The organism is Aeromonas sp., from assembly GCF_051657805.1.
GTDB lineage: Bacteria > Pseudomonadota > Gammaproteobacteria > Enterobacterales > Aeromonadaceae > Aeromonas.
On sequence record NZ_JBOFLJ010000003.1, the window covers coordinates 282858 to 340528 of the forward strand.

The following is a 57671-nucleotide window of genomic DNA, read 5'->3' on the forward strand; positions in this document are numbered from 1 at the left end:
TCACCTCCCTAGTGCTCGCCCTGCTGCAGAGCGGCGGCCACCCCTCCAAGGCCGATCCGGCCGTGCTGGAGCAGATCAAGAATCTGAAGGGTGAGTTCCACTTCGAGACTTATATCTCCCTCTCCTGCCACAACTGCCCGGACGTGGTACAGGCCCTGAACCTGATGGCGACCCTGAACCCGAACATCACCCACGTGATGATCGACGGCGCCCTGTTCCAGGACGAGGTCAACGAGCGCCAGATCATGGCCGTGCCAAACGTCTACCTGAACGGTCAGCCGTTCAGCCAGGGCCGCATCTCCCTGGAGGAGATCCTGGCCAAGGTCGACAGCGGCGCCGCCGAGCGCAAGGCTGAGGAGCTCAACGAGAAAGCCCCCTACGACGTCCTGGTCGTCGGCGGTGGCCCGGCTGGCGCAGCCGCCGCCATCTATGCCGCCCGTAAGGGGATCCGCACCGCCATCGTCGCCGAGCGCTTCGGTGGTCAGGTGATGGACACCGTCGGTATCGAGAACTTCATCTCCGTGCCCTACACCGAAGGCCCCAAGCTGGCCGCCAGCCTGGAGCAACACGTCAAGCAGTACGGCGTGGAAGTGATCACCGAGCAGCGTGCCGCCGCCATCAGCAAGGACGGTTACGTGAACGTGGATCTCGCCTCAGGCGCAACCCTGAAGAGCCGCGCCGTGATCCTGGCCACCGGCGCCCGCTGGCGCGATCTGAACGTGCCGGGTGAAGTGGAATACCGCACCAAGGGCGTGGCCTACTGCCCTCACTGTGACGGCCCCTTCTTCAAGGGCAAGCGCGTGGCGGTGATCGGTGGCGGTAACTCCGGCATCGAGGCTGCCATCGACCTCGCCGGCATCGTCGAGCACGTCACCGTCGTGGAGTTTGCCGATACCCTGCGCGCCGACGACGTGCTGCAGAAGAAGGCTCGCTCCATGGGCAACATCGACATCATCATGAGTGCCCGCACCACCGAAGTCATCGGTGACGGCAGCAAGGTGGTCGGCATGGATTACGAGGACCGCACCACTGGCGAGATCAAACACCTGGCGGTGGCCGGCATCTTCGTGCAGATCGGCCTAGTGCCGAACACCGAGTTCCTCAAGGGGAGCGAGGTCGCCCTGACCCGCTTCGGCGAAATAGAGATCGACACCAAGGGCGCCACCTCATTGCCCGGCGTCTATGCCGCAGGGGATGCCACTACGGTGCCCTTCAAGCAGATCATCATCTCCATGGGGGCCGGTGCCACCGCAGCCCTGGGTGCGTTTGATTACCTCATCCGCAATCCGGCGCCGGAAGCCGCTGCGGCCAAGAGTGAGGCCGTGACCGCCTGATAGGCTCCTCACCCGACAAGAAGCCGACTCCCTGGAGTCGGCTTTTTTTATGGCGCTTTGCGCGGCATCAGGCCCTTCCCCGCTCTGGCTCAGGGGCCGGTGCAGCCTCGGTCGTCCAGGCGATCGGCCACCCCTCAATGCCCCCTTCAACCGGCCGTTCTTGAGCGGCTATCCTTAACGGGATCCCATCATGGAGGTCGTCAAGATGAGAGTCGTGTTGTTGTTGGCAGGCCTGCTGTTCGCCGGCAGCGCCCTCGCCTTTCACTGTCCCATGGACATGAAGAAGATCGATGATGCCCTGGCCGCCGATCCCGTGCTCAGCGCCGAGCAGCTGGCCGAGGTGAAGCAACTCAGGGCTGAGGGGGAAGCCCTGCACAAGGTGGGTAAGCATCAGGAATCCGTCGATACCCTGGCCAAGGCCATGACCCTGCTCGGTCTGGACAAGCAGTAGGCTTCACCCCCCGTAAACAGACAGGCCCTCGCTCATGAGGGCCTGTCTGTTTCTGAGCCTGGCGGACTGCTTGCCATCTCCTCCCCTTCACGGGTCATCAGCCCGTCGTCTAACTCCCTGATGCCCTAAACCCGACCGCTATAGACCAGTGTCTGGTAGTTGAAGGCGATCCGGCCATCCTGCGCCCAGCGTTCGAACTCCCGATGGATCAGGGCCGCCAGTTGCTCATAGGCCGGGGTGCCGATGGCGGGGGCATAGGAGGAGGAGTTGAGCCGCCCCATGACCCCATCCAGATCGAACAACTGCCGGTTGGGGAAGCAGTCCAGGCGATACGCCCCCTCGAAGAAGGCCGCGAAGTCGGCCTCACCGAGGTTGCGATGATTGACCTCCTCGTAGTCCCCCGAATAGGCGCGCAGCCCCGCCTCATAGGCTTGCAGAAAACCGGTGTCGGTCAGCCGATCGTTCCAGATGAGGGCAACCCGGCCGCCGGGTTTGAGCAGGCGCCGGCACTCGGCCTTGAAGGCCCTTCGATCGAACCAGTGAAACGCCTGGGCGACGGTGACGAGCTCCAGGCAGCCCGCCGGTATGCCGGTCGCCTCGGCGCTGCCCCCCAGCCAGTGGATGTTGCCCGCCTCCACCAGCAGCCGCTCGGCCGCCCCCCGCATGTCGGGGTTGGGCTCCACCGCAAAGATCTCGCCCACCCTGGGGGCGAGCAGAGCGGTCAATATGCCGGTGCCCGCCCCAATGTCGGCCACCCGGGCATCCGGCCCCATGGCGAGCTCGGCCGCCAGAAAATCCAGCATGGCCGCCGGATAACCGGGCCGATACTTCACATAGGCCTCGACCCGGGCCGAAAATCGTTGGGTACTGTCCATCAGATACTCCCATTTACCTCAGAGCTGAATCCAAGCTGTTCATCATGTCGTCATCAATAGACGCTGCGAAATGCCCCTTCTACACTGCCACCCCTATCACATTTTGCCGAGTATGTATCTTGTTTGGGGTCATTCGATTACTGCTTCTGCTGCCCGTGCTGGCCGCCCAGAGCCTGCTGGCGGCCGTACCGCCCCCCTATGCCCTGCGACTCGATACCGAACAGCAAGCGTGGCTGCGCGAGAAACAGACGCTGACCATCGGCATGCCGGCGACCGACTGGGCCCCTTACAGCTATTACACGGGCAATAACCGCTATCAGGGCCTGCTGCACGACTATCTGCAGACCCTCAGTCAACGGCTCGATCTCAGGCTAGGCTACCGGGCCTATCCCACCTTCGAGGATGCACAGCGCGCCTTGCGCCGCGGCGAGGTGGATGCCCTGGCCGGGGTGACCCTGACCCCCCAGCGTCAGCGCTGGATGCACTTCACCGCCCCCCTCATCGAGATCCCCCGCGCCGTGCTGCTCGCCCGACCGGGCCCCTCGCCCAGCCGGGCGCAGGCCGCGCAGATGCAGTGGGTCTGCGAGCGCGGCTACGACAGCTGCGATCTGCTCGAACAGCTTGGGTTCAACAAGATCAGGTACGTGGACCGCAACATCGAGGCCCTGTTCATGGTCAAGTACGGGTTGGCGGATGCCTACCTCTCCGATCGCCCCTATCTGGAGAGCAACCTTTCCAGTCAGCGCGTCAAGACCCAACAGATGGTCGAGGTGCCCTGGGTTGATCCCGCCCAGCTGGCCCTCGCCACCCTCTCCGGCAACCGTGCTCTCGGTCCCCTGCTGAGCCTGGCGGTGGACAGCCTGCCCCCCCAGGACAAACACGCCCTGATGGAACTGGCCGACACCTATAGCGAACCGAAGGAGCAGGCCAGAGCGGTCAGCCTGTTCACTCCCGAGGAAGAGGCATGGATGGCCCATCACCGGGAAATCCGATTTGCTCCCGGCCCCTGGTTTGGCCTGGCCACCGTTGATGAGAACGGAAAACTCACCGGCATGCTGGCGGATCTGCTCGCCCTGATCGAGCGGCGCAGTGGTCTGCATTTCAAGCTGCAACCCACTGTGCCAGAAGGGGGTAGCCTGGCCACCCTGGCAGAGGGCAAGCTGGACGTCGTCCCGGCCATCGTCAACCTGCCCGAGCGTCGCCCCCGCTTCCTGTTCACCCCGGACTATCTGACCCTGAAGCGGCTGCTGCTTACCCGGCGCGAGAAGGGAGAGCTCGGCTCCCTCAAGGAGATAAGAGGGGCCAGGGTGGCAGGGAGTCGGGCTTCGGCCGATGAAACCATCATCCGCAACTGGCAGGCCGAACCCGTCACCTTCTCCTCCTTCGATGATCAGCTTGAGGCCCTCGCCGAGGGGCGGGTGGACTACATACTGGCCAACGAGGGCGTCAGCGAGCAGATCCTGCGCAAGGAGACAGATCAGGGTCTGCGCATCGCCTATAGCGGCAGCGAGCTGGACGTCCCCCTGGCGATGGTGGTCGGCAAGGGCGATCCCTTGCTGGCCAGCATCCTCGGCAAGACCCTGGCGACGATCAGCCCGGCAGAGATGCAGCTGCTGCAGGACAAGTGGTTCACCCTGAAAATAGAAACCGGGATCAACAAAAAACAGCTGCTTAAACTGATTTTGACCATGCTGGGCAGCCTCTTTCTCGTGACGCTGCTGGCCTATCTCTGGAATCGGTCCATGAGCCGCGAGGTACGCCAGCGCCAGCGGGCCGAGGCCGAGCTCTCCCGCCAGCTGCAGCTGATGGCGACCCTGCTCGACACCCTACCCAACATGGTGGTGCTCACCAACGAGCGGCTGGAGATAGCGGTCACCAACCGGGCCTACCGCCAGTTCTACCTCGACGGCAAAAACACCCAGGGAGACTATGCCCTGCTGCTCAGCGACATCCTGCCCCTCGAGGTCATACTGCGCGTGCAAGCGGAAGATGCGCAGGTGTGGGAGAGCGGGGAGGATCTCCACTCCCGGGGGGAGGCCTGGCAGCGCGATGGGGCCGAGCGGATCGTCACCTACCACAAGCGGCTCTTCCTCGGCCCGAATGGAGAGAAGGCGGGAGTACTCACCGTGCTCACCGACATGACCGAGCAGCTGAACGCCCAGGCTCGCGCCAGGGAGGCGGAGGCCAGGCTGGCCCGGCTCACCGACAGCATCCCCGGCTTCGTATTCCAGTTCACCTATTTCGGCGAGGGAGAGGGGCAATTCCAGTATGTGAGCGCCGGCTGCCAGGCGATGGATCTCATCACCTCCGAGCAGCTGCTCTCCCGCCAGCACCATGAGCTTCTCCTCCACCTCGACGACTCACTGCGAGCGACCCTGATCGCCGAATTCGAGCGCCAGATCTCCCAGCAGACCCAGGTCGAGCTCACCATCCCCTCCCGCCAGGTGGATGGCCGGGTGCGCACCCTGCAGGTGCGTGGCAACGTCATCCGCCAGGAAGATGGCAGTGCCCTGCTCTATGGCATGGTGCAGGACATCACGGCCATGAATGAGCAACAGCAGGCGCTCAAGGAGGCACGCCAGAAGGCTGAGGCGGCGACTCGGGCCCGGGATCGCTTCCTCGCCACCATGAGCCACGAGCTGCGCACCCCCATCGCCGGCATGCACGGCATGCTGGAGCTGCTGCAACTCGGCCAGCTCAGCGAGGATCAGCACTATCTGGTGCGCAACGTGATCAGTTCAGCCGACAACCTGCTCTACCTGGTCAACGACATCCTCGACTACTCCAAGATGGAGGCGGGCCAGTTGCACCTGGAACCGTACCCGGCGCGCCTGGCCGAGGTGTTGGGCGCCGTGGTGCGCAGCAACGCGGCGGCGGCGCGCCAGAAGGGGCTGCAGGTTCACCTGCAGTGGGACACCCAGTTGCCGGACAGGGCCGAGCTGGATGCCAAGCGGCTGGGGCAGATCTGCGCCAACCTGCTGCACAACGCCATCAAGTTCACCGAGCGGGGTCACATCACCCTCACCCTCGCCTATCTGGAGGCTGAACTCTGGCTGCGGGTGGAGGACACCGGCATCGGCATCGCCCCCGAGCGCCTGCCCCGCCTCTTCACCCCCTTCGAGCAGGAGGACACCAGCATCAGCCGCCGCTTCGGTGGCTCCGGCCTCGGACTCGCCATCAGCCGCAATCTGGTGCAGCAGATGGGGGGCAACCTGGTGCTCGAGAGCGAGCCCGGCCAGGGAACCCGGGCCATTCTGTCCCTGCCCCTGTGTCAGCCCCATTGGGACGCACCGCCCCTCGCCGGCAGTCACTGGCAGGTCTCGCGCTCCCTGCCGGAGGCGGCGGCCCTGCTGCGCCGCTTCGGCGCCGACATAAGCCTGCGCGATCGCCACCATCCCCTGGCCCCGGGCCTGCTGCTGCTCGATGAGCAGGATGCGCAGACCCTCTGCCCGCCGGGATGCCAGCACGAGAGTCCGAGCCCCGCCTGCCGGGTGCTGCACCAGGACTACCGCATCCTCTATCTCAGCGAGCGGGAGAGCCTGCGCACCAGCCTTCACCCCGGCCGCTGCCTGCGCCTTGGCCAGCACCCGCTCTACCCGGATCTGCTGCAGGAGTGCTGCCTCGAGCTGATCGCCGCGGAGGAGAACCCCATGGCCCTCGCCCCCAGCCTCCCCCGGCTGCGTGGCCGGGTGCTGGTCGCCGAGGATCACCCGGTCAACCGGGCACTGCTGCAGCGCCAACTCAGCCTGCTGGGGATAGGGTTCGCGCTGTGCGAAAACGGACGCCAGGCCCTGGCGGCCTGGTCCCAGTCCTCCTTCGATCTGCTGCTCACCGACTGCCACATGCCCGAACTCGATGGCTACCGGCTCACCGCCATCCTGCGTGAACAGGGGGTGACGGCCCCCATCATAGGCATCACGGCGGATGCCTCCCAGGAGGTGAGTCGCCTGAGCGCCGAGGCGGGCATGACCGCCATGCTCCACAAGCCCTATGCACTGGCGGGCCTCGCCCAGCTGCTCGGGCACTACCTGGCGCAGGATGAGGGTCCCAGCCAGCCCCAACTCTCCCATCCTCCCCAGACCGACGTGGCGACGGTGGCGGCACGCTGGATCGCCCTGTTTGGCAGCGAGACCGAGGCTCGCACCCTGGCGGCCGAATACCTGCTCAGCAACGGGCGCGATCTGGCGAACCTGCAACAGGCGCTGCCCACGCTGGCGTGGGAAACCCTGTTCGACGCCGCCCACAGCATCAAGGGGGCCGCCCACATGACGGGGGAACTCGCCCTGGCCGAGCTGGCGCTGGCCCTGGAGATCTGCTGCAAGCGGCAGCAAACCGAGCCATTGGCCGAGCTGGTGCAGCAAGTGCAACAGCAGGCGCTGGCCGTCAACCACGAGATAGGAGCCTGGCTCGATGAACACACCCCGCGCTGAGATCGCCATCCTGGTGGTGGAGGACAACCCCTTTCAGCGAAAAGCCCTGAGTCACCAGACCCGGGCCCTCGGCTACCGGACACCGCTCGAGGCTGGCGATGGGGAGGCGGCCCTGACCCTGTGCCAGCAGCACAAGGTGGACATAGTGCTGTGCGATCTGCACATGCCCGGCATGGACGGCATGGCCCTGCTGCGCCGCCTCTCCCTCAACGGTTTTCGCGGCGGCATCATACTCGCCAGCGCCCTCAAGGATGACGTCGTGGAGGCGGTGCGGCGCATGGGGCATGCCTATGGCCTGCGGGTACTCGGCCGGCTGGACAAGCCCGCAAGCCTGGGGCAGCTCGCCGGGCTGTTGGCCAGCTGGGGGCCGCAAGAGGTTCCTCCAGCCGCCGCCAGCGACCCCCTCATAGCCGCCGCGGATCTCAGGCTGGCGCTGACACGGGGGGAGATAGTGCCCTGGTATCAACCCAAGGTGAGCCTCAGGACCGGCGAATGGCTGGGGGTGGAGGCGCTGACACGCTGGCAGCATCCGACCCTGGGCCTGATAGCACCGGCCCGCTTCATCCCCCTGGCCGAAGAGAGCGGCCTCATCGATCCCCTGAGCGAGTGCCTCATCGAGCAGAGCCTGGGTGATGCCGCGAACTGGCATCAAGCGGGCCGCCCTCTCAGGCTCGCCATCAACCTCTCGAGCCACAGCCTGATCGAGGGGAGACTGTGCGATCTGCTGATCGCCCGGTGCCAGCTGCGGGGGGTAGCCCCCAAGCTCATCACCCTGGAGGTGACGGAGAGCGCCTTCGTCCGGGATCTTGGCCACTCCCTCGAGCTGCTGAGCCGGCTGCGGATGCACGGCTTTGGCCTCTCCATCGATGACTTCGGCACCGGCTACTCCTCCTTGCAGCAACTCAGCCAGCTCCCCTTCACCGAGCTCAAGCTGGATCGGGGCTTCGTCGACCGCTGCCACCAGGATCCGGTGCGACTCGCCATCATAGAGTCGACCCTGATCCTGGCCCGCAAGATGGGGCTCAGGACGGTGGCCGAGGGGGTGGAAGACAAGGGAACCTGGGATCAGCTGGCCCGTCTCGGTTGCGACGAATGCCAGGGCTACTACGCGGGCCGCCCCATGCCTGCCGACCAGCTGCCGGGCTGGCATGCCGACTGGCTGGCCAATGAGCCCGATCGGCAGGCATAGGGTCTGTGCCTCGAGTACATCGACGGATACGCCCTCTTTCGGCTCGGCGAGCGCGCCCCATGCCTCCCCCGGCGCTACACTCAAATTTTCCCCTGCAAGGCGGCAAGCCTGAGTGACCCCAAGCCGACGGGAGAGACCCGATGTTGAGCACCAGATATCTGCTTCCCCTCCTCGCCACCCTGCTGTGGGGCTGCGGCCCCGAGCTGGCCGGCACGGCGGCCACCACGGGGGCACTGCAGGCCGAGCAGGCCAAACAAGCCAGGGCACAGATGGACGAATTCCAGCAGGCCCTCAGCGCCGCCGTGGATGCCACGCAGGCATCGGCATCCGCCGCCTCTGCAGCCACGGCCCCATAGCCAGCCGGCAACCCATTGTGCTGCCGGCAAGCCATTTGATGGAGAGAGGATGCGATGCAAACGAAAAAGAACAGGATCTGCCTCTGGTACGATGGCGACGCCGAGGAGGCCGCCCGGTTTTATGCGGGCCTCTTCCCCGACTCCAGCGTCGGCGCGCTGTTTTATGCCCCCACCGACTTTCCCTCCGGCAAGCGGGGGGATCTGCTGACGGTCGAATTCACCCTGATGGGGATCCCCTGCCTCGGCCTCAACGGCGGCCCCGGGGTCAACCACAGCTGGGCCTTCTCGTTCCAGATAGCGACCGAGACCCAGGCCGAGACGGATCGTTACTGGCACGCCATCATCGACAACGGCGGCCAGGCGAGCGAGTGCGGCTGGTGTCAGGACAAGTGGGGCCTCTCCTGGCAGATCACCCCCCTCGCCCTCACCCAGGCCCTGGCCGACCCGGATCCCGCCGCCGCCCAGCGCGCCTTTGAGGCCATGATGCAGATGGGCAAGATCGACATCGCCCGCATCGAGGCAGCCCGGCGAGGCTGAGCCTCCCAGCCCCATCAGCCATAAAAAAGGCCCTGCGATGCAGGGCCTCGTCGTTTCTGGCGGGGATTGGTTCCCGGCGTGATGGTCACGGCTTCAGACCAAATGGGCCCTACACCAGCGGGATCCGGCTCTTGTTGCGGGCGAGCCACTCATCAAACGTTTGCAGCGCCGGGTAGAGCGCACGGGCGGCGGCCAGGTCGCGGTTGCCGCAGAAGAGCTCGTTGAAGTCGCGCTTGAACTGGAACATGTTGCCGAGATCATCCGCCCCCGGGAAGCCAAGGCTGCGGTACGAATCGGGGGATACCTCGTCATAGCGGACCTCCTCCTCCAGCGCCCGCGTCAAGGCGGCGGCCATCTGCGCCCCCGTCAGATGCTCGCCGGCCACGCCCATGGTTTTGCCTATCAACGCAGGTCCCCGCTGAAAGATGCGATAGGCGCACCGGCCGATATCCTCGGCGGCGATACCCGGCAACTTCTTGTCCCCCATCGGCAGGGTGATCGCCAGCCTGCCGTCGGGCCCTCTCCTCGGCCCCATCCCGAAGTGGATGAAATTGTCCCAATAGAAGGAGGCCAGCAGGAAAGTGGTCGGCACCCCCAGCTCGGTGAACAGCCCATCGGCTTCGCCCTTGGCATCGAAGTGCGGCACCTTGTACTTGCCCATCAGGGTCGGCATGCGGTCGTCGCTCAGCGGCACCCATCGGCGGGTATCCTCGAGGGTCGACCAGATGACGTGCTCGAGACCAGCTGCCTTAGCGGCACCGGCCAGGTTCGCCGCCTGCGCCAGCTCTTTCTCGGGGGAGAAGTGCTCCCAGAAGTTGGTGACGCAGAAGGCGCCATGGGCCCCTGCAAATGCACGCTGCAGACTCGCCATATCATCCAGATCCGCAGCAACCACCTCGGCCCCCTGCGCAGCCAAAGCCGTCGCCTTGTCCGAGCCGAGGTTTCTCGTCAGGGCCCGCAGGGCAAAGCCGCCCCCGGCATCGTCCAGGATGGCGCGGGCCAGGCCCCCGCCCTGAGCACCCGTCGCCCCCACTACAACGATGATCTTCTTCCCAGCCATTTGGAACGCTCCTTATGAAGGTGAAACCAGATCAGGCGATGCCTGACTGTTGATTATATTGCCTGGGGCCGGGTCGCCCGCGATTTCATGGCCGAGCCGGGCAACGCCCGGCCATGCCAGCGCCAGCCTGCATAAAAAAGGCCCTGCTGATGCAGGGCCTCGTCGTTTCCGGTTGCTGGCTCGCGGCCGTCCTTAGTCGGCGTAATCCTCGGTCGGGATGCAGGAGCAGAACAGGTTGCGATCCCCGTAGACGTCGTCGATGCGATTGACGGACGGCCACAGCTTGGCGGCGCGCACGGCGTCGGACGGGAACACCGCCTCGGCGCGGCTGTAGGCGCGAACCCACTCACCGTCCATCACGTCATCCTGGGTGTGGGGCGCATGCACCAGGGGGTTGTCGGTCAGGCTCCAGTGGCCGTCCTGCACCTTGGCGATCTCGGCACGGATGCGGGTCATGGCCTCGACGAAGCGATCCAGCTCACGCTTGGATTCGGATTCGGTCGGCTCGACCATCAGGGTGCCCGCCACCGGGAAGCTCATGGTCGGCGCGTGGAATCCGTAGTCCATCAGCCGCTTGGCCACGTCCATCTCGCTGATGCCGGAGGCTTCCTTGAGGGGGCGTATGTCCAGGATGCACTCGTGGGCGACCCGGTTGTTGCGACCCGTGTAGAGCACGGGGAAGGATTCCCCCAGCTTCTTGGCCAGGTAGTTTGCGTTGAGGATGGCCACCTGGGTGGACTTCTTCAGGCCCTCGTCACCCAGCATGGCGATGTACATCCAGCTGATGGGCAAGATGCTGGCCGAACCGAACGGGGCCGCCGACACGGCGCCGTTGTCACGGCTCTCCTTGTCGGTCTTGACCACCGCGTGACCGGCCACGAACGGCGCCAGGTGTTTCTTAACGCCGATGGGGCCCATGCCGGGACCACCACCGCCATGGGGAATGGCGAAGGTCTTGTGCAGGTTGAGGTGAGAGACGTCCGCGCCGATGAAACCGGGCGCGGTCAGGCCCACTTGCGCGTTCATGTTGGCGCCATCCAGGTACACCTGACCACCATGCTGGTGCACGATGTCGCACACCTCCTTGATGGTCTCCTCGTACACCCCGTGGGTGGAGGGGTAGGTCACCATCAGGCAGGAGAGCTGATCCCCCACCTCGGCAGCCTTGGCGCGCAGGTCGTCCAGATCCACGTTGCCGGCCTTGTCACAGGCGGTGACGATGACCTTGAGGCCCGCCATCTGGGCAGACGCCGGGTTGGTACCGTGGGCGGAGGCCGGGATCAGACAGACGTCGCGATGCCCCTCACCGCGGGACTCGTGGTACTTCTTGATGGCCAGGAGGCCAGCGTACTCGCCCTGGGCGCCCGAGTTCGGCTGCATGCAGACCGCGTCATAACCGGTCACCTTCACCAGCCAGTCTTCCAGATCTGCCAGCAGCAGCTGGTAGCCCTGGGTCTGAGCCAGCGGCGCGAACGGGTGCAGCTTGCCAAATTCCGGCCAGGTCACCGGGATCATCTCGGCGGTGGCGTTGAGCTTCATGGTGCAGGAGCCCAAGGAGATCATGGCGTAGTTCAGGGCCAGATCCTTCGCCTCGAGACGGTGGATGTAGCGCAGCATCTCGGTCTCGGAGTGGTACTTGTTGAACACCTCGTGGGTCAGCACGGCATCGGTGCGCAGCAGATCTTGCGGGATAGCCGGATGGGCCTGTGCCTTGGCATCCAGGGCAGCCACATCCAGACCATGGCCCTGGCCGAGGAAGAGATCGAACAGCTCGGCCACGTCCTCGCGGGTAGTGGTTTCAGACAAGGAGACGCCCACGGCGCCGTCCAGATCTGAGCGCAGGTTGATGCCAAGGGCCTCGGCACGGGCAACCAGCCCCGCCTTGTCAGCGGTCAACACAGTGACCGTATCGAACCAGCTGTCGTGCTTGAGGGTCTGGCCCTTGGCCTTGAGGCCCAGCGCCAGGATGCTGGTCAGACGGTGCACGCGGGACGCTATGGTCTTGAGCCCCACCGGGCCGTGGTAGACGGCGTAGAAGCTCGCCATGTTGGCCAAGAGCACCTGGGCGGTACAGATGTTGGAGTTCGCCTTCTCGCGGCGGATGTGCTGCTCGCGGGTCTGCATCGCCATGCGCAGGGCCGCCTTGCCACGGGCATCCTTGGAGACGCCGATGATGCGGCCCGGCATGGAGCGCTTGTAGGCGTCGCGGGTGGCGAAGAAGGCGGCGTGGGGGCCACCGTAACCCATGGGCACGCCGAAGCGCTGGGCGGAGCCGAACACCACGTCCGCGCCCAGCTCACCGGGGGATTTGAGCAGCAACAAGGAGAGCATGTCGGCGCCGACGCAGGCCAAGCCCTTCTGGGCCTGGACCGCGGCGATCAGGGCACGCAGATCGGCGACCTTGCCCGTGGTGCCGGGGTATTGGAACATGGCACCGAACACTTCCTCGCTCACCGCCTCGGCGGCGGGGCCGACGGCCACGTCGAAGCCAAAGTGCACCGCCCGCTCCTTGACCACGTCGATCACCTGGGGATGCACGTCATCGGCCACGAAGAAGAGGTTGGACTTGGATTTGGCCATGCGCTTGGCGAGCGCCATGGCCTCGGCGGCGGCGGTGGCCTCATCCAGCAGGGAGGCGCTGGCCAGGTCCATGCCGGTCAAATCCAGGGTCAGCTGCTGGAAGTTCAGCAGCGCCTCGAGACGGCCCTGAGCCAGCTCGGGCTGATAGGGGGTGTAGGCGGTGTACCAGCCCGGGTTTTCCAGCACGTTGCGCAAGATGACGTGGGGCACGTGGGTGTCGTGATAACCCATGCCGATGTAGCTCTTGGCGATCTTGTTCTTCGCGGCGTATCCCTTGAGCTTTGCCAGGGCCTCCACCTCGGTCATGGGGGCGCCGATGCCGAGGGGGCCCGGACGGCGGATGGCGGCGGGGACGGTCTGATCGATGAGATCGTCCAGGCTCTCTGCGCCCACCACGGCCAGCAGGGCGCGCAGCTCTTCCTCACCCGGGCCGATGTGACGGCGGATGAAGTCGGTTTTTTGTTCGAGTTCAAACAGTGACTGAGTCATTTCCCTGATTTCCTGCTAAATAGGTCCTGCTAATAAGTCCTGATAGACATTCCCGAGCCGGCAGCGCCGACTCCACTCATGTTCTGTGTGTCGCTGGCACTGAGTGCGGACACGGGGTGCACAAGGGCATCCCTGGGGGTCGCGATTCTGGCGGCCTGCCCGTCTCATCCGCGGGGATAGGAGGGGTTGGCGCGGGCGACTTCACCCTGCCGTCAGCGCACCGGAGGCGGCTGGCGGTCAAACAAAAAGGCCCTGCAAATCCTTGCAGGGCCCGGCATGCTTACTCTTCGTCCACCACGTTCTGGTAGCCTTCGGCATCCAGCAGGTTGGCGAGCTCGGAGGCGTCGCTCAGCTTGATGCGGAACAGCCAGCCGGCGTCGTAGGGATCGGAGTTGACCAGCTCGGGGCTGCCTTCCAGCTCTTCGTTGACGGCGATGATCTCGCCGCTCACCGGGCTGTAGATGTCGGAGGCGGCTTTCACAGACTCGGCCACGGCGCACTCTTCACCGGCACTGACTTGCTTGCCCACTTCAGGCAGATCCACGAACACCATGTCCCCCAGCAGATCCTGGGCGTGCTCGGTGATGCCGACCACGGCCTCACCGTTGGCTTCAACACGGACCCACTCGTGGGAGGTGGCATATTTCAGTTCGCTCGGGATATGGCTCATTTCTGCTTCCTTTATGTACTTGGATCGCTTTTATAAAAGAGCGGGCGAAGGGCATCCTCCGCCGCCATCAATCATTACACCAGTGGCTGGCCGTTGCGCACGAAGGCCGGTTTGGTGACCTTCACGGTGACCAGCTTCTTGCGGATCTCGACCTGAGCCTCGGAGCCGATGTCGCGGGGCACCCGGGCCAGGGCGATGCTGTAGCCCAGGGTCGGCGAGAAGGAACCTGAGGTGATCACCCCTTCGCGGGTTTCGCCGCTCTCGCTGGTGAAGGTGACCGACATGCCGGCACGCAGCACCCCCTTCTCTTCCATCACCAGGCCCACCAGCTTGGGCTGGGTGCCGGCGGCCTTCTGGGCCTCCAGGGCGGCGCGGCCGATAAACTGGCGATCCGCGGGCTCCCAGGCCAGGGTCCAGGCCATGTTGGCGGCGAGCGGAGAGATAGATTCGTCCATGTCCTGACCGTAGAGGTTCATGCCGGCTTCGAGGCGCAGGGTGTCACGGGCACCGAGGCCGCAAGGGGCCACGCCGTTGTCCAGCAGCGCCTGCCAGAGGGCACAGGCTTGCGGCTCGGGCACCACGATTTCGTAGCCGTCTTCACCTGTGTAGCCTGTGGTGGCGATGAAGAGATCGCCGGCCTGCACGCCGAAGAAGGGCTTCATGCCCGCCACGGCGGCGTTCTGCTCAGGGCTGAACACCTTGGCCGCCTTGGCCTTGGCCTGGGGACCCTGCACCGCGATCATGGCGAGCTCCGGGCGCTCGGTGACGCTCACGGCAAAGTCGATGGCGTGATGACGGATCCAGGCCAGATCCTTCTCGCGAGTGGCGGAGTTCACCACCAGGCGGTAGAAGGTGTCGCCGAGATAGTAGGTGATGAGGTCATCGATGACGCCACCGTCCGGGTTCAACATGCCGCTGTAGAGGGCCTTGCCGGGGACGGTGAGCTTGGCCACGTCGTTGGCCAGCAGGTGTTGCAGGAAGGATTTGACCCGCTCGCCGGTCAAATCGACGATGGTCATGTGGGAGACATCGAACATGCCCGCATCGGTGCGCACCGCGTGGTGCTCTTCCAGCTGGGAGCCGTAGTTGATGGGCATTTCCCAACCGTGGAAATCCACCATCTTGGCGCCCGCTTCCAGGTGCTTGGGATGCAGTACTGTAGTCTGGATCATCGCATTCTTTCCTTAGCAAAGAGCCCTAAAGCGTTGGCGACAACACCTGAGCCCCTCCCTCTCGCTGTTGAGAGGAACAGGACCACCAGGTCTGTGCTCGTTCTCGCCCTTGCAGGGCAAGAGTGATTCCGTGAACGGTGCGGATTATATGACAAGAGCCTGATGCCTCCGCTCAAAAAAAACTAATCCACACTCTTTGAACTGACACCAGACACTAAGGCAAAAACAGTGATAAAAACAGTATCAACCGGTATTTTGCGGGATTAAATGTTGGTTTTCACCGTTTCGTCACAATTTACAGAAAAACGTTTCGCTTCCCGCCAACATTAAAGGCTGAGGCCCCATGGGGGCATTCAGCCTCATCAGATTAGTTTTATTGCAATAAACCCCGGGTAAGATTAGATTTTTTCACCCTTGGCCAGGGCGGGCAGCTCACCGTCCAGCCCCATGGCGGCCCGGATCATCCCCTGCTTCAGGGGCGTCAGGACATCGACCGCCCGCAGCCCCACCCCGCGCACCAGCTTCTTGAGCGGGTTGCTGCCACCAAATAGCCGCTTGAGCCCTTCCATCGCCGCCAGCATGCGGGCGGCCTCGCTCTTGCGCCAACGCTCGTAACCCCGCAGGTTGTCGAGCAGGCCGATGTCGGCGCCCGCGCGCTGGCTCTTGAGCAGTTGCTCCGCCAGGGCCGCCGCGTCCAGCAGGCCGAGGTTGACCCCCTGCCCCGCCAGCGGGTGTATGGTGTGGGCCGCGTCCCCCACCAGCACCAGCCGCTCGCGGGCAAAGTCGCGAGCATAGCGGGCGGTGAGCGGGATGGCGCTGCGCGCCCCTTCCACCTTGCACAGCCCGAGCCGACCGTCGAAGGCCACCGTGAGCTGGCGGTTGAACTGCTCCTCGTCGCAGGCACACAGGGCCTCGGCCCGGGCGGCGGGAATGGACCAGACGATGGAGCAGAGGTCAGGTTGCCACAGGGGCAGGAAGGCGAGCGGCCCATCCGGGGTGAAGATCTGGCGCGCCACCCCGTCGTGGGGATCGCTGGTGCGCACCGTCGCCACCAGGGCGTGGTGGCCGTAGTCCCAGCTGGTGAGCGGGATATCCGCCTGACGGCGCACCCAGGAGTGGGCACCGTCGGCAGCCACCACCAACCTGGCCGAGAGGGCGCGGCCATCTTCCAGCAGCAGGATGGCCCCCGCCTCGCTCACCTGCAGGCTCTGGGCCCGGGCCGGGCTCAGCAACTGGATGTTGCTCGCGCCACCATCGCCATCAAGAATGGCATCCAACAATGCAAGCTGGATGACCCGGTTCTCCACGATATGGCCGAGGGCGGACTGGCGCAGGCTGGCGGCATCGAAATCGATATGGCCGAAGCTGTCCTGCTCCCACACCGCCATCCTGTCGTAGGCCTGCAGGCGCCGCCCCGCGATACCGTCCCAGGCCCCCACGGACTGCAGGATGCGCTGGCTAGCGAGGCTCAGGGCGCTGACCCTGTTGTCCGGCGCCTCCCCGAGCACGGTCTCGGGCAACTGCCCCTCCACGATGGCCACGCTCAGGGCACTGTTCTTGAGGGCGGCGGCGAGTCCGAGGCCCACCATACCGCCCCCTACTATCACCACATCCACCGTCTGCATTTGCATCTTCTATTCCTTCTAACCAGCCGCCATGGCCGGGCATCATCAATCAATTGGCAGGGAAGCCGGCCTCATCTCGTCGTCTGGCTGACGAAACCCAGGGTCTGGTTCGCCAGCGGCGCCTTGAGGCAGGCCAGGCGACCCATCAGGGAGAGCGCCAGGTTGCGACCCGCCACCAAGGGACCATGGCCGTTGGAGAAGAGCTGGGCCAGGGACGAGGTCAGCCAGATGGTGTGGGCCTGATCGTCCCGGCGCTTTTGCCAGTAGCCGCTCAGCACCTCGAAGCTGCCGATGTCCTCCCCCGCCGCGATCGCCTTGCCAACCGCCTGGGTGAGCAGGTCGAGGTCGCGCATGCCGAGGTTGAAGCCCTGGCCGGCGATGGGGTGCAGCAAATGGGCGGCATTGCCCACCAGCACGGTGCGCTGGGCCAGGGGATAGTCGGTGGCCGCCAGGGCCAGGGGATAGACATGGCGGCTGCCGGTCTGCAGGAAGCGCCCGAGGCGCCAACCGAAGGCCTGCTGCAATTGCGCGAGGAAGGCATCGTCATCGAGCCCCATCAGCGCGTCCGCCTGATCTCGCCGCACGCTCCACACCAGGGAGGAGAGCCCGTTCTGCATCGGCAAGAGCGCGAGCGGCCCCCCCTCGGTGAAGCGCTCGAAGGCGCGGCCGGCCGGATCCTCCGCCGTCTTGACGGTGGCGATGATGGCGCTCTGGCCGTAGTCGTGGCGGGTCACCGGCAGCTTGAAATGCTGGCGCACGGTGGAGTTGCCCCCATCGGCCGCCACCAGCAGCCGGGTCTGGTAGTGCTCGCCACTGGCAAGGCGCAGCCTGACCCCCTCCTCCAGCGGCACCATGTCCGCCAGCTGGGCCGGGCAACAGACCCGGATGTGCGGGCACTGTGCCATCCCCTGTTGCAGGGTGATCCCCGCCGCCGACAGCTCGATCACCTGGCCGAGTGCCGGCAAGCCATATTCCGCAGCAGAGAGGTGCGTCTGGCCGGCATGGCCCTTGTCGGAGACATGGATATGGGTGATGGGGGCGCAGTGGGGGGCGAAGCGCGGCCAGAGACCGTGCCGGGTGAGGGCCTCGCAGGTGCCCGCCGACAGGGCGATGGCCCGGGCATCGAAGCCGGGGTGCGCATTGAGCTCGGGGGCGCTCGCCTCCAGCAGCAGGATCCGCAGGGGCTCGCCATCCGCGCCGCGCAGGGCCGCGAGGGAGAGTGCCAGCACGGCGCCGCTCATACCGCCGCCGACGATAGCCACATCGACGTGAACCAGATCAGATTGAGACATGAGATGAGGGAGAAAACTGAAAACGTGGGGCAATGCTACCACAAAGCCCGGGGGCAGGATGCGACAGCGCGGGCAAAAAGCGCAGTGGCGTCCGGTGGTTAACTCATTTCCCCTGCCAGGGGGTGCCCGCCGCCACGCTCGCAACAAAAGAGCAGAGCGCCAAGGGGCGCTCTGTGTCATCTCTCTGCCGGCGAGGCTCAGTGCAGGGTCGGCGGGGTGCTCGGGGTCTCCGGGCGCTTGCCAAACTCCTCGAACGCCATCATGACGCCGAGGCGCACGTGCTCGTAGAGCACCAGGAAGGAGGCTTCGTTCTCCTCGTCTTCCTGATCGAACTCGGCGCTCACCTGGGTGATGCTGGCGATGTCCTGGATCATCTCCTGCAGCTCTTCCGAGGCCCGGGAGAGCTCCTGCTGCACCACACCGAAACCGGCGAGGAAGGCCTGGGACCAGTCCACCAGGGAGTCGATGCGCTCATCCAGCGGCGCCTCATCGCTCGGCAGCAGCAGCTCGACCCCTTTCTGGGCCATCAGGCTCTCGATGACCCCCTGATAGAGGTCGGTCATCACCTGGCGCACCGGGGCCGGTAGACCGAAACCGTCGTTGACCAGATCGTTGAAGGGGGGTAGCCAGCTCTTGTCGTCCAGCGCCACGCCACCGCAGATCAGACCACAGATCACGCCATGGGCCTCGACAGCCGTCGCCATCAGCTCATGCTGCTCCATCAGGTCGGCCACGGCCGCGTATTTCAGGGGGGTTGTTTTGCTCATCTACGATCCGCTCAAAGTTCAGGCAAATATGCGAAATTTATGGTCAGGATCCTAGCATTCTCCCCCTTCCAGAGCCAGCAAGGCCTTGAAACTTCTGCATCTGCGCTATATAGTCCCGCCCAGTTGTCCACGTGGATAAAGGCGGAGAAAAGCCCCGCCGTATTGAGGAAGGCATGAGCATAGAGGCCGTAGAAATCGTCATTCTGGGACGTCCCTACAAAGTATCCTGTCCCCTGGGACAACAGGACGCCCTGCGCCAGGCCGCCGACCAGTTGTCGGACAAGCTCATCGACTTGCGTCAGCGCTCCAAGGTCTCCAGCAACGAACAACTTGCTGTGATGGCGGCGCTCAATTTCTGTCATGAGCTTTGCCTTGAAAAAGAGAAAAACCACCAATACTCTGAGACCATGGACAAGCGGATCAAGATGCTGCAGCGCACCATAGAAGCAGCCCTGATCGAGCACGGACAATATGGCGAGTCCAATGAAGAAGAGGGCCTTCAGCCCTAATCGCCACCTGTTTCAAGAATTCCCTGGAGTGTTTGTCAGCCGGTTCAAGTCCCCGAGCCGATATTCATACCAAACAGGGGATCTGCCTTCTGGCTATTGCGCATGCTCGGCTCGACCGAGAAGCCTGCGGTCAGACACGATCCCCGCCTTGAACCGACGGTTCAAGGGCCCAAACCGGCAACGGCATTCCGGGGTGCCAACCAAAAAGCCCGTCAGTATACTGACGGGCTTTTTCTTTGCCTGCTTCCCGCCAACATGGCGATCCGCTCTGCCACTTCACACACCGCCACCTATTGCTGCCAGGTTGCATCAAGGCAGAGTGTTATCTTGGCTCACCCTCCCCTATTTCCCACCTTCTCGCAGGATAAGCACCCATGAAAAAGCCCGCCGGGATGGGTGGGCTTTTGACAGGCGAGGGCGCGTCAGACGGCCATCTGCTCGTGGGGTGAGCCGTGATGACGCAGCCAGAGGAAGCTCAGGGCCACGATCAGCACCATCACCGTCATGATGACCCCCAGGGTCAGCTGCCCCTGCATGGGGAAGCTGGCCGCCAGCAGGGTGACGATACCCGCCCCCAGGTTCTGCATGCCGCCGAGGATGGCTCCGGCCGTCCCCGCCTGACCCGGGAAGGGCTCGATGGCGCAGGAGGTGGCGGTCGGATAGAGGATACCGCTACCGATGAAGTAGACAGCCGCGCCGCCCACCAGGGAGGCCGCACTCACCAGCCCGAACAGCCCGGGCAGCAGGATGATGAGGGACCCCAGCCCCAGGAAGGCGATGCCGAGGCGCATCAGCTTGCCCTGGCTCAGGCGATAGCTCAGACGGGCCGAGAGCCAGGCCCCGAACAGGTAGCCGGGCAGCGGCAGCACGAACAGCACGCTGACGGTGCGGGCGCTCAGTTTGAGCACATCGCCGAGCAGCACACCGGCCGCCGCCTCGAACACCGCGAGCCCGGCGAAGGTGGCCATCAGGCAGAGCAGGTTGCCCTGGAAGCGCGGATTGCCGAGCACGTGGCGGTAGGCGGCGCCAACTCGCAGCGGCTGCTGGCGGGCCGCCTCGGGCAAGGTCTCGGCGAACCAGAGCAGCAGCGCCAGGGTAGTCAGGGCGCCGAAGCCGAACAGGAACCAGTATCCGGCGCGCCAGTTGAACAGCTCGGTCAACCAGCCCCCCAGCACGGGGGCCAGCAGCGGGGAGAAGATCACCCCCATGCTCACCAGGCTGTTGGCCCGGTTCAGCTCGGCGCCGTTGTAGCGATCCCGCATCACGGTACGGCTCATGGCGCCGCCGGCCCCCGTCCCCAGCCCCTGGATGAAGCTGCCGGCCAGCAGGGCTGCGAAGTGCGGGATCAGCTGTATGGTCAGGGTGCCGACCAGGAACACCATCATGCCGATGAGCAGCACGGGGCGGCGACCGATCCTGTCCGACAGGGGGCCATAGACGAACTGGGAGAGACCGTAGGGGATGAGGTAGCAAGCCATCACCGCCTGCAGCTGACCGGAGGCCACATGGAAGTCCCCCGCCATCATGGGAATGGAGGGCACATACAGGGTCTGGGTCATCTGACCCACGGCGACCATCAAGATGGTCAGGAAGAAGAGGGGATAGAAACTGTGCCGATTCATAGCTGTCGTCCGAAAATCATCAAAATGCTGCCACGCCCCTGGCAGAGGGCTGCGAGGGGATCCAAACAAGGTCACTGAGGGTAAACACACAAGGCGGAGGACCCGCACCCGCCAGGAGCAGGACGCTCTTCTGGCAGCGGCAATATTAGTGATTCATATCACAAAAAACGAACGAATCTTTATAATCTGCTTTCCCTAGTTTTTCTAATGTGACGGGGCAAACTGCCCCGCCGGACATAAGAATCAGGGGCTTATCTGTGTTCACCCCCTCCTCTGACGGCCGCTTAGCCGCACGCCGCCAGGGAGGGTCGGGCAGATGTCGCTGACGGGGGCAAGCCCCCCTCGAGGAGCAGGCAACGCTCCCCCATCTTGAGGGCCAGATCCTCGTCGTGGGTCACCAGCAGGAGGGCGCAACCTGTCTCGCCGAGGGTCTTGTCGAGGCAGGCCATGGTCTGCTGCTGGCTGAGGGGGTCGAGCCTGGAGGTCGGTTCATCGGCAAACAGCAGCACGGGGCGCAGCAGCAGGGCACGGATGAGGGACAGCCGCTGCAACTCGCCACCGGAGACCTGGCCGGGCAACCGCTCGAGCAGCCAGGGATCGAGCCCGAGCCGCTCGAGATAACCATCCAGCGCTGACCGGGACAGCCGATGGCGGCGCAGCAGATCGTCGAACAGGGTGCCGAGGCGCACCCGGCTGGCGAAGGCCTGCACCGGATCCTGATAGAGCTTCTGCCAGCGGTGGGGTGCTATCCCCGCCCTTCGCCTCACCCGCCCCGCTCGGGGCGACTGTAGGCCGAGCAGCAGGTTGCCGAGGGTGCTCTTGCCGACACCACTCGGGGCCATGACGGCCAGCCGTTCCCCCTCCGCGATCTGTACGTCGAGCCCCTCGAACAGGGTCTGGTCCCCATAGCCCATGCCGAGCCCCTCCCCCTTGAGCAGCCACTCCCCCTTGGCCGGGAAACGGGATACGGGCCAGGCCGATGGCTCCGCCGCCAGCAGTTGGCGGGTATAGGGATGGGTTGGTTGGTGCAGGACCCGTTCGGCTGGCCCCTGCTCCACCACGTCCCCGTCCCGCAGCACCAGCACCCAGCCCCCCAGCCCCCGGGCCAGGGCGAGATCATGGGTGATGGTCAACAGGTGGCGGGACTCGGCGAGGTAGCCGAGCAGCAGTTGCAGCAAGCGGGCCCGGGCCCGGCTGTCTAGCCCCTTGGTGGGCTCGTCCGCGATGAGCAGGCGCGCCTGCCCCAGGGTGGCCGCGGCGAAGGCCGCCCGCTGGGCCATGCCGCCGGAGATCTGGTGGGGGAAATGACCCTCACAACCGGCCAGCCCCAACCCCGACAAGGCGGCCCTGGCGTGCACCCTGGCGTGCGGGCGGTCACCGAGCCAGCCCTCCTCCACCTGGCGCAGCAACCCCATGGTGGGATCCAGCGCCAGCACAGGCTCCTGGGGCAGCATGGCGATCTCCCGTCCCCAGAGGGTGCGCAGCCGCTCCGGTGTCTCCAGATCGTAGTGCCGGCCCGCCACCGTCAGCTGTCCCTGGCCGGTGAGCGGCCTGGGCAAGGTGCCCATCAGGGCGTGGGCCAGCAGGGACTTGCCGGAGCCGCTCTCCCCGATCAGGGTCAGCGCCTGTCCCGGCGAGAGCGCGAGGCTCAGCTCCTGCAACAATGTCTCGCGGCCATTCCTGACCCTGATGCCTTCGATATGGATGGCGCTCATGAGGATCCTCCTGCTTTCACTGCCTGCCTTTGTCCCGGCGGCGTGGGGTCGTTCTCCCGGCACGCCGCCCCTTGATTGAGTAGCACCAAGGCCAGCAACATCAGTCCCATCACGGCGATGGGGGCCAGCAGCAGGCGGGGCGCCTCCTGATAATGGGGCAGCGCCTCCGTCATCATCAGGCCGAGTTCCGGGGTCGGCGGCTGAATGCCCACCCCGACGAAGCCCAGGGTCGAGAGGGTCAGGATGGCCCCGGCGAGGCCGAAGGCCATCATGGTGAGCAGTTGGGGAGCCAGCTCGGGCCAGAGGTGGCGACGGATCACATAGCCATTGCCAAAGCCGAGCAGGCGGGAAGCCTCCACCTGGGGAGAGACCAGCAGGGTGCGGCTGCGGGCCCGCACCACCCGGTAGTATTCCACCCACTGGGCCATGGCCAGGCCGAGATAGAGGATGGCAAAGCCCCCCTGGGCCATGGCGGAGAAGAGCAGCACCAGCAGCAGGCTCGGCAGGGCCAGCACGCCATCCGCCAGGCTGCGCAGCAGCCCGTCCAGCCACCCCCCGTGCCAGGCGCTGAGCCAGCCGAGCAGGCAACCGAGCAGGGCGGCTGTGAGCACGCACAGCGCGCCCAGGGTAAGGGAGAGTCGGGCGGCCGAGGCCAGCCGCGCCATCAGGCTGCGGCCCATCTGATCCTGCCCCAATGGCTCCTGCCAGGAAGGGCTCGCCAGGAAGCGGGAGAGATCCTGAGCCGCAGGATCGGGCCAGACGAGGGGGGCCAGCAGGGCGAACAGCACCATCAACAGCAACAAGGCCAGGCCGGCCTTGAATGAATAAGACACGATCAGGACTCCTTGGAACCGCGGGGATCGATAAGCAGGCAGAGTAAGTCAGTCAGGGTGTTGAGCAGCACGAAGAGCGCCGCCAGCACCAGCACTGTGCCCTGCACCATGGGCACGTCGCGCCAGAAGACGGCGTGCACCAGGGCGTGGCCGATGCCGGGCCAGGCGAACAGGCTCTCCACCACCACCACCCCCTCGATGAGCAGCACCAGTTGCACGCCGGTGTAGGCGATGATGCTGACCCCGCTGTTGCGCAGGCCATGGCGCCAGAATACCCGCCAGGGGGAGAGCCCCTTGGTGCGGGCGAAGCGGTAATAAGGGGATGCCACCACCCCCAGCATGCTCTCGCGTACCACCCGAGCCAACACGCCGGAGAGGCCGAGCCCCAGGGTCAGGGCCGGCAGCCAGAGGCTGTGCCCCTCCCCGTGGCCGACGGCGCTGAGCCAGCCGAGCTCGGCGGAGAGCAGCACCATCAACACCAGGCCGAGCAGGAAGGGGGGCAGTGCCCGCATCAACACGCTCCAGCCCAGGGTCAAACGATCCCAGAACCCGCCCGGGCGTAGGGCGCTCAGGCTGCCCAGAGGCAGCGCCAGCAGGAGCGCCAGGGCAACGGCGGCCAGCGCCAGGGAGAGAGTCGCTCCCAGATGATGGGCTATCTCCCCCGAGACCGACGCCCCTGTCACCAGTGAGTTGCCCAGATCCCCCTGCAACAGGGCCCAGAGCCAGTCGCCGAAGCGGCCGAGGGCCGAGCCCGCGAGGCCCAGCTCGGTGTGCACCGCGGCGGCGGCCTCGGCGGTGACATAGTCATAGCCATAGCGGCCGGCGGCGATGCGAAAGGCGATGTCCCCGGGCAGGGACTGCACCATCAGAAAACAGAGTCCCGCCACCAGCAATGCCACCATCAGGGCCTGCACCAGCCGCTGGCTCAGGATCCCCATCACGGCGCTCATGGAGATACCGTTCATGGCTGGCCCCAGGAGAGCCGGGTCAGATAGTAGCTGCGCTCCTGGGGATCCAGTTCAAAGCCCTTGAGATCCCGGCTCACCGCCGCGCTCTGGCGATACCAGGCGATCGGCAACAGGGGCAGTTCCTGCTGCAAGTGGGTGGCGATGTTCAAGCGAAGTGCGGCGGCCTCATCGGTAGGCAACTTGTCCCGCCCAAGCCGGGCGAGCTGATTCGTCAGGGCCGCAGATTGCCAGTGCATCACCCCCCAGTCCGAACCACCCGGCGCCAGATCCCCCATGAGGGTCACCAGGGGATCCGGCACCAGGGCGTAGTTGCGCGCATAGAGGCCGAGCTGGAGGGTGCCATCCTGATGACCCGCCGGGATCTCGCTCGAGTTCCCCACCGCCACCTTGAGATCCACCCCCACCGCCTTCCACTGGGCCTGCAGCGCCGTGGCCAGCAGCGGCAGCTCTGGCCTGTCCGGGAAAGTGCGCAGGGTCAGGGCAAAGCGCTCATCCCCTCTTTGCAGCACGCCATCGCTCCCCGGCTGCCAGCCCGCCGCCGCAAACGCCGCCTGGGCGGCCTTGACGTCATAGGCCAAAGGGCTGAGCCCGGGCTGGTGCCACTCTCTCAGACTCGGGGGGAAAAGCTGGGTCGCCGCCATCTCGGGATCCCGCAGCAAGGCGGTCGCCATGCCGACCCTGTCGGTGGCGAGGCTGAGTGCGCGGCGCACCGCGGGCTCACTCAGACGCGGGTCGGCGCCGTTCAGCTTGAGCTGTATGGTGCGCGGCAGGGTCACCGAGGCGATGCTCACCCTGGGCGCCTGCTGCAGACGACGGATACTCACAGGATCCAGCCCCCATGCGATGTCCGCCTGACCGCTCTCGGCCATCAGGGTACGGCTCTCGGCGCGCCCGACCGTGAGATAACTGACCTGCTCGATGGCAGGCTTGGGGCCATCCCAGCCATCGAAGCGGATGGTTTCGACCCGCTGGGGCTGCTGCAACTGGGCTATCTGATAAGGCCCGGAGCCTATGACCCGGATCACCTGCCCCCTGTCGTCATAGGCGGCCCTGGCCAGGATCTGGGTGCTGGGGTGGGCCAGCACGGCGGCCAGGGGGGCGAAGGGCTCGTGCAGGGTAACCAGGAGGGCGCCGTCCCTGGCCTCCATCACGGCGATAGGTGCGCTTTGCAATACCCCTGGCTTCCCCCTGGCCTGCTGCAGTGCCCAGGCGACTTGCTCGGCACTCACCTCGGTTCCGTCGTGAAAATGGGCGTGGGGACGCAGGGTAAAGCGCCACTGCAAGCCATCCTCAGACACCGACCAGGCGCTGGCGAGGCCGGGTAGCAGGCTCCCCTTGCCATCGACCTCCACCAGCGTCTCCGCCACCTGCAAGCGGGTGAAGAAGACCCCGTTACTGGCGGGATCCAGGCTGTGGATTTCCCAGGGTCCGACCATGGAAAGCGGTTTGCCATGGGCGCCACTTATCCCCGCCACCAGCGCCAGCGTGCACCATGCTGCATGCCTGTATCTTCTTGTCATCCTGTCCATCCAAACGAAAATCATTACCAAGAAAAATATGATTCGTTATAACATAACAAAATGGGGCGACGATAATGTTTTTTGAACGGCGATGGATAATGACCATTGGCACAAGAGGCGGGGTTGGGAGGGTATGGACCGCTGCTCCCCGGTTAACGACCAAGCACAACCCAGTGCCACCCCATGAGAGCCGCGAGAAAATGGATAAAAAAATGGCCCCTCTTCGGGGCCATCACTTCATTTGTCGCTCAGCGGGTCATCATGGACTGCACCCGCTTGGCCGCCTCTTCCGGCGTCTCCTCCTTGCGCGGCGGTATGTTGATCCCCTTCTGGCAGGCGGGTTTGGCCGCCATGCGATCCATCCAGGCCTGCAGATGAGTCAGTCCCTCGATGGAGATGCCGCTCCACTCGTGGATCCGCACCCAGGGCCAGGTCGCGATGTCGGCGATGCTGTACTCGTCCGCCAGGTACTCGTGGTGCGCCAGGTGGCCGTCCAGCACCTCGAACAGGCGGCGCCCCTCCTTCTGGTAGCGCTCGATGGCGGCCGGGATCTTCTCCGGGAAGTAGCGATAGAAGACGTTCGCCTGCCCCATCATGGGACCGACGCCCCCCATCTGGAACATCAGCCATTGCAAGGCCTGGGAGCGGCGTTTGGGATCCTTGGGCAGCAGCTTGCCCGCCTTCTCCGCCAGATAGATGAGGATGGCGCCGGACTCGAACACCGCGAAGTCATCGTTGTCCCGATCGACGATGGCCGGAATGCGGCCATTGGGGTTAATGGCCAAAAAGTCGGGCTGCTTCTGATCCAGCGCCGACAGATCGAGGGGGATCACCCGGTAGGGCAGGCCCAACTCCTCGAGTGCTATGGTGACCTTGAAGCCATTGGGGGTGGCGGCGGTATAGAGATCGATCATCTTGGACTCCTTTTCATGGGAACTGTCTCTTCATGGGATTGGGTCGTCAAGCCTGGGCGCTGGGGCGGGCACTGACCCGCTCATGCCAGGCCTGCAAATGAACCTGGCTGGGGGTGATGCGAAGATCCACCACCTTGCCAAAGTCGATGGTGCACAAGGCCAGGATATCGGCGATGGTGAAGCGCTCGCCGGCCACATAAGGCGCCTGTGCCAACCTGGCATCGAGCTTCTCGAGCCAGAGTTTAGCGTTCTGCTTGCACTCTGCCCCCCACTCGGGGAAGGGGGTTTCCCGGTCCTTGTAAAACCCCGTGATGTGGCGAAACGCCATGCCGGTTGGCAACCAGAGGTTGAACTCGATGAAGCGGCTCCACATCTCTATGGTCGCCCGCTCGAGGGGAGTGCTGCCAAACAGATCCGGCTCGGGATGAAGTTCTTCAAAATAGCGGCAGATGGCGAGGGTTTCACTGAGATAAGTGCCATCGTCGAGTTCCAGCACCGGGATGCGCCCGGCCGGGTTCTTCGCCAGAAAGTCGGGGCCGAGGTTCTCTCCTGCTCCCAGATCGACCTGCTGATAGGTCATCGCTATGCCCTTCTCCGCCAGGAACATCCTGACGCGACGGGCATTGGGGGTGCGCCTTAGCTCATAAACCTTCATATCACTCTCCGTGGACAAGTCTTCCCTGTGCCGTGACCACACAGAGACTCGGGCGAGCGGATCACGGCGGCGCAATACCGGTCAGTTATGACAAATATTGCGCCGTTTGAACAGTCCACCAGGAGGGGGAGCCTAGTTGCACAGCCCCTGGGGCTGGCGCTGACGGAGCAGGGTGAGGCGGGACAGCAGGGGGAAGTAGGATTCGAGCTTGCTCTGCAAAACGCGGCTACAGGCGGGATCCGCGAGTTCGGCTTCATCCAGCACTATGCCGTTGGAGACAAAGTAGAGGTGCGGATCCCGGACATCCGGCCCGGCCAGGGTCGTCCCGTCACTCTGCTTGTGGACCAGCAGCGGCAACACGGGCAATCCCAGCCCGCCACCGTTGTCACCCGGCCAGCTGAATGCGGGCCAGGCGGCGTCCCCCTCCTCCAGCAGCAAGATGGCCACTTCCTGGGCCCCCGGCTGCCACTGACCAGGTTGTGCCACTCGTACTTCATTGAAGTAATGATCAAATCCATTAGAGGCGCGCAATGCTGCCAGCACTCCCTGTGCGTTTGCGGCTAACGGTTTCTGACTGACTAATGACAGATTCATGGTTCATTTCCCTATGCTCACCACAGCCTGTTATGCGGCTGTCGCGATAAGACTAGCCCATGATAGGCCTTTATTGGAACCGACAGATCTGGCAGTTATTAATCTGACGATTGGCGTCGGCAATGGTTGCCATTCCAGAATATCTTGGTAAGATATCGCGTCCTTTTATCCCCCGTTCTTTAACATCCAGTGGTGAACCTATGCATCCGATGCTGAATATCGCCGTGCGCGCTGCGCGCAACGCCGGTCAAGTTGTAGTAAAAGCCTTCTCCCAGCCCGAGAACATCGAGGCTATCCAGAAAGGCAGCAATGACTTCGTGACCAACGTTGACCGCGACGCCGAAGCGGCCATCATTCACACCATCAAAAAATCTTACCCGGAACACAGCATCGTGGCTGAAGAGTCTGGTGAGATTGCCGGTACCAATCCGGATTACCAATGGATCATCGACCCACTGGATGGCACGACCAACCTGGTCAAAGGCATTCCGCACTTCGCCGTTTCAATCGCCCTGCGCGTGAAAGGCAAGACCGAACAAGCCGTTGTCTACGATCCCATTCGCGACGAACTCTTCACCGCCACTCGCGGTAACGGCGCTCAGCTGAACGGCTACCGCATCCGTGTGGGCAAGGCCCGCGAGATGGCCGGCACCGTGCTGGCCACCGGCTTCCCGTTCAAGCAGAAGCACCACATCGAGCCCTACCTGAAGATGTTCCAGAGCATGTTCATCGAGTGTGCCGACATCCGCCGTGCTGGCTCCCCCGCCCTGGATCTGGCCTATGTGGCCGCCGGTCGCATCGACGGTTTCTGGGAAATCGGCCTGAAGCCCTGGGAAACCGCAGCCGGTGAACTGCTGGCCAAGGAAGCCGGCGCCATCGTCACCGACTTCGTGGGTGGTCACAACTACGAGAACTCCGGCAACATGGTCGTCGCCAACCCGCGCGTCCTGAAAGAGATGCTCGGCAAGATCCGCGAGCACCTGCCGGAATCCTTGGCCAAATAAGCTGGCACAATAAGTTCGCTCAGCATTGAAAAAATGCCAGTCGGCCCAGCCAGCTGGCATTTTTTATACCCGTTAATCAGGAAAAAGATGATGGAGACAGGGCAACCATCACCAGGAGATGGGGAAGCTGGCGCCGGCATGGCAGTGTGATATGTCACCACCTTGATGTTCTACCGCAGAAGGTGATGGGCTAACGCAATCAGGCTGCAGGGTTCACTGCTTATCAGATGGTGCCGTTGCGGCCCATGTTGATCACCACCCGCCGGTTCTTGGCCCTGCCCCCCTCCGTCTCGTTGGAGGCCACGTGCTGCTTCTCCCCATGCCCTTCCACCGAGATCTTGCCAGATTCTATCCCCAGATCCACGAACACCTGCTTGATGGCATCCGCCCGCTTCTCGGAGAGCTTCTGGTTCGGCCAGCGGCCGCCATAGCTGTCGCTATAGGCGTCGATCACCACCACATCTATGCTCTTGTCCGCCTTCACATACTCGCTGATCATCGCCAGCCGGCGCTTCGATGCCGGCGACAGCTGGTCGCTGTTCTTGTCGTAGGAGAGCACGCTGAAGGCGATGTCGTTGAAGCTGTAGGGCAGGAGGCCCGTCAGGCAGTCCATGAAGGCCTGGTACTTGACCCGGAAGTTGACCGAGGAGAGGGAGACCCGCACCGGCCTGTCCTGGCGATACCAGTCCCGATACTGGAAGGTCGGCATGCGCCCGCCCTCCAGCTCGTCCAGCATGGTCCAGGCGGTCTGGCCGGCCACCAGGCCGTCAAACTGCTGGTAGAACTGCAGCTGGCTTATCTGCCGACCGGACACCCCGGGACGCCAGCTGGGGGGCATGATGCCGAGGCTCACCGTCTGGGTGCGGGCCTGGGGGCGCTGCCCCTTCAGCTCGAAGTCCAGATTGATCTTGCGACCGGCACGGCTCACGAAGGATCCCGTGCCCCAGCGGGGAATGGGGTGTTCGAGGCGGCACTCCACCTGGGAGTCCGAGGTCAGCCGCCAGACGGATTGATCCAGGCCGGCACCAAATTCGGTGACCCCAGCCTGCAACTGCATACTCACGGATATGCTGACCAACCCTAACACCCAAGCATTCAACGGCTTGCCCTCCATACGATCTCGGATTAACTATCGGCAGGGGGCAGGCAAGCTTTAGCAACTAAAAGTGGTGGGCGGGGAGAAAGCTCGGCAGACAACATGGTCCCCCCGGGCCCGGCCCGGGGAGAAACGCCTTGCGCGGGAGGGACAAGGGCCGGCTTTTTTGCCATAATGCGCCCTTACATTCACGCCGACCGAGATACCATGACCGACGCCGTTCACACCCTCAAAGGCCGCTTTCGTGGCTTTTACCCCGTCGTCATCGATGTAGAAACCGCCGGGTTCAATGCCCGTACCGATGCCCTGCTGGAGATAGCCGCTCATACCCTCAAGATGGATGAGGAAGGCTGGCTGGTGCCCGATCAGATCTTCCATTTCCACGTCGAGCCGTTCGAGGGAGCCAACCTGGAGAAGGCCGCGCTGGAATTCACCGGCATCGACCCCTTCAACCCGCTGCGGGGCGCCGTCAGCGAGAAAGAGGCGCTGACCGAGATCTTCAAGGGGGTGCGCAAGGGCATGAAGGAGCAGGACTGCGGCCGCGCCATCATAGTGGCCCACAACGCCACCTTCGATCACGGCTTCGTGACCGCCGCCGCCGAGCGGGCCGGCCTCAAGCGCAATCCGTTCCACCCCTTCGCCACCTTCGACACCGCCGCCCTCTCCGGCCTGGCCCTGGGGCAAACGGTGCTGGCCAAGGCATGCCAGAGCGCCAAGATCCCGTTCGACAATAAAGAGGCTCACTCCGCCCTCTATGACACCGAGCGCACCACGGATCTCTTCTGCTACATCGTCAACCGCTGGAAGAGCCTGGGGGGTTGGCCCCCCGCCGAGGCAGACGAGACGGCAGACGACGCCGAGTAATGCATGGATATGCATCCAGACAGTCAGGCTGCCCCATGGCAGCCTGACTGTTTTCAGGCGTGTTCCAAACCCGAGCTCGCCCATCTGGTTTGGCCAGCACCCCGCGGCCGGCGGCGCACGCGCCAGAGCGAGGCCAAATCCTGGCCCCGATCAAGGTTGTGCCACAAGATGCTGCCGACTAGCGGTTTTAGGCGATTTTTTTCTCGACATTTGTCACATTTTTCGCAAACTAACTGCCTTTCAGAAGACAGACAGCAACACATACTATAAGGAAATCAAATGAATCCTGTTGTTATCGCGGTGGCGCTGATGCTGGTGCTCAGCCTGCTGCGGATCAATGTGGTGGTCTCCCTCGCCATCGGTGCCATCGTCGGCGGCCTGATCGGCGGCCTCTCGCTGGATCACACCCTCAGCACCTTCAGCGGTGGTCTGGGGGGCGGCGCCGAGATCGCCCTCTCCTACGCCATGCTGGGAGCCTTCGCCGTGGCCATCTCCCGCTCGGGCATCACCGATCTGCTGGCCCGCAAGGTGATCAGCCAGCTCGGAAAGGATGCCAGCAGTTCACGCATCCTCTGGGTCAAGACCCTGCTGCTCACCTCGGTACTGGGGGTCTCCATCTCTTCCCAGAACCTGATCCCGGTGCACATCGCCTTCATTCCCATCCTGATCCCGCCGCTGTTGCACGTCATGGCCCAGATGCAGATCGACCGTCGCCAGGTGGCCTGCGTCATCACCTTCGGCCTGACCGCGACCTATATGCTGCTGCCGGTGGGCTTTGGCGGCATCTTCCTGAACAACATCCTGGCCAAGAACCTGATCGACAACGGGGTGCCGGTGGAGCACAGCCAGCTGCCGCTGGCCATGGCCATCCCGGTGTTTGGCATGTTCGTCGGCCTGCTCATCGCCGTCTTCTTCAGCTATCGCAAGCCGCGCCAGTATGATCTGGAGAAGATCCTGGCCGCCGAGCCGGAAACCGTGGATCTCAACCTCAGCCACATCTGGGTCGCCCTGCTGGCCATCGCCGTGGCGCTGGGACTGCAGTTGATGACCAACAGCATCGTACTGGGGGCGCTGGCGGGCTTCGTCATCTTCACCTGCGGCGGCGTCATCAAGTTCCGCGAGAGCCAGGATGCCTTCACCCAGGGGGTGCGCATGATGTCCCTCATCGGCTTCATCATGATCTCCGCCGCCGGCTTCGCCGCCGTGATGAAGGAGACCCACGGGGTCGAGAGCCTGGTGCAGGCCGTCTCCGGCATGATGGCGGGTCACAAGGGCATCGCCGCCTTCCTGATGCTGCTGGTGGGCCTGCTCATTACCATGGGGATAGGCTCCTCCTTCTCCACCGTGCCTATCATCGCCACCATCTATGTGCCGCTCTGCCTCCACCTCGGCTTCTCCCCCCTGGCAACCATCTCCCTGGTGGGGACCGCCGGCGCCCTGGGGGATGCGGGCTCACCTGCTTCGGATTCGACCCTGGGCCCCACCTCAGGGCTCAACGCCGACGGCCAGCACGATCACATCTGGGACAGCGTGGTGCCCACCTTCATCCACTACAACATCCCCCTCATCATCTTCGGCTGGATTGCCGCCATGGTGCTCTAAGCCCGCGGCTGGCAACGCAGATGCAATGCAAGAGGCGACCCCAGGGTCGCCTCTTTTCATTGGAGCGTCCTCAGACATGCTCAGAGATCCGCTGGCAGCCCAGTACACACGCCATCACAGCGATTCCGCCGGGCAATGAGTGACTCTCGGCTGCAACTCGGGCAGGCCGGTCAGCCAAGCCCCCGCCTCGGTCTGGGTCAGGCCAGTGGAGAACGCAGCAGCAGAGGACTTTCCAGACGGGCCTCCGGCTGGGCAATCAGCTTGGACACCACGGGTTGGCCCAACCCCAGAGCCTGGTCACCACCGAGAAAGATCCTGCCTCCACCGCCAGCATCCCCCCCATAGCCCCAGTCTGTCCACCCGCCCCTCCTCATCATCCCGCAGCGCCATGTCCCTGAGCCCCACAAGCACACCCCGCTCTCCGCCAAAATCCTCCCCGGAGTTCTGAGGCCAGAAAATCCGGCCATATCTTGTCAGCTACACCCTGGATTTTCTCCCTGATCGGCGCCCATAAAAAAAGACCGCTCCATGAGCGGTCTTTTTCAGTGCGATACGGGCTTAGCTGTCGCGGCGCTTGCTGAACTTGCGATCCTTGTTGAAGCCACCTTCACGGCGCTCTCCGCCCTTGTTGAAGGGACGGTCACCCTGGGGACGGCGATCCTTGTTGAAAGGACGCTCCTTGTTGAAGGGACGGTCGCTGCGGGGCGGACGGGGGGCGGTGTTGCTGCCGGCCGGCACCTCGGTGTAGCGGCTGATCTGCAGCGGACGCTGGCAGACGCGAGCCTTCTTGATCACTTCCAGCACCTCGGCGCTCATGCCTTTCGGCAGATCGACGGTGGAGAAGTCATCGGCGATGTCGATGTTGCCGATGAAGCGGCTCTCGATGTTCGCCTCGTTGGCGATGGCACCGACGATCTGGCCCGGTTTGACGCCGTGGTGGGCACCCACGTCAACGCGGTAGCGCTCCATCTCCACGTCCGGGTTGTCTTTGAGCGGGCGCGGCTCCAGGGACGGCATGCGGCGGGCGGGACGATCGCCACGGTCGGCGAAGTCGCGGCCACCACGGTCGTTGAACTCGCGGCCACCGCGGTCGTTGAAGTCACGACGCTCGAAGCCGCCACGATCGTTGTTGTTGCTGAACAGGGGATCCGGGATGGAATCATCCAGCAGCAGCGGCTGATCACCCTGCACCAGCTTGGCCAGCGCGGCAGCCAGTTCCAGCGGATCGGCGGAGTCTTCCTGGATCAGCTCGTTCACCAGGTTGTGGTAGATCTCCAGCTCCTCACCCATCATGGTCTCGCGGATGCGCTCCTTGAACTTGGCCAGACGGTGCTGGTTGATGTCCTCGGTGCTCGGCATCTTCATCGGCTCGATCGCCTGGCGAGTCGCGTGCTCGATGGCGCGCAGCATGCGGCGCTCACGGGGAGCCACGAACAGGATGGCCTCACCCTTGCGACCGGCACGACCGGTACGACCGATACGGTGAACGTAAGATTCGGTATCGTAGGGGATGTCGTAGTTCACCACGTGGGTGATGCGCTCGACGTCCAGACCACGGGCGACCACGTCGGTGGCGATCAGGATGTCCAGCTGGCCCTGACGCAGCTTGTCGACGGTACGCTCACGCAGCTTCTGCGGGATGTCGCCGTGCAGGGCTTCACAGGCATGACCACGGGCGGCCAGCTTGCCGGCCAGCTCTTCGGCGGCGTTCTTGGTGCGCACGAAGACCAGCAGGGCCTCGTAGGGCTCCACTTCCAGCAGACGGGTCATGGCGTCCAGCTTGTGCAGACCGGTCACCTGCCAGTAGCGCTGGCGGATGGTGGTGGCGGTGGCAGTCTTGGAGGCGATCTTGATCTCTTTGGGTTGCTTCAGGTGCTTCTGGGCCACGCGGCGGATCTGCTCCGGCATGGTGGCGGAGAAGAGGGCAACCTGACGGCCGGCCGGGCACTGATCCATGATCCAGTCCACGTCGTCGATGAAGCCCATGCGCAGCATTTCGTCCGCTTCATCCAGCACCAGGGCTTTCAGACCGGAGAGGTCCAGGTTCTTGCGACGGATCAGATCCATCACGCGGCCCGGGGTACCGACGACAACCTGGGCACCACGGCGCAGGGCGCGGGTCTGGGTTTCGTAGGAGGCGCCGCCGTAGATGGGCAGCACGTGGAAATCGGGCATGTGGTGGGCGTAGCGTTGGCACGCCTCGGCCACCTGCAGAGCCAGTTCGCGGGTCGGCGCCAGCACCAGGATCTGGGTGTTACGGTTACCAGCTTCCAGACGAGACAACAGAGGCAAGGCAAAAGCAGCGGTCTTCCCTGTACCGGTTTGTGCCTGCCCCAGCAGATCGTGTCCCGCCATCAGGTGGGGGATTGCTGCGGCCTGGATGGGAGACGGGCGCTCATAGCCCACGTCCTGCAGCGCTTTCAATACGGGCGCGGCCAGTCCAAGCTCACTAAAAAGGGGCAGTTGTTCGGTATCAGACATAGATTCTTCCAGATTAAGGCAGGCGGCTAACACCGCGGAATAGCAAAAGGCGGCGATTATAGCGCCACTTTGTTCTGCTGTCTTGAAAAATGTGATAAGCCTCTCAAGACGTTGGCAATTATAGAGGGATCTCGCGACTATGGCTTGCTTATTTTTCGCTCATGGTGCGTTATTGGCGATCACTTCTCGCCGGATCCCTTGTCCTGCTTGTGCCTGAGCACCGCCATGGTGAGCCGACTGGTGCAGAGCAAACGCCCCCGCTCGTCGCGAATTTCTATCTGCCACACCTGGGTGGTCGCCCCCAGATGCAAGGGGGTGCAGCGCCCGGTCACCACCCCTTCCCGCTTGGCCCTCAGGTGGTTCGCATTGACCTCCAATCCCACGCAATAGCTGTCCGCCCCCACCGCCATATTGGCCGCGAGCGATCCCAGCGTCTCCGCCAGCACCACGGAGGCGCCGCCGTGCAACATGCCGAGCGGCTGATGGGTGCGGTGATCCACCGGCATGGTCGCCTCGAGCCAGTCGGGCCCGAAGTCGGTGTAGTGGATATCGAGGTGGGCCATCAGGGTGTTGCGGGAGCTGGCGTTGAGCCCCTCCAGGCTCATGGGCTTGCGCCAGATGGCGGCGTTCTCTTGACTCATGGCGAGCGGATTCCTGTGTGATGAGTGAACGTGATCAACGGGTTGCCGAAGACCTTAACAAAACTGCCGGGGCCGGTGCAAAACGGGACAAGAAAAATGCCCCGAAATCGGGGCATCTTGAGACAAAAAGGACTCGACGGGGATAAACCCCTTCACCAGGGGTAGGTGACCCCCGGCCACTCCTCCCAGGGGGTGTCCCGCCCCGGCAGGCAAGGCGTTCGCCACTGCCAGACCTTCCCCAGCCAGTCGCGCAGCTCGGCCTCGAGCTCGGCATCGCCGAGGGGGGCGTCGGCCACCTTCCAGAAGAAGAGCTCCACCTCCACCTCCGGCAGCACGGAGGGGTAGAGATAGACCCCGCCCCAGAACTCGGGCTCCCGCTCCGGGCTCCAGAGGCCGTAGGCGAAGGAGCGCTTGGCCAGAAACTCGGAGCGCTGCCACTCCAGATCCGCCTCGTGCTGGCTCAGGCTGAAGTGGGCGGAGGGCCAGAGATCGTCCGGGCGAAACAGCTGATGCAGTTGCTCGCGCTCGCGCAAGATGGCGACGAACTCCACCACCGCCTGGGTGGGACTCACCGGCAACAGCAGCAGGTTGGGGCGCCGATAGGCTTGCGGCACCCGAAACCGCTTGGGGAAGGTCAGCATCAGAGCAGTTCCAGCAGGGCCTGCAGCGGATGCTTGAGCTTCTCCCCCTCCATCCGCTTCACCTGGCTGCGACAGGAGTAACCGGTGGCGAGGCAGCGCTCCTTGGGCAGACGCGCGAGGGGCTCGGCCCAGCTGAGGCCATAAATGCCCTTGGAGTTTTCCACTTGCTTGGCGTCATGGCCATAGGTGCCCGCCATGCCGCAGCAACCCACAGACACCGGCTGCAACCTGGCGCCGAAGCGGCTAAACAGGGTGCCCCAGTCGCCGTGGGTGGAGGGCTTGGCGGTCTTCTCGGTGCAGTGGGCGAACAGATACCAGGGCTCCCCCTCCCCTTGCCCGGCTACGCGAGTCTCAGGGGGGGGTAACTTGTCTGCCGGCAAGGAGAGCAGCCACTCCTGGGGCAGCATCACCTGGAAGTCGCCACGGGCGGGGCCAAGGGCCTTGGCGTACTCGTCCCGATAGCAGAGCACCAGAGAGGGGTCCACCCCCACCATGGGGATGCCGAGGGCCGCCATCTTGTTGAGGAACTGGGCGCCGCTCGCCGCGGTGCGGGCGAAGGCGCGCAGGAAGCCCTTCACGTGCTGGGGCTTGCCGTTGGGTTTGAACGGCAACAGATAGGGCTGAAGCCCGAGCTTGCTCGCGAGCTTCACCAGATCCCGCACCACGGGGGCGTCGTAATAACTGGTGAAGGGATCCTGGACGATAAGCACCACCCTCTTGCGCTGCTCTGGGCTCATGGCCTCCAGACCCGCCAGATCGAAGTAGCGGGCCTTGTGATCCCGCAGCTCCTCGGCCAATGTCGGCACCGAGAGCAGCGGCACGTCCACCATGCCGATGCTCTTCTCGCTCGCCTTCTGGGCCCACTCCTTCTCCAGGAAGAAGTTCACCAGTCTCGGCGCCTTGGCGAGCAGGGGCGCGTAACTTTCGACGGTGCCGACAAAGTAATCCTTGGGGCCGCGCAAATATCGACCATGGTAAAGCTGCATAAAGCGGGCACGGAAGCTCGGCACATCCACCTTGATGGGGCACTGGCTGGTGCATGCCTTGCACGCGAGGCACCCCTCCATCGCCTCCATCACCTCGTGGGAGAAGTCATACTGACCGCGAGCGCGGGCCACCGTATTGCGCAGCTTGTCGACGATGGCCTTGATGCGCAGACCGCCGCTTTGCAGCTCAATCTCTTCGCTCAGGGGGTCGAAGCCCTGCTCCGCCAGTTGGCGCAGCCACTCGCGCATCAACCCGGCCCGCCCCTTGGGAGAGTGGCGCCTGTCCTTGCTGATCTTGACCGAGGGGCACATGGGGGAGTCGGTCTCGAAGGTAAAGCAGAGACCGTTGCCGTTGCAATCCAGCGCCCGGGTATAGCTTTCCCGCACGGCGATGGGGATCTGGCGATCGAACTTGCCGCGCTTGGGGCCGTCCACCGACACCAGTTCGGCGCCGCTGCCATGGGGCACGCAGATCTTGCCGGGGTTGATGCGGTTCTGGGGGTCGAAGGCCCCCTTCACCCGCTGCAACTCCTCCCAGAGCGCACCGAAGAAGGCGGGGCTGTACTCGGAGCGGAAGCCCTTGCCGTGCTCCCCCCACATCAGGCCGCCATATTTGGCGGTGAGTGCCACCACCTGATCCGAGATGCGCCGCAGCAATACCTCCTGTTCCGGATCGCACAGGTCGAGCGCCGGGCGCACGTGCAGCACCCCGGCATCCACGTGACCGAACATGCCGTAGTCAAGGCCATGGTCGTCCAGCAGGGCGCGAAACTCCATGATGAAGTCCGCCAACGACTCCGGCGGCACGGCGGTGTCTTCGGTGAAGGCCACCGGCTTCTTGCGCCCTTCGGCATTGCCGAGCAGCCCCACCGACTTCTTGCGCATGGCGTAGATGGTCTCGATGCTCGGCAGATGGCTGCACACCTGATAACCGATGACCCCCGCCTCCCCCTTGGCCAGCAGCGCGTCTATACGCCGACACAGCTCGGCCACCTTTGCTTGGTGCTCGGCTTCATCGGTATCCGCAAACTCGACGATGTTGAGCCCCTGCAGATCCTTGCCCGGCACCTCCTGAATGAACTCTTTGACCGAGTGCCAGATGATGTCGGCCCGGGCCAGTCCCAGCACCCGGGAGTCCACCGTCTCCACCGACAAGGCGTGGGCCTCCACCATGAAGGGAGCGTTGCGCAGCGCGGAGGGGAAGCTGTCGTACTTGACGTTGACGAGCGTCCGGTAGCGCGGGATGGGGGTGATGTTGAGGCGGGCCTCGGTGATGAAACCGAGGGAGCCTTCCGAGCCGCACAGCACCCGGCTGACGTCCAGGGTGTCGCTCTCGGGGATATAAAGGTGCTTGAGATCGTAACCGGTGAGGAAGCGGTTGAGCTTGGGGAAGGTGGCTTCTATGTCGGTGCGCCGCTCCTTGCCGATGCGATAGAGGGTGCGATAGATCTCCCCTTCCCGGTTATCCAGTGCCAGTTTGTCTTTGAGGCGGGAACCATTGACCGGCTCTGTGCTCATGAGATCGCCGTTTTCCAGCACGGCCTTGAGGCCCAGCACATGATCCGAGGTCTTGCCGTAGACCAGCGACCCCTGGCCGGAGGCATCGGTGTTGACCATGCCCCCTAAGGTCGCGCGGTTAGAGGTGGAGAGATCCGGCGAGAAGAAGTAGCCATGGGGTTTCAAATAGGCGTTGAGCTGATCCTTCACCACCCCGGCCTGGGCACGCACCCAGCCCTCTTCCAGATTAATTTCCAGGATCTGGTTCATATGGCGGGAGAGATCGACGATAATGCCGCCGCCCAGAGACTGGCCATTGGTGCCGGTGCCGCCGCCGCGAGGGAAGAAACTCAAGCTGGCGTAGGCGCTCTCCTGGGCCAATCTGAGCATCACCGCAATATCGTCCGCACTGCGCGGATAGAGGACCGCCTCTGGAATAACCTGATAGACGCTGTTGTCCGTCGCCATCGCCAACCGACTTGCATAAGACTTTTCGATATCACCACGAAATGCGCTGCGTCCCAACACATCGAGGAACTGCAGGGTTGTGGATGACAAACTGTCCTGGTAATCGAGTCTCGGGATCATGAATCCTTGTTCCCTTCCTTTGCTTGATGCCGGAGTGCCGGCGACAACGACCGCCTGGTTTGCCTCTGTCGGGCTGCCTTGGCCGGTCCGCTCACATGTGAGCCGGCAGTATATCAGCTAGAAAACCGCTTGCGCGCTCAATCTTCACCATTTGAAAGGAGGACATTTATGGCTCATTACAGCCATGTTATCAGTACGCTGATCCGCACCGAAAAACAGGCGCTGACCCTGTCACTGTTTGGGTGCATAGGTTTTGCCCTGTTCGGGATCGGCTATGGCCTGTTCGTCGGTTCCAACGCCATCATGCTTGATGGCATCTTCACCCTGTTCAGCATGGGCATGACGGGCCTTGGACTCATCACCGCCTACCTGGTCACCCGCCCCTCCGATGCCCGCTTCCAATATGGCTACGCCCACTTCGAGCCCATCACCAACGTCATCAACGGCACCATCATACTGCTGCTCTGTCTTGGCGCCCTGCACAGCGGCATCAGTTCCCTGATGAGCGGCGGGCGGGAGATAGACCTCGGTCACGCCCTCATCTACGCCGCCGTCTGCACCTTCTTCTGCGCCATCATCTACAAGGTCGAGTCTGCGGTGGCCGAGCGGATCAATTCCGAACTGGTGCGGGTCGACGCCAAGGAGTGGCTGGTGGATACCCTGCTGAGCGCCACCCTGCTCATCGGTTTTCTGGTGGCCATCGGCCTCGATGCCATCGGCCATGGCCAGTACAACCGCTACATAGACCCCGTGCTGGTCACCCTGCTGGCCCTGTGCGCCACCCTGATCCCCATCAAGGTACTCGGCCGCAACCTGCGGGAAGTGCTGAAAATCGCCCCCAAGGGGGATGTCTCCCGGCTGGTGGCCAGCGAGATAGAGGCCCTGCGCCAGCGCCACGGGGTCGAGTGCTACAGCCATCTGGCGAAAAGCGGCCGCCGCTTCGATCTCGAACTCAACATCCTGGTGGCCCCGGATCAGGAGTGGCCCATCGAGCGCCAGGATGCCCTGCGCCAAGAGCTCTGGTCCCGCCTCGGCGACACCCTGGGGGATGCCTGGCTGTCGGTCTGCTTCACCCGCGAGAAGCGCTGGCTCTGACTTTTTTCTCTCTCATGCCGCGCGGGGCCCAACCCCGCGTGATGATGACACAGCAAGATCTGGTGCCTTTGAGCCGCTCAGATCGCCCATCAAGTAGTAACCTCCACGTATTAACTTTCCCCACGCCCCCTTATGTTGCATTTCCCCTGTCTTTATTTGTATCAATGTGGCTATTCATGTAAATAATATTCGGCTCATCCTGAGCGCGTATCAATAACCATTTTCATGTACAAAACGACACAAAAATTTCGTTGCTAACATTAAGTACAGACGCTATTTATTTTGACCTCGGATGAAAGGATATTTGCCGAAACACCTTGTTGTTATGTCCCAATAAAATAACAAGCAACATATTGTTAAACAGTGAAGGTAATAGTCATGAAAAAAATGCTCATCGCAATCGCCACCTTGGCAATGGCTGGCACGGCGAGTGCTGCCCTGCCCCAGTTGAACTATCAGTGTCCGGGCCAAGTCCAGATACACAGCGATGAAGGCGGCGCCGTCTATATCAATGGCAAGGAGGCCAAGCTCAAGAAATACAGCGACGACTTCTATGAAGCCAAGGGCGCCGGCGTCACCCTCTCCATCAGCAAGACAGGGCAGCAATACGACGTCTCCTACACCAGCAAGAAAGGCTCGGGTATTTGCCAGCCAAGCGCTGGAGCATCCGGCAAGAATGCAGGCGCTGTAACTAAGAGCGCCCCCGCCAGCAAGGCCAGTCCGGCCGAAACCGCCTGCCTGAAGGCAGTGTCGGGCAAGACCAGGGTGCCAGTCTCCCAACTCAAGGTCACCGAAGTGCTGGATTCCGAGGCCGGTGTGGGCGTCACCATCCAGGTGCCGGGCGCCGAGGCTCCCTGGTCCTGCCTCAGTGACAAGAAGGGTCATGTGCAGGGCGCCGCCTATACCGGCAACGAATAGCCCGATCCGAGGGCGGTCAACTCAGACTCATCAAGGTGTGATCAGCAAGGGGAGGCATCACCTCCCCGCTTTATTTTTACGCCGACAGACGTTATTTTTACGACGCAGCCCCCATGGACCTATTACGCATTTAATATTTCCATCACCTAAAATAGCGTGTTTACCCAAAATAACATGGCATTGTGATAGAGAAACAACATCAAGCTTAATAAGCTGAGTCTCGTTTATAGATTCCATTGAGTATATGGCTTGATAAATACCATCTATACACCCGTTTCTTGCTCGGTGAATATGCCTCTATTAACTTCATTGTCATTTTTAACCCTGCCGAGGGTTGATACACATGACCGCCATAACACCCGCCCGTTACCGCCCCATAACAAGCCTCTTGCCAAATCAGCGACAACCGTTATCATCGAGGTTCATTTTTAACCGAGGTTTTATTGCCCATCATGGACAACCCCCGAAGTAGCCCTTCGTCTTTTCCCATCAAAGCCTATCTTTACCTGCTCAATCAGCGCCTCTGAACAACAGCCTTAGACTGCCGCGGCCCTTGCCGTGACTGACACCTATTCTGTTTGTTTTTATTGAGGTTTATGACATGGAATTCTTGCTGGACCCCTCCCTGCTGGTGGGTCTGTTTACCCTGATCATCCTGGAAATCGTACTCGGGATCGACAACCTGGTCTTCATCGCCATCCTGGTGAAGAAGCTCCCCCCCGCCCAACGGGACAGGGCCCGCATCATAGGCCTGTCGCTGGCGCTGCTGATGCGACTTGGGCTGCTGAGCATCATGTCCTGGCTGGTCACCCTGACCCAGCCCATCCTACAGCTCGGCGAACTCTCCTTCTCCGGTCGGGATCTCATCCTGATGGGGGGCGGCCTGTTCCTGCTGTTCAAGGCCACCACAGAGCTGCATGAGCGTCTGGAAGCCAAGCCTGAAGCCCAGGGCCAGGTCGGTGTCTATGCCGGCTTCGGGGTGGTGATCGCCCAGATCCTGGTGCTGGACGCAGTCTTCTCCCTGGACTCCATCATCACGGCCGTCGGCATGGTGGATCACTTAGGCGTCATGATGGCCGCCGTAACCATCGCCATGGTGGTGATGGTGCTCGCCTCCAAACCACTGACCCGCTTCGTCAACGCCCACCCGACCGTGGTGGTGCTCTGTCTGAGCTTCCTGCTGATGATAGGCTTCAGCCTGGTGGCGGAAGGCTTCGGCTTCCATATTCCCAAGGGCTACCTCTACGCCGCCATCGGCTTCTCGGTGCTCATCGAGTTCTTCAACCAGCTGGCCCAGCGCAGCGCCCGTCGCCACGAATCCAGGCTGCCCCTGCGTGAGCGCACCACGGCCGCCATCTTCCAGCTCATGGGGGGCAGCAAGCGCAACCCATCTAGGGAACAGGAAGAAGACGAGGAGCAGGAGCAAGCCCTGCCCCCCGGCTTTGGCGAGGAGGAGCGCTACATGGTGAGCGGGGTGTTGTCGCTGGCCGATCGATCCATTCGCACCATCATGACCCCTCGCGCCGAGATGGAGTGGATCGACGTCAACGACAGCGCGGACGAGATCCGCGCCCTGCTGCAGCGCGTCCCCCACAGCCTGTTCCCGGTCTGTGACGGTGGGCTGGACGACCTCATCGGCGTGATCAAGGCACGGGACCTGCTGTTTGCCCTGAACGAGGGTCAGCCCCTGCGCGAGCTGGCGAAACAGAACGATCCCGTCATAGTGCCGCAAAGCATCAACGTGATCCGCCTGCTGGCGGAGCTGCGCCAGGCCAGGGGCAGCCTCATCCTGGTGACGGACGAGTTCGGCGTCATCCAGGGGCTGGTGACCACCCACGATCTGCTGGAGGCCATCGTCGGCGAACTGCCGGACGAGGACGAGACCCCGGACGTGGTGCGCGACGGCGAGGAGTGGCTCATCAACGGCAGCACCAATCTCCATCAGGTGGAGCAGGTGCTGGGTTGCGACGGCCTGGTAAGCGAGAGCGACGAGTACATAACCCTGGCGGGCATGCTGCTCTCCCACTTCGGCAGCCTGCCGAGTCAGGGCCAGCGACTGCAGCTTGGCGAGCACAGCTTCGAGGTGCTGGCGGTGAGCGAGCGGCGCATCGAGCGGGTGCGGATCGGGGCGCGGCAGCCTTGAGGATGGCAGGACCCATCTCCATGAATGACTGCACATGAATAAACACAGAGGGCCCGTCGGCCCTCTTTTTTTGCTGTTCCCCCTCGATTGCTGCACAAGTTGCAATTCTCTTCTGCAATTACCCATCTTTTTCACAATGACGTCCGAACGTAGAGTGGCCTCAATCCCAAATGAGGAATTCACGATGAGCCACGACAACCTGTTCTGCCCCCTGCGCCTCGGTCAACTGCACCTCGCCAACCGCATCGTCATGCCCCCCATGACCCGCTCCCGCGCCAGCCAGCCCGGCGATGTGGCCAATGCCATGATGGCCACCTACTACGGTCAGCGGGCCGAGGCCGGCCTCATCGTGAGCGAAGGCACCCAGGTCGATCCCATGGGCAAGGGCTATGCCTGGACCCCGGGCATCCATAGCGCCGAGCAGGTCGCCGGCTGGAAGTTGGTGACGGACGCCGTCCACGCCAAGGGGGGCACCATCTTCGCCCAGCTCTGGCACGTGGGCCGAGTCACCCACCCGGACAACATAGGCGGCGCCCAGCCCATCTCGGCCTCCGCCATCAAGGCTGACGGTGTCAAGGTGTTCGTCGACAACGGCAGCGACGCCCCCGGTTTCGTGGAAACCGTGCTGCCCCGCGCCATGACCCAGGCCGATATCGACGCCGTGGTGGGCCAGTTCCGCCGCGCCGCCCGCAACGCCATGGACGCGGGCTTTGACGGCATCGAGCTGCACGCCGCCAACGGCTACCTCATCAACCAGTTCCTAGATTCTGAATCCAATGCCCGCACCGACAGCTACGGCGGATCCTTGGAGAACCGGCTGCGCTTCTTGAGAGAAGTGACCGAGGCGGTCAGCGCCGAGATAGGGGCAGACAGGGTCGGTGTGCGCCTGGCCCCCCTCACCACCCTGAACGGCACGGTCGATGCAAACCCGCAAGAGACCTATCTGGCCGCCGCCAAGCTGCTAGGTGAGATAGGCATCGTCTACCTGCATATCGCCGAGGCGGACTGGGAGGATGCCCCCCTGATGCCGGAAACGTTCAAGCAGGGACTGAGAGACGCCTTCCCCCACACCCTCATCTACGCGGGCAAGTACGATGGCGAGCGGGCGCGGGTCGCCCTCGAGGCGGGTTGGGCCGACATGATAGGCTTCGGTCGCCCCTTCGTGGCCAACCCGGATCTGCCGAACCGGTTGCGCCACGGCTACCCCTGGGCCCCCCACGATCCGGCCACCCTGTTTGGCGGCGCCGAGCAGGGCCTCATCGACTACCCCGTCTATCAGGCCAGCACTGAGCCGCAACCGGCCTGATCCCGCGCCCTGACGCAAGCAAAAACAGTGCACCCGCCATGGCGGGTGCACTGTTTTTAATCGGTGCGAAAGACGAGGCTCCAGCGAGCCGGCCAGCAGACTCCCAGCCGAAGCAGGTCAGCCCTAGAGCACGGCGCCGTGACAGGCCCCATGGGCACGAATGTCGTGGGTCAGCCGCGCCTTGTCCGCGAAACCGAGCCAACTCGCCTCCACCGCATTGAGGGAGAGGCGGCAGAGCTGCTCCCGACTGGCCCCGAGATCCTGTACCAGCGCCCGGAAGTTTGCCCCCATATAGCCGCCGAAATAGGCGGGATCGTCGGAGTTGATGGTGACGCAGAGCCCCTTCTCCAACAGCTCGAGCACATTGTGATGCGCCATCTCGTCGAACACCTTGAGCCGCACGTTGGAGAGCGGGCAGACGGTGAGCGGCAGCCGGGTATTTGCCAGGTAGCTCACCAGGGCCGGATCCTCGGTGCAGCGCACCCCGTGATCGATACGCTTCACCTGCAGCTCCTCGATGGTCTGCCAGATGTACTGGGCCGGTCCCTCCTCCCCCGCATGGGCCACCGCCGGCAAGCCCAGCGCCCGGGCCGCGGCGAACACCCTGGCAAACTTGGCGGGGGGGTTGCCAAGCTCGCTCGAGTCGAGTCCGATGCCGTGGATGCGGGGCAGATGAGGCCGCGCCTCCTCCAGGGTGGCGAAGGCCGCCTCTTCACTGAGGTGTCGCAAGAAGCTCATGATGAGTCGCCAGCTGATCCCGAAGGCCGCTTCGCCGGCCTGCAAGGCCCGCTCTATGCCGCCCAGCACGGTGGCGAAGGGGACGCCGCGGGCGGTGTGAGCCTGGGGATCGAAGAAGATTTCCGCGTGCACCACGTGGTCGGCGACACAGCGCTCCAGATAGGCCCAGGTGAGATCGAAGAAGTCCTGCTCGGTCTGCAGCACGCTGGCGCCGAGGTAGTAGAGATCGAGGAAGGATTGCAGGCAGTCGAACTCGTAGGCGGCCCGCAGGCTGGCGACGTCGGGCCAGGGCAGGTTGACCCCGTTGCGAGCGGCCAGCGCAAACATCAGCTCGGGCTCCAGCGTGCCCTCGATATGCAGGTGCAACTCCAGCTTGGGCAAGCCGGCAATAAAGTGTTCCATGATGACGGCTCCATCGTCAGATCCTGTGCGGGCACCGCCGGGACGGCCCCTCCCTATCTTCCATTGTGCACCCATCTGGCGCGCCGGGGGAGATTTGTCATGAAACCGACATATAATGGCGGCACAAAAACCATAACTGATTGAAGATATTCACAGTTGGCGCCGTTTAGCGCCCTGTCGCCCTACGAGGAGTACCTATGAAGAAAAACGTCATCTGCGATATCGACGGCGTCATACTGCACAACAACGATCTCATTCCGGGGGCCGACCGCTTCGTTCACCGCCTGCTGGAACAGGGCAGCAGGCTCTTGTTCCTCACCAACTACCCGGCCCAGACCCAGAAAGATCTGCAAAACCGCTTCCGCTCAGCCGGGATCGAAGTGCCCGAGGAGTGCTTCTACACCTCCGCCATGGGCACCGCCGACTTTCTCAAGCGCCAGGATGGCAAGAAGGCCTATGTGATCGGCGAAGGGGCCCTGACTCACGAGCTCTACAAGGCCGGCTTCACCATCACCGACATAGACCCCGACTTCGTGGTGGTGGGAGAGACCCGCAACTACAACTGGACCATGATGCAGCAAGGCGCCAAGTTCGTGGATCAGGGGGCTCGCTTCATCGCCACCAACCCGGACACCCACGGCCCCATGATGCACCCGGCCTGCGGCGCCCTCTGCGCCCCCATCGAGCGGATGACTGGCAAGAAGCCGTTCTACGTGGGCAAACCGAGCGCCTGGATCATCCGCGCGGCCCTGAACCGGATGGAGGCCCACTCCGACGACACCATCATCATCGGCGACAACCTGCGCACCGACATTCTGGCAGGCTTCCAGGCCGGCCTCGAGACGGTGCTGGTACTCTCGGGGGTGAGCAAGGTGGCGGACATCGACCGCATGCCGTTCAGACCGAACCACATCTTCGACTCAGTCGTCGACATCGATATCGTCTAAGCCCCTCCCCTGCGGCCCCCGAGTCCCCATCGCCGGATCTCTCCCCCCTTGGCAAGGGGGCCCTCTTCGTTTAACTTAATTGCAATATCGTTAAATAAACTAAACGGGAGCAGGACGCTCCCCTCATTGCAAGGAAGCCCCATGAAGAGCCTCAGCGACTGGATCCTGCTGGACGATCACTTCGTCTCCCCCACCCCGCTCACCCCACCGGCGGATCGCATCAAGTCCGGCAACCCGAGCCAGACCCTGTGGAACCACTACTCGGATCCGAGCCAGCAGTTCCACGTGGGCTTCTGGTCCTGCGAACCCGGCCGCTGGGCCGTGCGCTACACCGAGCACGAGTATTGCCAGCTGCTCGAAGGGGAAGCGCTGATCCACGACGGCCAGGGGGGCAAGCTGCACCTCACCCCGGGTAGCCAGTTCGTCATACCGGCGGGTTTCGTCGGCGAGTGGGAGACTCTCGTCGCCTGCCGCAAGCTCTATGTGATCTTCGAACCCGCGGCGACTTGACGCGCCCGTCAATTCATTCCCTTCTCCCGACCCCCTTTCCATGCCGCCAGCTTGACGCTGGCGGCATGATTTTGTGCGGTTTTCCCGCTTGCAAAAGGGTTTTCCGCTAGGCATTGTGATTGACGAGGAATGTAAATGGAATTTCGAGCCCAAACGTGGGGGGCTCATATAAAAATCAATGAGGATTACCGCCAATGTGTTCTATTTTCGGCATTCTGGACATCAAGTCCGACGCAGCCTCCCTGCGCAAATCGGCCCTGGAGATGTCCAAGCGACTGCGTCACCGCGGGCCTGACTGGTCCGGCGTCTACAGCTCCGACAAGGCCATACTGGTGCATGAGCGCCTGGCCATCGTCGATCCGGGCAACGGCGCCCAGCCCCTCTACAACCCCGAGCGTACCCACGTGCTGGCCGTCAACGGCGAGATCTACAACCACAAGGAGCTGGAGAAGGGCCTCAAGGTCGACTTCCAGTTCCAGACCCACTCCGACTGCGAGGTGCTGTTGGCCCTCTACAAGGAGAAGGGCCCCGCCTTCCTGGATGATCTCAACGGTATCTTCGCCTTTATCCTCTATGACGCCGAGCAGGACGCCTACCTCATCGGTCGCGATCACATGGGGATCATCCCCCTCTACACCGGCCGCGACGAGCACGGCAACTTCTATGTGGCCTCAGAAATGAAGGCCCTGGTACCCGTGTGCAAGAGCGTCGAGACCTTCCCGCCGGGACACTACCTGTGGAGCAAGGATGGCGAGCTTAAACAGTGGTACAAACGTGACTGGATGGAATATCAGGCGGTGGAGCAGAACGTCAGTGACAAGGCAGAGCTGAAGGCCGCGCTGGAAGCGGCTGTCAAGCGCCAGCTGATGTGCGACGTGCCCTACGGCGTGCTGCTCTCCGGCGGCCTGGACTCCTCCGTCATCTCCGCCATCACCAAGCTCTATGCGGCGCGCCGCATCGAGGACGACGGCAAGAGCGAGGCCTGGTGGCCCCAGTTGCACTCTTTTGCCGTGGGTCTGGAAGGCTCGCCGGATCTCGCCGCCGCCCGCAAGGTGGCCGATCACCTCGGCACCATACACCATCAGATCCACTTCACCGTGCAGGAGGGTCTGGATGCCCTGCGGGACGTCATCTATCACCTCGAGACCTATGACGTCACCACCATCCGTGCTTCCACCCCCATGTACCTGATGGCCCGCTACATCAAGGCGATGGGCATCAAGATGGTGCTCTCCGGCGAAGGCTCGGACGAGCTGTTCGGCGGCTACCTCTACTTCCACAAGGCGCCGAACGCCAAAGAGTTCCACGAGGAGAACGTACGCAAGCTCGCCTCCCTGCATCTGTATGACTGCCTGCGGGCCAACAAATCCATGGCCGCCTGGGGCGTGGAGGGCCGCGTGCCCTTCCTCGACAAGGAGTTCATGGACGTGGCCATGCGCCTGCAGCCCGCCGACAAAATGTGTGGCAAGGGCAAGATCGAGAAGCACATACTGCGGGAAGCCTTCGAGGATCTGCTGCCACACGAGGTGGCCTGGCGTCAGAAGGAGCAGTTCTCCGACGGCGTGGGTTACTCTTGGATTGACAGCCTCAAGGCCATGGTCGAAGAGGAAGTGACGGATCAGATGTTCGAGGCGGCGGCATTCCGCTTCCCCGTCAACACCCCGCTCACCAAGGAGGCCTACTTCTACCGCGCCATCTTCGACGAGCACTTCCCGCTGGAAGCCGCCGCCCGCACCGTGCCCTACGGCAAGTCGGTCGCCTGCTCTACCCCGACCGCGCTGGAATGGGATGCCAAGTTCAAGGAGATGGCAGACCCGTCCGGCCGCGCCGTGATGGACGTCCACCAGCAGGGTTACTAAGCCCCTCCTCCCCCATCGAGATCACCAGGCCCCTCCCACGAGGGGCTTTTTCATGCGTGTCTTCGTGGCTTAACAATGCCGCTTTTCGCATATTTCATGCCCCTATTGTCCTTGGCGGCGGGGTTCGTTCGTGTCACATTGTTGCTGCTTGGAAGCCAAACAATAACGACACAAGGAAGATCTCATGAAACGACTGTTACTGCCCCTGATGCTGGGCGCCACCCTGTTCAATGGCGCGGCTCAGGCCGCCGACCACCTCTGGGCCAAGGGGCTGCCCGACTACAGCCAGGGCTATGACGAGCAGCGGGATCCGGCGAAAGACCTAGCAGCCGCCAGCGCCAGGGCCGAGCGGGAGGGCAAGAAGGTATTGCTGCTGGTGGGGGGCGAGTGGTGCAGCTGGTGCCAGGAGATGAACCACTTTCTGGACAGGGAGCCCAAGCTTGCCAGCCAATTCAACCAGACCTTCGTGGTGGTCAAGGTGAATGTCAGCAAGGAGAACAAGAATCAAGCCTTCTTGAAATCCTATCCAGAGTATCTGGGGGTGCCCCACTTCTACGTGCTGGATGACAAGGGCAAGCTGCTGGAGTCCTTCAACACCGGGCTGCTGGAGAAGGGGAAGAGTTACGACGAGGAGAAGTTCGGCAAGTTTATCGCCTTCTTCCAGCCCAAGACGGCCCGCGGCTAAACAATCCATTCATCAACCAGGGCCCCGCACGTTCGGCTGAAAGTACGGGGCCCTGATTGCGTAGTAGTCATTGAGCCTGGAGCTAAACGTGCTACCGCGGCTTCTGGCCGCAGTTAGCAATCCGTCAGCCATGACCATTGCTTTATCCCCTTGCCCGATGGGATGCTTCCTCGATGGATCCCATCGGACAAGGACGAAAGATGTTACGGATATTGGGCAAGGCCTCGTCGATCAATGTGCGCAAGGTGCTCTGGATCTGCGCCGAGCTGAACCTGCCTTTCGAGCTGGAGGAGTGGGGAACAGGATTTAGATCGACCCATACCCCCGAATTCCTGGCGCTGAACCCGAACGCCATGGTGCCGGTCATTCAGGATGCTGACTTCACCCTGTGGGAGTCGAACACCATCATCCGCTACCTGGCCGCGCACTACGGCGACGAAGCCCTCTACCCCACCGAGGCCCGGGCGAGGGCCAGGGTCGATCAGTGGATCGACTGGCAAGCGTCTGACTTGAACAGCGCCTGGCGTTACCCCTTCCTGTCCCTGGTCAGGCGTTCGCCCTTGCATCAGGACAGCCAGACGCTCGACGCAGGTTGTGCGGATTGGTCCAGACACATGCAGATCCTGGACAGCCAGCTTCAATCCACGGGCTCTTATGTGGTGGGGAGTCGCTTCTCGCTCGCCGACATCCCCATCGGGCTTTCCGTCAACCGCTGGCTGGAGACCCCTTTCGATCGACCATCACTGCCGGCGGTGGAGGAGTACTACAGGCGATTGGGTGAGCGGCCCGGATTCAAGCTGTATGGCTGTAATGGAACGCCGTAGGGCGTGGGGAGTGAGGTCGGTCGCGCGGGGCATTGCAGGTTGGGCTGGCATGAACCTGCCCAACCTCTCTATCGGATATCAGGCCTGCGCATCCGGCTGGCTGGCTGGGGCCGCCTGAATAAAGGCTTGCAACTGTTCACAGTTCGCGACGATGCGCTCTATGGTGGGGTAGTCGCTCAGGGTCATGTTGAAGCGGCGGGCATTGTAGACCTGGGGCACCAGCATGCAGTCCGCCAGGGTCACCTCGTTGCCGACGCTGTAGACCCCGGCCGTGGTCATCAGCAACTGCTCGAGGGCGGTGAAGGTCTCGTCGATCCAGTGGCAGTACCACTTGTCGCGGTGCGCCTTGCCCTGCCCCAGCTCCTGCTCCAGGTAGTTGAGCACCCGCAAGTTGTTCAGGGGGTGGATATCGCAGGCGATCATGTTGACGATTTGGCGCACCCTGGCCCTGTCCTCGGCGGCGGAGGGCATCAGCGGGTAGGCGGGATAGGTCTCGTCGAGGTATTCCATGATGGCGACGGACTGGCCTATCTGCACCTCGCCGTCGATAAGAAAGGGCACCAGCCCCTGGGGATTGACGCGGCGATAGGCCTTCTCTCTCTGCTCACCCTGTCTCAGATTGACCGGGTGCTGCTCATAACTGAGTCCCTTCAGTTGCAACACCAGACGCACGCGAAAACTGGCCGATGAACGCCAATATCCAAACAACTGCAGCATATTCTGTCCCTGTGATGGCAGGTGCCCAGCACCTGCCTTGTCGCCTGCCGACCTTGTGATCGGCCCAGGCCTCCTAGCTCGTCTGGCCGGCATCCCCTTGCGTGACACGCTGCAAAATGGAACCAAACAGACTCATCCCGTTGCGATCCTGCATCGCGATGGACACTGTATCACCAAAGCGCAGGAAGGGTGTAGTGGCCTGACCCGACTCGATAATTTCCAGCATCCGCAGCTCGGCGAGGCAAGAGGAACCCGCGCTTCTGTCGTAGTTGGAGACGGTGCCCGAGCCGATGATGCAGCCAGCCCCGAGGGGCCGGGTTTTGGCGGCGTGGGCAATCAGCTCGAAGAAGTTGAAGGTCATGTCGAGCCCAGCATCCGGGGCGCCGAACAGGGCGCCGTTCAGATGGGTCAGGAGCGGCAGGTGCACCTTGCCCTCGCGCCAATCCTGACCGAGCTCGTCCGGGGTGATGGCCACCGGCGAGAAGCTGCTGGAGGGTTTGGACTGGAAGAAGCCAAAACCCTTGGCGAGTTCGCCGGGGATGAGGTTGCGCAGGCTCACATCGTTGACCAGCATCAGCAGCTTGACGTGAGTTGCCGCCCCCTCCTTGCTCACCCCCATGGGCACGTCGTCTGTGATGACGGCAATTTCCGATTCGAAATCGATGCCCCACTCCTCCGACCCCATGACAATGGGGCCGCGCGGTGCCAGGAAGCTGTCCGATCCCCCCTGATACATCAGGGGATCGTGCCAGAAGCTGTCCGGCATCTCGGCGCCGCGGGCCCTGCGCACCAGCTCCACGTGGTTGACGTAGGCGCTGCCATCGGCCCACTGGTAGGCACGGGGCAGCGGGGAGAGGCAATCGGCCTCATCAAACGGGAAGGCATCGGCGAGGGCGCCATCGTTGAGGGCGTGGTAGATGGCGGCCAGCCGGGGAGCCGTGTCTGCCCACTCGTCCAGGGCCGTTTGCAGGGTCGGGGCTATGCCCGCCACCAAGACAGCGCGGGAGAGATCCCGGCTCACCACCACCAGGGCGCCGTCGCGCTTGCCGTTATTCAATGTTGCGAGTTTCATGACAGATCCTTATTTACCGCTTTGGGCGAGTTCGGGGCGCAGCCAGCTGTTGACGTAACGGGGGTTCTCTACCCCCTCACACAGGCTGCCAACGTTCAGGGCATCCCGGGTATCCAGCATCACGGCCACCTCGTCGGTGAACTGCTTGGCGTGGGCACGCCCCGCCGCAAACGCCTTGGGATGGGGGCCGTGAGTGAAGCCGGCGGGGTGGAAGGTGACCATGCCCTTCTCTATGTTGTCCCGGCTGAAGAAGTCGCCGGCGTGGTAGAAGAGCACCTCGTCGAAGTCGTCGTTGCTGTGGTAGAAGGGCACCCGCAGGGCGCCGGGATCGCTCTCGATGGGGCGCGGCACGAAGGTGCAGACCACGAAGCGGCTCGCCACGAAGGTGGAGTGGGCCGAGGGGGGCAAGTGATAGCGATGGCTCATCAGCGGGCGAATGTCGCGCCAGTTGAGGCGCACCACGCAGAGATCCCCGTGCCAGCCCTGGGCATCCAGCGGGTTGAACGGCCAGGTGACGACCGAGACCTGATTGTGGCGCTTGATCTGCAGGGACCAGGGGTTTTCGTCCTGCTGGGCGAGGAAGGCGTCGTCGATGGCGGGCACGTCCAGGGCCGCGGGATCGAAGATGGCATGATTGCCGACCAAACCCTTGTCCGGCAGCTGATAACTGTCGTCAGTGGCCTCTATCATCAGGATAAACAGCGGTTCACTCGGCTCGATACGCCACATGGTGCCGCGGGGGATCACCACATAGTCCCCGTCCCGCACGCTCAGATGGCCGTAGTCGCAGTAAAACTCCCCGCGCCCCTCGTGGATAAACAGCAGCTCGTCGCCGTCGGCGTTGCGCACTAGGAAGGGCATGGTCTCGCTCAGGCGCCACACCCGGTAACGGCAGTGGGCGTTGTGCAAGATGTCCGGCATCACCCAGGGGGAGAGGGAGCTTATCTCCTCCTGCAGGCCGTTGAGATCGAAGGCCCTGGGGCGCAGCGGCCCCTCCCAATTGACCCAATCGGTGGGGGCATGCTTGTGGTGCATGTGGGTGGCCGGGCCGAAGAAGCCGGATCGCCCGAGCTCGCGCTCGTAGATGGCCTGCTCCGGCAAGTCGGCGTGAGCCTGGCGGGAGTGGGTTCCCTCCCGGTGGGGAAAGCTAATCCAGTTACGCATGGCAACCTCCTGTCCGCGGAAAAATGTGATGATCACGCATCGTGCAGCTCCCCGTTCTTCTCGCCGTGGAGCACGCCCCGGCGGATCTGATCCAGCTCGATGGATTCGAACAGTGCCTGGAAGTTCCCCTCCCCGAACCCCTCGTTGCCCTTACGCTGGATGATCTCGAAGAAGACGGGGCCGATGACGGTATCGGTGAAGATCTGCAGCAGTATGCCGTCCTTGGTCGGCGAGCCGTCGATGAGGATGCGCAGCTCGCTCAGGGCAGCCAGATCCTCCTGATGGCCGGCGACCCGGCTGTCCACCTTCTCGTAGTAGGTGTCCGGGGTCGGCATAAAGCCGGTGCCACGGCCGCGCAAGGTGCGGATGGTGTGGTAGATGTCGCTCGACGCCATGGCGATGTGCTGGATCCCCTCCCCCTTATATTGGCGCAGGTACTCCTCGATCTGGGACTTGTCGTCGGCGGACTCGTTGATGGGGATGCGGATCTTGCCGCAGGGGGCCGTCATGGCGCGGGAATGCAGGCCGGTCAGCTTGCCCTCGATGTCGAAGTAGCGGATCTCGCGGAAGTTGCCGATCCGCTCGTAGAAGTTGGACCAGACGTCCATGTTGCCACGCTGCACGTTGTGGGTCAGGTGATCGATCTCATAGAGGCCGGCATCCCGCTCGGCCATGCGCGCCTGCCAGTCGGGGTAGAAGACGAAGTCCACGTCATAGATGGAGCCCTTGTCACCGTAGCGGTCAACAAACGACAACGTGCTCTCGCCGATGCCGTAGATGGCGGGGATGTTGAGCTCCATGGGCCCTATCTTGCCGACAAAGGGCTTGGCCCCCTTGGCGATGGCGTACTGCTGGGCACGGCCCGCATCGCTCACCCGAAACGCCATGCCGCAGACGCTCGGCCCGTGCAGGCTGGCGAACTGCTCCGCCTGGGAGTGGGGCTCGGCGTTGACCACGAAGTTGATCTCCCCCTGACGGTAGAGCCAGCACTGCTTGTGTTTGTGCTGGGCCACCTCGGCAAACCCCAGTGAGACGAACAACGCCTTGAGGGCGGCGATGCCCTTGGCATCCGGGGCCGTGTATTCCACGAACTCGAAGCCGTCGGTGCCGAGGGGGTTGATGGTATGGGTGGGGGAGGAAGAGGTGGTCATGATGCGCTCCTTGCGGCGGCCCCGTGGCCGCTTGCCGACGATGGATGAAACCCGATTGAGGGACCTGAGGTCAGGACGTCAGAGTTCCTCAAACACGATTTGTTAATGCCTTGTTTCATTAGAGGCAGGGGCGCGGCAGAAGAGAAGAGGCGGGGTGAAGATAGTTTTTTGGGCGAACGCCGGCAGAAATGTAAACAAGTTGTGACATTGCGAGTGCAGCCTTGTGGATCCCCTATCAGAGACCCACAGGGCTGTCAGCTTTGCCTTACAGGGACCAGGATTTGGGCTCTATTTGAGGCACTATTGCCCGCGCAGCTTGCAACCGAGCCGGGGTCGGATTGATGAGCCAGGCCTGCTCTCCCAACGCCAGCAGCGGCAGATCGTGCAGGCTGTCGCTCAGGGCGAGAGACGGCTCGAGCGCCAGGATTTCGGGCAGGATCTTGTGGCGGCCGTGGCAGTAAAAATAGGGCACCAGGCCGCCCAGGCGATAGTGCATGCGGGATCCCAGGATGCGGTGGGGCAAGTAACCGGGCAACTGCCGATGGAGCTGGCCACGCACCAGGGCGCGGGGACTCGCGGAGATCACCCAGCAGCGATCCCGCTCAGTCATCAGCAGGGTCCGCGCCTCTGTGTAGAGGCCGGGCCGGGTGCGGCAATATTCGCGCACCAGCTTGCGCCAGCCGAGGGGAGAGAGCCCGAGGGTGATGGCCCACCAAATGAGGGAGATGCCCCAGCGCCGCTGGTGTGGCAGCCATCGGCTCGGCAGCAGATAGACGAGCCCGCCGAGGCCGATGACCGGCAACAGCAGCACCGGCCAGAGGCGGCGGCGCAGGATGTGGCGTAGCAGACCCGCGTGGCTGTCATCCGGCGCCAGGGTGTCGTCAAAGTCCGCCAGGATCCAGCCCTCTCGCGGCCATTCAGACGGCGGCACCCCGGATGAGGCGCTCATTCCGCCAGCCCGGCGAGAGTGGCGTGCAGCTCTGGCAGCATAAACAGCTGCCCCTCATCCGGCGGACAGAGGAAATCGAATGCCTCCTCCCCCAGGGAGAACGAAAGACGCCAGGCGTGCAGATAGCCGCGATCCGCTGCGGTGCCGCCGTAGCGCTCATCCCCGAGGATAGGGGCGCCTATGCTCTTCATGGCGACCCGGATCTGGTGGGTCTTGCCGGTCTGGGGTTTGATGCGATAGAGCCGCAGCCCCTCGCGCACCGGCGCCGAGTCGAACCAGCTGATGGCAGGGTTCTCCTGGCTGCGGGCCAGCATCCAGCTGCCACCGCGCCCCTTCTGCATGTCTCCCTTGACCCAGCCCTGCTTCTTCTTCGGCTTTCTGTCCGACAGCGCCAGGTACTGCTTGCTCACCCGCCGTTCGGCGAAGGCCATGCTCAGTGCGCGGTTCGCCTCCGGGGTGCGGGCCAGCAGCAGCAGCCCCGAGGTCATCTTGTCGAGCCGATGGACGGGATAGAGCGCCAACCCAGTATCCGCACGGACCCGGCTGACGAGGCCGGGCTCCCCGGCCTCGTCATGCATGCCAATGCCTGGCCCCTTGTTCACTACCATGAAATCTTTCTGCTGCGACAGTATCCGGTACATTCAGAACCCTTTAGAATCAATGCATCAATAAAACAAAAACCGGCCCGCAGGCCACACCCCATAGACCTTCAGCACAAGAAATCGCACGGATGACGAGATACTTGTTTTGGCTGCTACTGCTCCTTGCCGGCCATGTTTCTCCTTTACGGGCCAACGATCAGGCCGACAAGCCCCCCGATCGGGTGGTGCTGCAACTGCGCTGGCTCCATCAGCCCCAGTTTGTGGGTTATCACATGGCCAAGGCCAAGGGCTACTACGCCGAAGCCGGCCTGGATGTGGAGATAAAGCCAGGGGGCAAGGGTATCAGCCCGGTGCAGGAGGTGCTGGCCGGGCGCGCCGACTTCGGGGTGGGTAATACCGAGGTGCTCACCGGCTACGCCCAGGGAGAACCCCTGCTGGCCCTCGCCTGCGTCTACCAACACTCCCCTTCCGTGTTCCTCGCCCGTCGTGACAGCGGCATTCTCACCGTTGCGGACATGCGGGGCAAACGGATCATGATGTTTCCCGGTCATCAGGACGCCGAGCTGATGGCCACCCTCTACTATCAGGGGTTGCACGAGCGGGAACTCATCCCCGTGCCCACCTCGGTCAATATCGACGATCTCATCACCGGCCAGATAGACATCTTCAACGCCTATCTCAGCAACGAGCCCTTCTATCTGGAGGAGCGCGGCATCGCGGTCTCCGTCATCAACCCGCGCAACTACGGTATCGACTTTTACAGCGACATCCTGTTCACGACCCAGGCTCAGGAGCGGGCCAACCCGGAGCGGGTGGAGCGTTTTCGGGCCGCGAGCCTCAAGGGGTGGCGCTACGCCCTCTCCCACCCCGAGGAGGCCATCGCCCTGCTGCGCCAGGAATACGGCGTCCATCGCAGTCAGTCCCACATGGAATTCGAGCTGCAGATGAGCAAGGAGATGATACAGCCGCTCTATGTGGAGATCGGGTATATGAATCCGGATCGCTTCACCCACATCATGGGCCAGCTCGCGG

The 57671-nt window shown here is 63.4% G+C and carries 49 protein-coding genes and 1 other RNA gene (2 of these 50 cut by a window edge); 22 read left to right on the top strand and 28 right to left on the bottom strand.

Annotated features, from left to right (window positions below; all coding sequences use genetic code 11):
- Positions 1-1334, top strand: partial view of an alkyl hydroperoxide reductase subunit F gene (gene ahpF, locus ACRCYW_RS01670; protein WP_438548439.1) — the 3' portion only. The gene continues 253 nt to the left of window position 1, outside the view; 1334 of the gene's 1587 nt are visible here — the last part of the coding sequence; its start codon lies beyond the left edge, outside the window; the stop codon is at positions 1332-1334.
- Between the two features lie 205 nt (positions 1335-1539).
- Positions 1540-1785, top strand: a complete 246-nt coding sequence (locus ACRCYW_RS01675; protein ID WP_438548440.1) for a hypothetical protein — start codon at positions 1540-1542, stop codon at positions 1783-1785.
- Between the two features lie 125 nt (positions 1786-1910).
- On the opposite strand, the gene ACRCYW_RS01680 is transcribed toward ACRCYW_RS01675, so the two are convergent.
- Positions 1911-2660, bottom strand: coding sequence for a class I SAM-dependent methyltransferase (locus ACRCYW_RS01680; protein ID WP_438548441.1), 750 nt, complete (start codon positions 2658-2660; stop codon positions 1911-1913).
- A 119-nt stretch (positions 2661-2779) separates the two neighbouring features.
- Here ACRCYW_RS01680 and ACRCYW_RS01685 point away from each other — a divergent pair, with 119 nt between their 5' ends.
- From ACRCYW_RS01685 to ACRCYW_RS01700, 4 genes are all read left to right on the top strand, one after another.
- Positions 2780-7090, top strand: a complete 4311-nt coding sequence (locus ACRCYW_RS01685; protein ID WP_438548442.1) for an ATP-binding protein — start codon at positions 2780-2782, stop codon at positions 7088-7090.
- Positions 7071-8279 (top strand): EAL domain-containing response regulator, encoded by a 1209-nt coding sequence (locus ACRCYW_RS01690; RefSeq protein ID WP_438548443.1) that lies wholly within the window; start codon positions 7071-7073, stop codon positions 8277-8279. Before ACRCYW_RS01685 ends, ACRCYW_RS01690 begins: the two co-directional genes overlap by 20 nt.
- Positions 8280-8419: 140 nt before the next feature.
- The gene (locus tag ACRCYW_RS01695) at positions 8420-8635 is read left to right on the top strand and encodes a hypothetical protein (protein WP_438548444.1); all 216 of its coding nucleotides are present in this window, start codon (positions 8420-8422) and stop codon (positions 8633-8635) included.
- Between the two features lie 54 nt (positions 8636-8689).
- Positions 8690-9172 (top strand): VOC family protein, encoded by a 483-nt coding sequence (locus ACRCYW_RS01700; RefSeq protein ID WP_438548445.1) that lies wholly within the window; start codon positions 8690-8692, stop codon positions 9170-9172.
- 109 nt (positions 9173-9281) lie between these two features.
- Here ACRCYW_RS01700 and ACRCYW_RS01705 read toward each other — a convergent pair whose 3' ends face one another.
- The 7 genes from ACRCYW_RS01705 to ACRCYW_RS01735 all read right to left on the bottom strand — a co-directional run bounded on the left by ACRCYW_RS01705 (position 9282) and on the right by ACRCYW_RS01735 (position 18827).
- Positions 9282-10232, bottom strand: a complete 951-nt coding sequence (locus ACRCYW_RS01705; protein WP_438548446.1) for an NmrA/HSCARG family protein — start codon at positions 10230-10232, stop codon at positions 9282-9284.
- Between the two features lie 192 nt (positions 10233-10424).
- Positions 10425-13301 (bottom strand): aminomethyl-transferring glycine dehydrogenase, encoded by a 2877-nt coding sequence (gene gcvP / locus ACRCYW_RS01710; protein WP_438548447.1) that lies wholly within the window; start codon positions 13299-13301, stop codon positions 10425-10427.
- Between the two features lie 280 nt (positions 13302-13581).
- A complete protein-coding gene (gcvH, locus tag ACRCYW_RS01715; RefSeq protein WP_438548448.1) occupies positions 13582-13971 on the bottom strand; it encodes a glycine cleavage system protein GcvH in 390 nt (129 codons plus the stop codon).
- Positions 13972-14045: 74 nt separating this feature from the next.
- Positions 14046-15143 (bottom strand): glycine cleavage system aminomethyltransferase GcvT, encoded by a 1098-nt coding sequence (gene gcvT / locus ACRCYW_RS01720; protein ID WP_438548449.1) that lies wholly within the window; start codon positions 15141-15143, stop codon positions 14046-14048.
- 398 nt (positions 15144-15541) lie between these two features.
- Entirely contained in the window at positions 15542-16774 is a 1233-nt protein-coding gene (locus ACRCYW_RS01725) for an FAD-dependent 2-octaprenylphenol hydroxylase (RefSeq protein ID WP_438548450.1), read from the bottom strand.
- Between the two features lie 65 nt (positions 16775-16839).
- Complete coding sequence (ubiH, locus tag ACRCYW_RS01730; protein WP_438548451.1) at positions 16840-18060, bottom strand: 2-octaprenyl-6-methoxyphenyl hydroxylase; 1221 nt, start codon at positions 18058-18060, stop codon at positions 16840-16842.
- A 197-nt stretch (positions 18061-18257) separates the two neighbouring features.
- Positions 18258-18827 (bottom strand): UPF0149 family protein, encoded by a 570-nt coding sequence (locus ACRCYW_RS01735; protein ID WP_438548452.1) that lies wholly within the window; start codon positions 18825-18827, stop codon positions 18258-18260.
- 173 nt (positions 18828-19000) lie between these two features.
- Here ACRCYW_RS01735 and zapA point away from each other — a divergent pair, with 173 nt between their 5' ends.
- Positions 19001-19336 carry a cell division protein ZapA gene (zapA, locus tag ACRCYW_RS01740; protein WP_438548453.1) on the top strand — a complete coding sequence of 112 codons (336 nt, stop codon included), beginning with the start codon at positions 19001-19003 and terminating at the stop codon, positions 19334-19336.
- 17 nt (positions 19337-19353) lie between these two features.
- Positions 19354-19535, top strand: a non-coding RNA gene (ssrS, locus tag ACRCYW_RS01745) — 6S RNA.
- Positions 19536-19758: 223 nt separating this feature from the next.
- On the opposite strand, the gene emrD is transcribed toward ssrS, so the two are convergent.
- The 5 genes from emrD to ACRCYW_RS01770 all read right to left on the bottom strand — a co-directional run bounded on the left by emrD (position 19759) and on the right by ACRCYW_RS01770 (position 25910).
- Positions 19759-20958, bottom strand: a complete 1200-nt coding sequence (gene emrD, locus ACRCYW_RS01750; RefSeq protein WP_438548454.1) for a multidrug efflux MFS transporter EmrD — start codon at positions 20956-20958, stop codon at positions 19759-19761.
- Between the two features lie 284 nt (positions 20959-21242).
- Positions 21243-22673, bottom strand: coding sequence for an ABC transporter ATP-binding protein (locus ACRCYW_RS01755; RefSeq protein ID WP_438548455.1), 1431 nt, complete (start codon positions 22671-22673; stop codon positions 21243-21245).
- Positions 22670-23506, bottom strand: coding sequence for an ABC transporter permease (locus ACRCYW_RS01760; protein ID WP_438548456.1), 837 nt, complete (start codon positions 23504-23506; stop codon positions 22670-22672). Before ACRCYW_RS01760 ends, ACRCYW_RS01755 begins: the two co-directional genes overlap by 4 nt.
- Before the next feature lie 2 nt (positions 23507-23508).
- Complete coding sequence (locus tag ACRCYW_RS01765) at positions 23509-24471, bottom strand: ABC transporter permease (RefSeq protein WP_438548457.1); 963 nt, start codon at positions 24469-24471, stop codon at positions 23509-23511.
- Positions 24468-25910, bottom strand: a complete 1443-nt coding sequence (locus ACRCYW_RS01770; RefSeq protein WP_438548458.1) for an ABC transporter substrate-binding protein — start codon at positions 25908-25910, stop codon at positions 24468-24470. The genes ACRCYW_RS01765 and ACRCYW_RS01770 overlap by 4 nt, the downstream gene beginning before the upstream one ends.
- On the opposite strand from ACRCYW_RS01770, the gene ACRCYW_RS01775 reads away from it, so the two are divergent.
- Positions 25909-26079 carry a hypothetical protein gene (locus tag ACRCYW_RS01775; RefSeq protein WP_438548459.1) on the top strand — a complete coding sequence of 57 codons (171 nt, stop codon included), beginning with the start codon at positions 25909-25911 and terminating at the stop codon, positions 26077-26079. The genes ACRCYW_RS01770 and ACRCYW_RS01775 overlap by 2 nt on opposite strands.
- A gap of 163 nt (positions 26080-26242) precedes the next feature.
- Here the strand turns inward: ACRCYW_RS01775 and ACRCYW_RS01780 are convergent, their stop codons facing one another.
- From ACRCYW_RS01780 to ACRCYW_RS01790, 3 genes are all read right to left on the bottom strand, one after another.
- Positions 26243-26908, bottom strand: a complete 666-nt coding sequence (locus ACRCYW_RS01780; RefSeq protein WP_438548460.1) for a glutathione S-transferase family protein — start codon at positions 26906-26908, stop codon at positions 26243-26245.
- A gap of 46 nt (positions 26909-26954) precedes the next feature.
- Positions 26955-27563 carry a glutathione S-transferase family protein gene (locus tag ACRCYW_RS01785; RefSeq protein ID WP_438548461.1) on the bottom strand — a complete coding sequence of 203 codons (609 nt, stop codon included), beginning with the start codon at positions 27561-27563 and terminating at the stop codon, positions 26955-26957.
- Between the two features lie 132 nt (positions 27564-27695).
- Positions 27696-28157, bottom strand: coding sequence for a hypothetical protein (locus tag ACRCYW_RS01790; protein ID WP_438548462.1), 462 nt, complete (start codon positions 28155-28157; stop codon positions 27696-27698).
- Positions 28158-28357: 200 nt separating this feature from the next.
- Between ACRCYW_RS01790 and suhB the strand changes: the two genes are divergently transcribed.
- Positions 28358-29161: an inositol-1-monophosphatase gene (suhB, locus tag ACRCYW_RS01795; protein ID WP_438548463.1), complete on the top strand. Its 804-nt coding sequence runs from the start codon at positions 28358-28360 to the stop codon at positions 29159-29161.
- 223 nt (positions 29162-29384) lie between these two features.
- Here the strand turns inward: suhB and ACRCYW_RS01800 are convergent, their stop codons facing one another.
- Complete coding sequence (locus ACRCYW_RS01800) at positions 29385-30260, bottom strand: flagellar protein MotY (RefSeq protein WP_438548464.1); 876 nt, start codon at positions 30258-30260, stop codon at positions 29385-29387.
- 204 nt (positions 30261-30464) lie between these two features.
- Here ACRCYW_RS01800 and rnt point away from each other — a divergent pair, with 204 nt between their 5' ends.
- Positions 30465-31121 (top strand): ribonuclease T, encoded by a 657-nt coding sequence (gene rnt, locus ACRCYW_RS01805; protein ID WP_438548465.1) that lies wholly within the window; start codon positions 30465-30467, stop codon positions 31119-31121.
- Between the two features lie 279 nt (positions 31122-31400).
- Positions 31401-32723 (top strand): Na+/H+ antiporter family protein, encoded by a 1323-nt coding sequence (locus tag ACRCYW_RS01810; protein ID WP_438548466.1) that lies wholly within the window; start codon positions 31401-31403, stop codon positions 32721-32723.
- 558 nt (positions 32724-33281) lie between these two features.
- Here the strand turns inward: ACRCYW_RS01810 and ACRCYW_RS01815 are convergent.
- The 4 genes from ACRCYW_RS01815 to ydiJ form a co-directional block, all read right to left on the bottom strand.
- Positions 33282-35204 carry a DEAD/DEAH box helicase gene (locus ACRCYW_RS01815; RefSeq protein ID WP_438548467.1) on the bottom strand — a complete coding sequence of 641 codons (1923 nt, stop codon included), beginning with the start codon at positions 35202-35204 and terminating at the stop codon, positions 33282-33284.
- A gap of 179 nt (positions 35205-35383) precedes the next feature.
- Positions 35384-35845, bottom strand: coding sequence for a hotdog fold thioesterase (locus ACRCYW_RS01820; RefSeq protein ID WP_438548468.1), 462 nt, complete (start codon positions 35843-35845; stop codon positions 35384-35386).
- Positions 35846-35997: 152 nt separating this feature from the next.
- Positions 35998-36486 (bottom strand): hypothetical protein, encoded by a 489-nt coding sequence (locus tag ACRCYW_RS01825; protein ID WP_438548469.1) that lies wholly within the window; start codon positions 36484-36486, stop codon positions 35998-36000.
- On the bottom strand, positions 36486-39557 hold the full coding sequence (ydiJ, locus tag ACRCYW_RS01830) for a D-2-hydroxyglutarate dehydrogenase YdiJ (protein ID WP_438548470.1): 3072 nt from the start codon (positions 39555-39557) through the stop codon (positions 36486-36488). The genes ACRCYW_RS01825 and ydiJ overlap by 1 nt, the downstream gene beginning before the upstream one ends.
- Before the next feature lie 168 nt (positions 39558-39725).
- On the opposite strand from ydiJ, the gene ACRCYW_RS01835 reads away from it, so the two are divergent.
- The 4 genes from ACRCYW_RS01835 to ACRCYW_RS01850 all read left to right on the top strand — a co-directional run bounded on the left by ACRCYW_RS01835 (position 39726) and on the right by ACRCYW_RS01850 (position 45019).
- Entirely contained in the window at positions 39726-40652 is a 927-nt protein-coding gene (locus ACRCYW_RS01835) for a cation diffusion facilitator family transporter (protein ID WP_438548471.1), read from the top strand.
- A 378-nt stretch (positions 40653-41030) separates the two neighbouring features.
- A complete protein-coding gene (locus tag ACRCYW_RS01840; protein WP_438548472.1) occupies positions 41031-41570 on the top strand; it encodes a hypothetical protein in 540 nt (179 codons plus the stop codon).
- 601 nt (positions 41571-42171) lie between these two features.
- On the top strand, positions 42172-43713 hold the full coding sequence (locus tag ACRCYW_RS01845) for a TerC family protein (RefSeq protein WP_438548473.1): 1542 nt from the start codon (positions 42172-42174) through the stop codon (positions 43711-43713).
- 184 nt (positions 43714-43897) lie between these two features.
- Positions 43898-45019, top strand: coding sequence for an alkene reductase (locus ACRCYW_RS01850; protein WP_438548474.1), 1122 nt, complete (start codon positions 43898-43900; stop codon positions 45017-45019).
- Positions 45020-45142: 123 nt separating this feature from the next.
- Here ACRCYW_RS01850 and ACRCYW_RS01855 read toward each other — a convergent pair whose 3' ends face one another.
- The gene (locus ACRCYW_RS01855; protein ID WP_438548475.1) at positions 45143-46159 is read right to left on the bottom strand and encodes an adenosine deaminase; all 1017 of its coding nucleotides are present in this window, start codon (positions 46157-46159) and stop codon (positions 45143-45145) included.
- A gap of 197 nt (positions 46160-46356) precedes the next feature.
- On the opposite strand from ACRCYW_RS01855, the gene ACRCYW_RS01860 reads away from it, so the two are divergent.
- The 5 genes from ACRCYW_RS01860 (at position 46357) to ACRCYW_RS01880 (ending at position 50984) form a co-directional block, all read left to right on the top strand.
- Positions 46357-47106, top strand: a complete 750-nt coding sequence (locus ACRCYW_RS01860; protein WP_438548476.1) for an HAD-IIA family hydrolase — start codon at positions 46357-46359, stop codon at positions 47104-47106.
- A 141-nt stretch (positions 47107-47247) separates the two neighbouring features.
- Complete coding sequence (locus ACRCYW_RS01865) at positions 47248-47616, top strand: cupin domain-containing protein (protein ID WP_438548477.1); 369 nt, start codon at positions 47248-47250, stop codon at positions 47614-47616.
- A gap of 194 nt (positions 47617-47810) precedes the next feature.
- Positions 47811-49475, top strand: a complete 1665-nt coding sequence (gene asnB, locus ACRCYW_RS01870) for an asparagine synthase B (protein ID WP_438548478.1) — start codon at positions 47811-47813, stop codon at positions 49473-49475.
- A 184-nt stretch (positions 49476-49659) separates the two neighbouring features.
- Positions 49660-50160, top strand: a complete 501-nt coding sequence (locus tag ACRCYW_RS01875; protein WP_438548479.1) for a thioredoxin family protein — start codon at positions 49660-49662, stop codon at positions 50158-50160.
- Positions 50161-50360: 200 nt separating this feature from the next.
- Positions 50361-50984: a glutathione S-transferase family protein gene (locus ACRCYW_RS01880; protein ID WP_438548480.1), complete on the top strand. Its 624-nt coding sequence runs from the start codon at positions 50361-50363 to the stop codon at positions 50982-50984.
- A 78-nt stretch (positions 50985-51062) separates the two neighbouring features.
- On the opposite strand, the gene maiA is transcribed toward ACRCYW_RS01880, so the two are convergent.
- The 6 genes from maiA to ACRCYW_RS01910 form a co-directional block, all read right to left on the bottom strand.
- A complete protein-coding gene (gene maiA / locus ACRCYW_RS01885; protein ID WP_438548481.1) occupies positions 51063-51701 on the bottom strand; it encodes a maleylacetoacetate isomerase in 639 nt (212 codons plus the stop codon).
- A gap of 73 nt (positions 51702-51774) precedes the next feature.
- Positions 51775-52773: a fumarylacetoacetate hydrolase family protein gene (locus tag ACRCYW_RS01890; protein WP_438548482.1), complete on the bottom strand. Its 999-nt coding sequence runs from the start codon at positions 52771-52773 to the stop codon at positions 51775-51777.
- Between the two features lie 9 nt (positions 52774-52782).
- Positions 52783-53937, bottom strand: a complete 1155-nt coding sequence (locus ACRCYW_RS01895; RefSeq protein ID WP_438548483.1) for a homogentisate 1,2-dioxygenase — start codon at positions 53935-53937, stop codon at positions 52783-52785.
- A gap of 32 nt (positions 53938-53969) precedes the next feature.
- Positions 53970-55088, bottom strand: a complete 1119-nt coding sequence (gene hppD, locus ACRCYW_RS01900; protein ID WP_438548484.1) for a 4-hydroxyphenylpyruvate dioxygenase — start codon at positions 55086-55088, stop codon at positions 53970-53972.
- A gap of 265 nt (positions 55089-55353) precedes the next feature.
- On the bottom strand, positions 55354-56037 hold the full coding sequence (locus ACRCYW_RS01905; protein ID WP_438548485.1) for an HAD family hydrolase: 684 nt from the start codon (positions 56035-56037) through the stop codon (positions 55354-55356).
- Positions 56034-56678 carry a TIGR01621 family pseudouridine synthase gene (locus ACRCYW_RS01910; protein WP_438548486.1) on the bottom strand — a complete coding sequence of 215 codons (645 nt, stop codon included), beginning with the start codon at positions 56676-56678 and terminating at the stop codon, positions 56034-56036. Before ACRCYW_RS01910 ends, ACRCYW_RS01905 begins: the two co-directional genes overlap by 4 nt.
- 89 nt (positions 56679-56767) lie before the next feature.
- Between ACRCYW_RS01910 and ACRCYW_RS01915 the strand changes: the two genes are divergently transcribed.
- Positions 56768-57671, top strand: partial view of an ABC transporter substrate-binding protein gene (locus tag ACRCYW_RS01915; RefSeq protein WP_438548487.1) — the 5' portion only. Its footprint extends 677 nt past the window's final position; the window shows 904 of its 1581 coding nt (coding positions 1-904); the start codon lies at positions 56768-56770; its stop codon lies beyond the right edge, outside the window.

Bases quoted from the DNA above. Each gene is read 5' to 3' on its own strand.
- ACRCYW_RS01675 (WP_438548440.1), top strand. From the start codon at position 1,540: ATGAGAGTCGTGTTGTTGTTGGCAGGCCTGCTGTTCGCCGGCAGCGCC.
- ACRCYW_RS01680 (WP_438548441.1), bottom strand. From the start codon at position 2,660: ATGGACAGTACCCAACGATTTTCGGCCCGGGTCGAGGCCTATGTGAAG.
- ACRCYW_RS01690 (WP_438548443.1), top strand. From the start codon at position 7,071: ATGAACACACCCCGCGCTGAGATCGCCATCCTGGTGGTGGAGGACAAC.
- ACRCYW_RS01695 (WP_438548444.1), top strand. From the start codon at position 8,420: ATGTTGAGCACCAGATATCTGCTTCCCCTCCTCGCCACCCTGCTGTGG.
- ACRCYW_RS01700 (WP_438548445.1), top strand. From the start codon at position 8,690: ATGCAAACGAAAAAGAACAGGATCTGCCTCTGGTACGATGGCGACGCC.
- ACRCYW_RS01705 (WP_438548446.1), bottom strand. From the start codon at position 10,232: ATGGCTGGGAAGAAGATCATCGTTGTAGTGGGGGCGACGGGTGCTCAG.
- gcvP (WP_438548447.1), bottom strand. From the start codon at position 13,301: ATGACTCAGTCACTGTTTGAACTCGAACAAAAAACCGACTTCATCCGC.
- gcvH (WP_438548448.1), bottom strand. From the start codon at position 13,971: ATGAGCCATATCCCGAGCGAACTGAAATATGCCACCTCCCACGAGTGG.
- gcvT (WP_438548449.1), bottom strand. From the start codon at position 15,143: ATGATCCAGACTACAGTACTGCATCCCAAGCACCTGGAAGCGGGCGCC.
- ACRCYW_RS01725 (WP_438548450.1), bottom strand. From the start codon at position 16,774: ATGCAAATGCAGACGGTGGATGTGGTGATAGTAGGGGGCGGTATGGTG.
- ubiH (WP_438548451.1), bottom strand. From the start codon at position 18,060: ATGTCTCAATCTGATCTGGTTCACGTCGATGTGGCTATCGTCGGCGGC.
- ACRCYW_RS01735 (WP_438548452.1), bottom strand. From the start codon at position 18,827: ATGAGCAAAACAACCCCCCTGAAATACGCGGCCGTGGCCGACCTGATG.
- zapA (WP_438548453.1), top strand. From the start codon at position 19,001: ATGAGCATAGAGGCCGTAGAAATCGTCATTCTGGGACGTCCCTACAAA.
- emrD (WP_438548454.1), bottom strand. From the start codon at position 20,958: ATGAATCGGCACAGTTTCTATCCCCTCTTCTTCCTGACCATCTTGATG.
- ACRCYW_RS01755 (WP_438548455.1), bottom strand. From the start codon at position 22,673: ATGAGCGCCATCCATATCGAAGGCATCAGGGTCAGGAATGGCCGCGAG.
- ACRCYW_RS01765 (WP_438548457.1), bottom strand. From the start codon at position 24,471: ATGAACGGTATCTCCATGAGCGCCGTGATGGGGATCCTGAGCCAGCGG.
- ACRCYW_RS01775 (WP_438548459.1), top strand. From the start codon at position 25,909: ATGGAAAGCGGTTTGCCATGGGCGCCACTTATCCCCGCCACCAGCGCC.
- ACRCYW_RS01770 (WP_438548458.1), bottom strand. From the start codon at position 25,910: ATGGTCGGACCCTGGGAAATCCACAGCCTGGATCCCGCCAGTAACGGG.
- ACRCYW_RS01780 (WP_438548460.1), bottom strand. From the start codon at position 26,908: ATGATCGATCTCTATACCGCCGCCACCCCCAATGGCTTCAAGGTCACC.
- ACRCYW_RS01785 (WP_438548461.1), bottom strand. From the start codon at position 27,563: ATGAAGGTTTATGAGCTAAGGCGCACCCCCAATGCCCGTCGCGTCAGG.
- ACRCYW_RS01790 (WP_438548462.1), bottom strand. From the start codon at position 28,157: ATGAATCTGTCATTAGTCAGTCAGAAACCGTTAGCCGCAAACGCACAG.
- suhB (WP_438548463.1), top strand. From the start codon at position 28,358: ATGCATCCGATGCTGAATATCGCCGTGCGCGCTGCGCGCAACGCCGGT.
- rnt (WP_438548465.1), top strand. From the start codon at position 30,465: ATGACCGACGCCGTTCACACCCTCAAAGGCCGCTTTCGTGGCTTTTAC.
- ACRCYW_RS01810 (WP_438548466.1), top strand. From the start codon at position 31,401: ATGAATCCTGTTGTTATCGCGGTGGCGCTGATGCTGGTGCTCAGCCTG.
- ACRCYW_RS01815 (WP_438548467.1), bottom strand. From the start codon at position 35,204: ATGTCTGATACCGAACAACTGCCCCTTTTTAGTGAGCTTGGACTGGCC.
- ACRCYW_RS01820 (WP_438548468.1), bottom strand. From the start codon at position 35,845: ATGAGTCAAGAGAACGCCGCCATCTGGCGCAAGCCCATGAGCCTGGAG.
- ACRCYW_RS01825 (WP_438548469.1), bottom strand. From the start codon at position 36,486: ATGCTGACCTTCCCCAAGCGGTTTCGGGTGCCGCAAGCCTATCGGCGC.
- ydiJ (WP_438548470.1), bottom strand. From the start codon at position 39,557: ATGATCCCGAGACTCGATTACCAGGACAGTTTGTCATCCACAACCCTG.
- ACRCYW_RS01835 (WP_438548471.1), top strand. From the start codon at position 39,726: ATGGCTCATTACAGCCATGTTATCAGTACGCTGATCCGCACCGAAAAA.
- ACRCYW_RS01840 (WP_438548472.1), top strand. From the start codon at position 41,031: ATGAAAAAAATGCTCATCGCAATCGCCACCTTGGCAATGGCTGGCACG.
- ACRCYW_RS01845 (WP_438548473.1), top strand. From the start codon at position 42,172: ATGGAATTCTTGCTGGACCCCTCCCTGCTGGTGGGTCTGTTTACCCTG.
- ACRCYW_RS01850 (WP_438548474.1), top strand. From the start codon at position 43,898: ATGAGCCACGACAACCTGTTCTGCCCCCTGCGCCTCGGTCAACTGCAC.
- ACRCYW_RS01855 (WP_438548475.1), bottom strand. From the start codon at position 46,159: ATGGAACACTTTATTGCCGGCTTGCCCAAGCTGGAGTTGCACCTGCAT.
- ACRCYW_RS01860 (WP_438548476.1), top strand. From the start codon at position 46,357: ATGAAGAAAAACGTCATCTGCGATATCGACGGCGTCATACTGCACAAC.
- ACRCYW_RS01865 (WP_438548477.1), top strand. From the start codon at position 47,248: ATGAAGAGCCTCAGCGACTGGATCCTGCTGGACGATCACTTCGTCTCC.
- asnB (WP_438548478.1), top strand. From the start codon at position 47,811: ATGTGTTCTATTTTCGGCATTCTGGACATCAAGTCCGACGCAGCCTCC.
- ACRCYW_RS01875 (WP_438548479.1), top strand. From the start codon at position 49,660: ATGAAACGACTGTTACTGCCCCTGATGCTGGGCGCCACCCTGTTCAAT.
- ACRCYW_RS01880 (WP_438548480.1), top strand. From the start codon at position 50,361: ATGTTACGGATATTGGGCAAGGCCTCGTCGATCAATGTGCGCAAGGTG.
- maiA (WP_438548481.1), bottom strand. From the start codon at position 51,701: ATGCTGCAGTTGTTTGGATATTGGCGTTCATCGGCCAGTTTTCGCGTG.
- ACRCYW_RS01890 (WP_438548482.1), bottom strand. From the start codon at position 52,773: ATGAAACTCGCAACATTGAATAACGGCAAGCGCGACGGCGCCCTGGTG.
- ACRCYW_RS01895 (WP_438548483.1), bottom strand. From the start codon at position 53,937: ATGCGTAACTGGATTAGCTTTCCCCACCGGGAGGGAACCCACTCCCGC.
- hppD (WP_438548484.1), bottom strand. From the start codon at position 55,088: ATGACCACCTCTTCCTCCCCCACCCATACCATCAACCCCCTCGGCACC.
- ACRCYW_RS01905 (WP_438548485.1), bottom strand. From the start codon at position 56,037: ATGAGCGCCTCATCCGGGGTGCCGCCGTCTGAATGGCCGCGAGAGGGC.
- ACRCYW_RS01910 (WP_438548486.1), bottom strand. From the start codon at position 56,678: ATGTACCGGATACTGTCGCAGCAGAAAGATTTCATGGTAGTGAACAAG.